Annotated in this window: 46 protein-coding genes, 5 tRNA genes, 1 pseudogene and 2 riboswitches; all 52 genes and pseudogenes read left to right on the forward strand. The window is 34.9% G+C overall.

Annotated elements, in window-relative coordinates; all coding sequences use genetic code 11:
- Window positions 1-82 precede the first annotated feature (82 nt).
- Window positions 83-167, forward strand: a tRNA-Leu gene (locus tag MWH25_RS05145).
- A gap of 6 nt (window positions 168-173) precedes the next feature.
- Window positions 174-250, forward strand: a tRNA-Gly gene (locus MWH25_RS05150).
- Window positions 251-253: 3 nt separating this feature from the next.
- Window positions 254-330: transfer RNA gene (locus MWH25_RS05155), tRNA-Ile, on the forward strand.
- 117 nt (window positions 331-447) lie between these two features.
- Window positions 448-524 (forward strand) — tRNA-Arg (locus MWH25_RS05160).
- Between the two features lie 114 nt (window positions 525-638).
- Window positions 639-715, forward strand: a tRNA-His gene (locus MWH25_RS05165).
- Window positions 716-1,309: 594 nt separating this feature from the next.
- Complete coding sequence (rsmH, locus tag MWH25_RS05170) at window positions 1,310-2,245, forward strand: 16S rRNA (cytosine(1402)-N(4))-methyltransferase RsmH (RefSeq protein ID WP_248626544.1); 936 nt, start codon at window positions 1,310-1,312, stop codon at window positions 2,243-2,245.
- Window positions 2,246-2,295: 50 nt separating this feature from the next.
- A complete protein-coding gene (locus MWH25_RS05175; protein ID WP_248626546.1) occupies window positions 2,296-2,763 on the forward strand; it encodes an FtsB family cell division protein in 468 nt (155 codons plus the stop codon).
- A gap of 32 nt (window positions 2,764-2,795) precedes the next feature.
- Window positions 2,796-4,874: a stage V sporulation protein D gene (locus tag MWH25_RS05180; RefSeq protein WP_248626548.1), complete on the forward strand. Its 2,079-nt coding sequence runs from the start codon at window positions 2,796-2,798 to the stop codon at window positions 4,872-4,874.
- A 33-nt stretch (window positions 4,875-4,907) separates the two neighbouring features.
- On the forward strand, window positions 4,908-6,398 hold the full coding sequence (locus MWH25_RS05185; protein WP_248626550.1) for a UDP-N-acetylmuramoyl-L-alanyl-D-glutamate--2,6-diaminopimelate ligase: 1,491 nt from the start codon (window positions 4,908-4,910) through the stop codon (window positions 6,396-6,398).
- A complete protein-coding gene (locus MWH25_RS05190) occupies window positions 6,398-7,771 on the forward strand; it encodes a UDP-N-acetylmuramoyl-tripeptide--D-alanyl-D-alanine ligase (protein ID WP_248626552.1) in 1,374 nt (457 codons plus the stop codon). Before MWH25_RS05185 ends, MWH25_RS05190 begins: the two co-directional genes overlap by 1 nt.
- A 12-nt stretch (window positions 7,772-7,783) precedes the next feature.
- The gene (gene mraY, locus MWH25_RS05195) at window positions 7,784-8,737 is read left to right on the forward strand and encodes a phospho-N-acetylmuramoyl-pentapeptide-transferase (protein WP_248626554.1); all 954 of its coding nucleotides are present in this window, start codon (window positions 7,784-7,786) and stop codon (window positions 8,735-8,737) included.
- A gap of 64 nt (window positions 8,738-8,801) precedes the next feature.
- The gene (gene murD / locus MWH25_RS05200; protein WP_248626555.1) at window positions 8,802-10,169 is read left to right on the forward strand and encodes a UDP-N-acetylmuramoyl-L-alanine--D-glutamate ligase; all 1,368 of its coding nucleotides are present in this window, start codon (window positions 8,802-8,804) and stop codon (window positions 10,167-10,169) included.
- Between the two features lies 1 nt (window position 10,170).
- The gene (gene spoVE / locus MWH25_RS05205; RefSeq protein ID WP_248626556.1) at window positions 10,171-11,265 is read left to right on the forward strand and encodes a stage V sporulation protein E; all 1,095 of its coding nucleotides are present in this window, start codon (window positions 10,171-10,173) and stop codon (window positions 11,263-11,265) included.
- 13 nt (window positions 11,266-11,278) lie between these two features.
- Entirely contained in the window at window positions 11,279-12,385 is a 1,107-nt protein-coding gene (gene murG, locus MWH25_RS05210) for an undecaprenyldiphospho-muramoylpentapeptide beta-N-acetylglucosaminyltransferase (protein ID WP_248626557.1), read from the forward strand.
- A gap of 274 nt (window positions 12,386-12,659) precedes the next feature.
- Window positions 12,660-13,565, forward strand: coding sequence for a UDP-N-acetylmuramate dehydrogenase (murB, locus tag MWH25_RS05215; RefSeq protein ID WP_248626558.1), 906 nt, complete (start codon window positions 12,660-12,662; stop codon window positions 13,563-13,565).
- A 16-nt stretch (window positions 13,566-13,581) separates the two neighbouring features.
- Window positions 13,582-14,856 (forward strand): UDP-N-acetylglucosamine 1-carboxyvinyltransferase, encoded by a 1,275-nt coding sequence (murA, locus tag MWH25_RS05220; protein WP_248626559.1) that lies wholly within the window; start codon window positions 13,582-13,584, stop codon window positions 14,854-14,856.
- A 344-nt stretch (window positions 14,857-15,200) separates the two neighbouring features.
- Complete coding sequence (locus MWH25_RS05225) at window positions 15,201-15,905, forward strand: cell division protein FtsQ/DivIB (RefSeq protein ID WP_248626560.1); 705 nt, start codon at window positions 15,201-15,203, stop codon at window positions 15,903-15,905.
- A gap of 142 nt (window positions 15,906-16,047) precedes the next feature.
- Window positions 16,048-17,334 carry a cell division protein FtsA gene (ftsA, locus tag MWH25_RS05230; protein ID WP_248626561.1) on the forward strand — a complete coding sequence of 429 codons (1,287 nt, stop codon included), beginning with the start codon at window positions 16,048-16,050 and terminating at the stop codon, window positions 17,332-17,334.
- Window positions 17,335-17,359: 25 nt separating this feature from the next.
- On the forward strand, window positions 17,360-18,460 hold the full coding sequence (ftsZ, locus tag MWH25_RS05235) for a cell division protein FtsZ (protein WP_248626562.1): 1,101 nt from the start codon (window positions 17,360-17,362) through the stop codon (window positions 18,458-18,460).
- Window positions 18,461-18,618: 158 nt separating this feature from the next.
- Entirely contained in the window at window positions 18,619-19,530 is a 912-nt protein-coding gene (spoIIGA, locus tag MWH25_RS05240; protein ID WP_248626563.1) for a sigma-E processing peptidase SpoIIGA, read from the forward strand.
- A 21-nt stretch (window positions 19,531-19,551) separates the two neighbouring features.
- Complete coding sequence (sigE, locus tag MWH25_RS05245) at window positions 19,552-20,289, forward strand: RNA polymerase sporulation sigma factor SigE (protein WP_282706890.1); 738 nt, start codon at window positions 19,552-19,554, stop codon at window positions 20,287-20,289.
- A gap of 103 nt (window positions 20,290-20,392) precedes the next feature.
- Window positions 20,393-20,731, forward strand: a complete 339-nt coding sequence (locus MWH25_RS05250; protein ID WP_248626564.1) for a hypothetical protein — start codon at window positions 20,393-20,395, stop codon at window positions 20,729-20,731.
- 127 nt (window positions 20,732-20,858) lie between these two features.
- Entirely contained in the window at window positions 20,859-21,896 is a 1,038-nt protein-coding gene (locus MWH25_RS05255; protein ID WP_248626565.1) for an FAD:protein FMN transferase, read from the forward strand.
- Between the two features lie 28 nt (window positions 21,897-21,924).
- Window positions 21,925-22,172: riboswitch (cobalamin riboswitch) on the forward strand.
- A gap of 317 nt (window positions 22,173-22,489) precedes the next feature.
- On the forward strand, window positions 22,490-23,521 hold the full coding sequence (locus tag MWH25_RS05260; protein ID WP_248626566.1) for an alcohol dehydrogenase catalytic domain-containing protein: 1,032 nt from the start codon (window positions 22,490-22,492) through the stop codon (window positions 23,519-23,521).
- A gap of 24 nt (window positions 23,522-23,545) precedes the next feature.
- Window positions 23,546-24,655, forward strand: coding sequence for an anthranilate phosphoribosyltransferase (trpD, locus tag MWH25_RS05265; RefSeq protein WP_248626567.1), 1,110 nt, complete (start codon window positions 23,546-23,548; stop codon window positions 24,653-24,655).
- Between the two features lie 15 nt (window positions 24,656-24,670).
- Window positions 24,671-24,880: a hypothetical protein gene (locus MWH25_RS05270; protein ID WP_248626568.1), complete on the forward strand. Its 210-nt coding sequence runs from the start codon at window positions 24,671-24,673 to the stop codon at window positions 24,878-24,880.
- 23 nt (window positions 24,881-24,903) lie between these two features.
- A complete protein-coding gene (thiC, locus tag MWH25_RS05275) occupies window positions 24,904-26,184 on the forward strand; it encodes a phosphomethylpyrimidine synthase ThiC (protein WP_248626570.1) in 1,281 nt (426 codons plus the stop codon).
- Between the two features lie 22 nt (window positions 26,185-26,206).
- Window positions 26,207-27,478 (forward strand): phosphomethylpyrimidine synthase ThiC, encoded by a 1,272-nt coding sequence (thiC, locus tag MWH25_RS05280; RefSeq protein WP_248626572.1) that lies wholly within the window; start codon window positions 26,207-26,209, stop codon window positions 27,476-27,478.
- A 196-nt stretch (window positions 27,479-27,674) separates the two neighbouring features.
- On the forward strand, window positions 27,675-28,727 hold the full coding sequence (gene cobT / locus MWH25_RS05285) for a nicotinate-nucleotide--dimethylbenzimidazole phosphoribosyltransferase (RefSeq protein ID WP_248626574.1): 1,053 nt from the start codon (window positions 27,675-27,677) through the stop codon (window positions 28,725-28,727).
- 20 nt (window positions 28,728-28,747) lie between these two features.
- Window positions 28,748-29,248 (forward strand): ECF transporter S component, encoded by a 501-nt coding sequence (locus MWH25_RS05290; protein ID WP_248626576.1) that lies wholly within the window; start codon window positions 28,748-28,750, stop codon window positions 29,246-29,248.
- 24 nt (window positions 29,249-29,272) lie between these two features.
- Entirely contained in the window at window positions 29,273-30,022 is a 750-nt protein-coding gene (locus MWH25_RS05295) for an AIR synthase related protein (RefSeq protein WP_248626577.1), read from the forward strand.
- A 64-nt stretch (window positions 30,023-30,086) separates the two neighbouring features.
- Window positions 30,087-31,007 carry a TIM barrel protein gene (locus MWH25_RS05300; RefSeq protein ID WP_248626578.1) on the forward strand — a complete coding sequence of 307 codons (921 nt, stop codon included), beginning with the start codon at window positions 30,087-30,089 and terminating at the stop codon, window positions 31,005-31,007.
- Window positions 31,008-31,306: 299 nt separating this feature from the next.
- A complete protein-coding gene (locus tag MWH25_RS05305; protein ID WP_248626579.1) occupies window positions 31,307-32,173 on the forward strand; it encodes a mechanosensitive ion channel family protein in 867 nt (288 codons plus the stop codon).
- A gap of 11 nt (window positions 32,174-32,184) precedes the next feature.
- The gene (gene nikR / locus MWH25_RS05310) at window positions 32,185-32,598 is read left to right on the forward strand and encodes a nickel-responsive transcriptional regulator NikR (protein ID WP_248626580.1); all 414 of its coding nucleotides are present in this window, start codon (window positions 32,185-32,187) and stop codon (window positions 32,596-32,598) included.
- A 221-nt stretch (window positions 32,599-32,819) separates the two neighbouring features.
- Window positions 32,820-33,644 carry a DUF4198 domain-containing protein gene (locus MWH25_RS05315; RefSeq protein WP_248626581.1) on the forward strand — a complete coding sequence of 275 codons (825 nt, stop codon included), beginning with the start codon at window positions 32,820-32,822 and terminating at the stop codon, window positions 33,642-33,644.
- Between the two features lie 58 nt (window positions 33,645-33,702).
- Window positions 33,703-34,043, forward strand: a riboswitch (cobalamin riboswitch).
- 121 nt (window positions 34,044-34,164) lie between these two features.
- Complete coding sequence (locus MWH25_RS05320) at window positions 34,165-35,718, forward strand: ABC transporter substrate-binding protein (RefSeq protein WP_248626582.1); 1,554 nt, start codon at window positions 34,165-34,167, stop codon at window positions 35,716-35,718.
- Between the two features lie 22 nt (window positions 35,719-35,740).
- Window positions 35,741-36,679, forward strand: coding sequence for a nickel ABC transporter permease (nikB, locus tag MWH25_RS13015; protein ID WP_248626584.1), 939 nt, complete (start codon window positions 35,741-35,743; stop codon window positions 36,677-36,679).
- Window position 36,680: 1 nt separating this feature from the next.
- Window positions 36,681-37,568 (forward strand): nickel transporter permease, encoded by an 888-nt coding sequence (gene nikC, locus MWH25_RS05330; RefSeq protein ID WP_248626586.1) that lies wholly within the window; start codon window positions 36,681-36,683, stop codon window positions 37,566-37,568.
- Window positions 37,569-37,808: 240 nt separating this feature from the next.
- Window positions 37,809-38,654 (forward strand): ABC transporter substrate-binding protein, encoded by an 846-nt coding sequence (locus MWH25_RS05335; protein WP_248626588.1) that lies wholly within the window; start codon window positions 37,809-37,811, stop codon window positions 38,652-38,654.
- A 32-nt stretch (window positions 38,655-38,686) separates the two neighbouring features.
- Complete coding sequence (locus tag MWH25_RS05340; protein ID WP_248626589.1) at window positions 38,687-39,388, forward strand: ABC transporter permease; 702 nt, start codon at window positions 38,687-38,689, stop codon at window positions 39,386-39,388.
- The gene (locus MWH25_RS05345) at window positions 39,381-40,118 is read left to right on the forward strand and encodes an ABC transporter ATP-binding protein (protein WP_248626590.1); all 738 of its coding nucleotides are present in this window, start codon (window positions 39,381-39,383) and stop codon (window positions 40,116-40,118) included. Before MWH25_RS05340 ends, MWH25_RS05345 begins: the two co-directional genes overlap by 8 nt.
- Before the next feature lie 27 nt (window positions 40,119-40,145).
- Window positions 40,146-40,481 (forward strand): winged helix-turn-helix domain-containing protein, encoded by a 336-nt coding sequence (locus MWH25_RS05350; protein WP_248626591.1) that lies wholly within the window; start codon window positions 40,146-40,148, stop codon window positions 40,479-40,481.
- A gap of 350 nt (window positions 40,482-40,831) precedes the next feature.
- Complete coding sequence (locus tag MWH25_RS05355; protein WP_248626592.1) at window positions 40,832-41,581, forward strand: class I SAM-dependent methyltransferase; 750 nt, start codon at window positions 40,832-40,834, stop codon at window positions 41,579-41,581.
- Window positions 41,582-41,930: 349 nt separating this feature from the next.
- The gene (locus MWH25_RS05360) at window positions 41,931-42,809 is read left to right on the forward strand and encodes a methyltransferase domain-containing protein (RefSeq protein ID WP_248626593.1); all 879 of its coding nucleotides are present in this window, start codon (window positions 41,931-41,933) and stop codon (window positions 42,807-42,809) included.
- Between the two features lie 182 nt (window positions 42,810-42,991).
- A complete protein-coding gene (locus tag MWH25_RS05365; protein WP_248626594.1) occupies window positions 42,992-44,059 on the forward strand; it encodes a FecCD family ABC transporter permease in 1,068 nt (355 codons plus the stop codon).
- Window positions 44,056-44,820, forward strand: a complete 765-nt coding sequence (locus MWH25_RS05370) for an ABC transporter ATP-binding protein (protein WP_248626595.1) — start codon at window positions 44,056-44,058, stop codon at window positions 44,818-44,820. The genes MWH25_RS05365 and MWH25_RS05370 overlap by 4 nt, the downstream gene beginning before the upstream one ends.
- A gap of 81 nt (window positions 44,821-44,901) precedes the next feature.
- Window positions 44,902-45,984, forward strand: coding sequence for an iron ABC transporter substrate-binding protein (locus MWH25_RS05375; protein WP_248626597.1), 1,083 nt, complete (start codon window positions 44,902-44,904; stop codon window positions 45,982-45,984).
- 195 nt (window positions 45,985-46,179) lie between these two features.
- Entirely contained in the window at window positions 46,180-46,704 is a 525-nt protein-coding gene (locus MWH25_RS05380) for an FmdE family protein (protein ID WP_248626599.1), read from the forward strand.
- Complete coding sequence (locus MWH25_RS05385) at window positions 46,679-47,065, forward strand: ABC transporter substrate-binding protein (protein WP_248626601.1); 387 nt, start codon at window positions 46,679-46,681, stop codon at window positions 47,063-47,065. The genes MWH25_RS05380 and MWH25_RS05385 overlap by 26 nt, the downstream gene beginning before the upstream one ends.
- An 87-nt stretch (window positions 47,066-47,152) precedes the next feature.
- A complete protein-coding gene (locus MWH25_RS05390) occupies window positions 47,153-47,611 on the forward strand; it encodes a formylmethanofuran dehydrogenase subunit E family protein (RefSeq protein WP_248626603.1) in 459 nt (152 codons plus the stop codon).
- A 489-nt stretch (window positions 47,612-48,100) separates the two neighbouring features.
- Complete coding sequence (locus MWH25_RS05395; protein WP_248626605.1) at window positions 48,101-48,850, forward strand: class I SAM-dependent methyltransferase; 750 nt, start codon at window positions 48,101-48,103, stop codon at window positions 48,848-48,850.
- 148 nt (window positions 48,851-48,998) lie between these two features.
- Window positions 48,999-49,304: pseudogene (locus MWH25_RS05400) on the forward strand (ABC transporter permease subunit); the annotation flags it as partial.
- Between the last annotated feature and the right edge of the window lie 289 nt (window positions 49,305-49,593).

The following is a 49,593-nucleotide window of genomic DNA, read 5'->3' on the forward strand; positions in this document are numbered from 1 at the left end:
CGAGATAGCTCAGGTGGTAGAGCAGAGGATTGAAAATCCTCGTGTCCCCGGTTCGAATCCGGGTCTTGCCACCATTTAATCTGCGAAGGTGGTGGAACTGGCAGACACGCTAGACTTAGGATCTAGTGCCTCACGGCGTGTGGGTTCGACTCCCACCCTTCGCACCAAAATGAGCGGGAGTAGCTCAGTTGGCTAGAGCACCAGCCTTCCAAGCTGGGTGTCGCCGGTTCGAGTCCGGTTTCCCGCTCCATATGGGTCTATAGCTCAGTTGGTCAGAGCGCACGCCTGATAAGCGTGAGGTCGGTGGTTCAAGTCCACCTAGACCCACCAATTTAAAACCAGATAATAGTGAATAGATAATAGAGAACAGTTAAAGACCATAAAAGGATTTAAATTCAAGGTTTTAACTATTCATTATTAATTGTTATCTATTAACTGAATTATTGTGTGCCTGTAGCTCAGCTGGACAGAGCAACGGCCTTCTAAGCCGTGGGTCGGGGGTTCGAATCCTCCCAGGCACGCCATTAAAATCACTGAATAATTAATATTGAATATTTAATAGTGAAAATCAATTGTGTTTATGCTTCTAATTAATTGTTAAATATTAATTATTAAATGTTAAGTGCTCTTTATATGTGGTGGGTGTAGCTCAGTTGGTTAGAGCGCAGGATTGTGGCTCCTGAGGCCGTGGGTTCGAATCCCGTCATCCACCCCAATTATTATTAAATGATATCTTCCCTTATATAGGGGATTTTTTTATTTTATTATAATTTTTTATTGAAAAGGCATATTAAATTTAAATAAAGAAGAAAGCCTTTCTATTTAAATAGAAAGGCTTTCTTCTTTATAATTAGACTTGAACTTGATGATTCATTTCCGCTTGAATACTGATTTTATTAATTTAAATGGAGTGGGTAATTTAAAGCCGCCACTAACTGATTTTACATTATCATGTTCATTTTTAGACCAGGCAAATAGAAAATCGATCTTCATGTTAGTGTCCCTCCTTTATGTAGTGGTTACTTATTATTTATTTTATGTATTAAAAATAAGATTGTTACATTTTATAGTTTGATTTTAAGATTAAGCATTGTTTAAATTAAGACTAACAATTAACTTATAATTATGATACAATTATTTACAGATGATGATATAAAATTTAAGATGTTATTTAATTAGATTTAAAGGGAAAAGAAAATAGATATAGAATAATTAATCATTGAACAGTTGAGATTGATTAAGGAAGTATAATAATTATTTAAAGTAACAAATTATTAAATAAATAAAGATAAATTAAGGGGTTTTTATTATGGATTTTAATCATGTTTCAGTTTTGTTAGATGAGAGTATTAACTATTTAAATTGTAAAAGCGATGGTATTTATGTTGATTGTACTTTAGGAGGAGCTGGACATTTTGAGGAAATAATAAAGAATATAAAGCCGACTGGAAGATTAATAGGCATTGATCAAGATCAAGCAGCGATTGAAGCTGCTGAAGAGAAATTAGCTAAATATGATATTGAATTTGAATTAGTTAGGGATAATTATCAAAATTTAAATTCTGTTTTAGATAAGTTAAATATAGAAAAGGTTGATGGTTTTTTATTTGATTTAGGGATTTCTTCTTATCAACTGGATACACCAGAACGGGGTTTTAGTTATAAGTATGATGCTCCTTTAGATATGAGGATGGATCAAAGACAAAATACTACAGCTGCTGATTTAGTGAATAATCTTTCAGCTGATAGGTTAACTGAGATAATAAGGAAGTATGGAGAAGAGAAATGGGCCAGTAGAATTGCAGAATTTATTGTTGATTTTCGAGAAAGTCAATTAATTACTAGGACTGATCAATTAGTGGAAGTAATTAAAGCTGCTATTCCGGCTGGAGCTAGAAGAACGGGACCTCATCCAGCTCGGAGAACCTTTCAAGCATTAAGGATAGCAGTTAATAATGAATTGGATATTATTGAAACTGCTCTTAATGATGCTGTTTCAAGATTAAAACCTAAAGGAAGAATTTGTGTAATAACTTTTCATTCTCTGGAAGATAGAATTGTAAAGCATACTTTTAAAGATTTAAGTACTAAATGTACTTGTCCTCCTAACTTTCCTGTCTGTGCTTGTGATACAGAACAGAAAGTAAAGGTTATAACTAAAAATCCAATAACTCCTAGTGAAAAAGAAGTTAAAGATAATTTTAGGGCTAGAAGTGCTAAGCTGAGAGTGGCTGAGAGGAAGTAGACTAGTTCTAAATCAAAGGGTAGGTGAATAAGTTGATAATGGGGTTACAGATGAAGAATAAAGGTTATCAACAAAAAAGAGTTCAACGAAGCTCTAAAAATAATAAGCAAAAAAAGTATACATTTAAATATATGGTTGTAGGTGGGATAATTATCTCTTTAATAGTTTTATTTCTTGTTTTATATATTAATCAGTATGTTCAAATTTCTAGAAAAAATTTAAGAGTTGAAACTTTAGAAGAAGAGAGGCAACAAGTAAAAAGAGATAAATTATATTTACAATTGCAGATCTCTAGATTGCAATCTTTAGCTAGAATTGAGGAAGTAGCTAAAGATGAGTTTAATATGGTAGAACCGAATGAAATTCATTATCTTGTGTTAGAAGAAGATACCCTGAAAGAAGATTATGATCAAGATGAGTTTCAATCTGAAACGGAGGATTCAAAATTTAATTTTGGAGAAAGGTTAGTTATTTGGCTTAAAGGATTAACTCAGGTTGAAGCTGGTTCGCTAGATTAATATTTTTTAGTAGAGTGAGGTGGATTGGCTAGGTGAATAATTTAAAGTTAGAAATTAGAAAGAGGATAACCTTTCTTTTTTTTATGGTGCTTTTAGTGATGGTTTCTTTAGTTGCCAGATTAGCTTGGATTCAAATATTTCAAAATACAAAATATCAAAATAAAGCTTTAGAACAGCGATTAAGGCAATTACAAGTGGAACCTAAAAGGGGAATTATTTATGATAAAAATGGGGTTGAATTAGCTATTAGTGCGAGTGCTGATACAGTTGTAGCAATACCAAGTGAAATAAATAACCCTCGTCAGACAGCTCAGCAGTTGGCTGATATTTTAGATATGCCAGAGGATGAAATTTATTCAAGATTGACACGAAGGGCAGCAGCTGTTTATGTAGCAAGAAAGACTGATGAGGAGAAGGCTAAAGAAATTAGAGAGTTAGATTTAGCAGGGATTAGGTTTACAGAAGAAAGCAGAAGGTTTTATCCTAAAGGTGATTTAGCAGCTCATACCTTAGGTTTTGTGGGGATTGATAGTCAAGGGTTACAAGGGATAGAGTTATCATATGATGATATATTACGTGGGAATCCAGGTAGGATATTAGTTGAAAGGGATGCCGCAGGTCGGGAGATTCCAGAAGGGATAAAGGATTATATTGATCCTGATGATGGACATGATATTTATTTAACCACCGATAATGTTTTGCAGCATATTGCTGAAAGAGAGCTGGAGAAAGCCATGCTTGAGCATGAGGCTAAGAGTGGTACAATTGTTATGATGGATCCTCAAAGTGGAGGGGTTTTGGCTTTAGCAAACCGACCTACTTTCGATCCGAATGATTTCACAAGTTTTTCTCCAGAATTTTGGAGAAATAGGGCTGTTTCAGATACATATGAACCTGGTTCAACTTTTAAAATTATAACAACGGCAGCAGGGTTGGAAGAAGGTGTAGTTAATCCTAATGATAAGTTCTTTGATCCTGGGTATATTGAAGTTTCAGGACAGAATATTAGTTGTTGGAAAGCGGGCGGACATGGTTCTCAAACTTTTTCTGAGGTTGTTCAGAATTCATGTAACCCAGGTTTTGTACAGGTCGGTCAACGAATTGGTGCTGATGTGTTTTATGATTATATTGAAGCATTTGATTTTGGTCGAAAGACTGATATTGATTTAGTAGGTGAGGCCCAAGGAATAAAATATGCTCTGGATCAGATTGGCCCTGTAGAGTTAGCTACGATGTCTTTTGGTCATGGGATTACGGTTACTCCAATTCAGTTAACTACTGCGGTTTCTGCTATAGCTAATGATGGTGTATTATTAAGACCACATTTAGTTAGTGAAATTAGAGACTCAAGGGGAGAGTTGATTAAGGAGATAAATCCTGAGAAAAATAAGAGGGTAGTTTCTGCTGAAACTGCTCAAAAAACAAGAGAATTACTGGCGGGTGTTGTAGAAGAGGGTTCTGGAACTAAAGCTGCAGTAGATGGTTATAAAATTGCTGGTAAAACAGGAACTGCTAAGCATTATGGAGTTCAATTATATGATTCATCTTTTATTGGGATGGTGCCAGCAGAAGAGCCTCAAATGGTTGTTTTGGTAGTTTTATCTGGAGTCAGTAGTTATCCTTATTATGGTTCTCAGGTGGCAGCTCCTATCTTTCATAATGTTGTTAAAGATGGATTACGTTATTTAGAGGTTCCACCGCAAGTTAGTAAGAAAGATGATGACGATGAAATCAAAAGGATAGAAGTACCTAATGTAGAAAATCTATATTTGTCACAGGCTCAAGAAAAGTTGGCAGCTAGAGGTTTAAATGTTAAACTAGAAGGAGAAGGGGAAGTAATTGTTGATCAAATTCCACATTCACAAGCAGTGGTCAATGAAGGGAGTACAGTAGTGTTATTTTTTGAGGATGGTGTTAGTCAGGAAAGTGGATATCGAGTGAATGTGCCTGATCTAAGAGGGATGAGAATAAGAGAAGCAGCTGAATTATTAGGGGAATTAAATTTAAGATTAAGGTGGAATGGTTCTGGAATTATTGAGAAGCAAAATCCTGTTCCAGGAGTTACGGTTAATTCTGGAGAATATATTGAAGTTCGGCTATCTGAAGAATAAAATAAATAAATTGTCTGGATTAGGGGGTTGATGATGATTAAATTACAAGAATTAGTTGAAGGATTAAAAATTGAAGGTATTAAAGGAAATTTGAAATTTGATGTTTTAGGTATTTCTTATGATTCAAGAAGGGTTAAGGCTGGTTATTTATTTGTAGCGATTTCTGGTTTTAAGCAAGATGGACATAATTTTATTAAAGAAGCTATTACTAATGGTGCTAAGGCAGTAGTAGTCGAAAAGGAAATTGATCTGGATTTAGATTTATCTCAACAGGATGTTGCTGTAATAAATGTTGATGATAGTCGAAAAGCTTTAGCTTATTTAAGTGCTAAATTTTATGATTATCCTTCTAAGAAGATGACTGTGATAGGGGTAACGGGAACCAATGGGAAAACTACTACTACTTATTTAATTGAGGAGATTTTAAGAAATCTTGGATTTGATACTGGTTTGATCGGTACTATAAAAAACAAGATAAGTTCTCAAGAAAAAAAATCTAAGAGAACGACTCCGGAAGCATTAGATTTACAGAGAATGTTGGCTGAGATGGTTAAAGAAGATGTTACTCATGTTGTGATGGAAGTTTCTTCTCATGCTTTAGAATTAGATCGAGTGTTAGAAATTGATTTTGATCGTCAGATATTTACTAATTTAAGTCAAGATCATTTAGATTTCCATCAAAATTTTGAGCAATATTTAGCAGCTAAACTTAAATTATTTAAGTTTAGTGATCACCCTGCCATCATTAATTTTGATGATCAAAGAGGTGAGCAAGTTGTTAAGGTAGCAAAAGGAGAGGTAATCGGCTATGGAATTGATGCTCAAGAGGCTGAAATTAAAGCAGAAAAGATTCGAATTGATCAAAAGGGTGTTTCTTATTTATTGCAGGTGGATGAGAAAGAATTACTGATTAATCTAAATTTGACAGGTCGATTTAATGTTTATAATTCGTTAGCTGCGATTGGAACTGTACATAGTTTAGGCGTTGAATTACAAGAGGTTAAGCAGGGGATAGAAGAAATTGAAGGCGTACCAGGGCGGTTTCAGCTTATAGATGAGGGCCAATCTTTTGGGGTGATTGTTGATTATGCTCATGCCCCAGCTGGAATGGAGAATGTTTTAAAGACAGCTGATGAAATTACTGAAGGTCGTAAAATTATTGTCTTTGGTTGTGGTGGAGATCGCGATCGTAAGAAAAGACCGATCATGGGAAAAATAGGTGTTGAGTTAGCTGATTTTGCAATAGTTACTTCTGACAATCCCCGCAGTGAAGATCCGTTAAAGATAATTGAAGAGATTGAAGTAGGAATTAAAGAAGATGGAAATGTTGAGGGAGAAGATTATATTATTATTGAAGATCGGGCAGCAGCAATTCAAAGAGGGATTGAGTTGGCCCAAGAGAATGATTTAGTAATTATAGTAGGTAAAGGGCATGAAACATACCAAGAGATTAAAGGTGAGATTTTGGAGTTTGATGATCGTGAGGTTGCCCGAGAGATTTTACAGAGTAGGGGAGAGAATTAATGGAAGAAATTAGCTTGTCAGAGATAGTAGAGGCAGTTGATGGTCAGGTCGAAAATGAAGAAGAATTGAATATTACAAATATCTCAACCGATACAAGGACGTTACAACCTGGTGATCTCTTTATAGCATTGATCGGAGAGAATTTTGATGGACATCAGTTTGTAGCTGATGCTTTTCAAAAAGGGGCCAAGGCAGCAATAGTTTCCCGAGAGATTGACTCAAAGCAGCCACTAATTAAGGTTGAAGATACAACTGTTGCTTTACAAGAGTTGGCCCGGTATTATCGTAAAAAGTTTGCAATACCTGTTGTTGCTGTGACTGGAAGTACAGGTAAGACTACAACCAAAGATATGGTGGCAGCAGCTTTAACTAAGAGATATAAAGTTTTAAAAACAGCAGGGAACTTTAATAATGAAATAGGTCTGCCATTGACTTTGTTTCGATTAGATAGTACCTTTGATGCAGTAGTTGTAGAAATGGGAATGAGAGGATTAGGACAGATAGAACAGTTAACACAGATTGCAGAGCCTAATGTAGGTATCGTTACTAATATAGGAGTAACTCATATTGAATTATTGAAGAGTATAGAGCGGATAGCTCAAGCAAAATCTGAACTTATTTCTAATTTGAATGATAATGGAATAGCTATTTTAAATGGCGATGATGATCGTGTTAGGAATATGGATTCTTTAACTCAAGGAGAGGTTATTACTTATGGTCTGAATAAGTATAATAAAGTAAGAGCAACTAATATAAAAAGTTTAGAAGAAGATGGAATTGAATTTGATTTAATTATAGATAGAGAATCTTATTCTGAAAAGATATTTATTCCAACTCCTGGGAAGTATAATGTATATAATGCTTTAGCTGCTATTAGTGTAGGGATAGCTTTGGAGTTTGAGCTTAAGGATATAAAGATAGGATTGAAAGAATTAAAATTAACGGAGATGAGAAATGAAATTTTAGAGTCTGAATCAGGATTTAAAATTATCAATGACACTTATAATGCTAATCCAACTTCAATGAAGGCAGCATTAAATACTTTAGATGAAATAGCTAATAAAAGGAAGATAGTTGTATTAGGTGATATGCTAGAATTGGGTGAAATTGCAGAAAAAGAGCATAATAAATTGGGATGGTTAGTTGCTAATAAGAAGGTTAATTATTTAGTTACAGTTGGAAAATTAGCTTCAGAAATTGCTAATGGAGCTGAAGAAAATGGAATGAAGCAAGAGAATATTTTCAGTTATTCAAATAAAGATGTAGCATTAAAAAAAATATTGAAGATTATTAAAGCAAATGATACAATTTTAGTTAAAGGTTCACGAGGAATGGAGTTAGAAGAGATTTGTTATGCTTTAGAAGATGAGTAGGGAGTGATAATAGTGGTCAATTTAATATATGCAGCTACCTTAGCCTTTGTTATCTGTTTAATAACAGGGCCAATTATGATCAATTGGTTTAGAAAGTTAGAATTTGGTCAACAGATAAGGACTTTAGGACCACAAAGGCATTTAGAAAAAGCAGGAATTCCTACAATGGGTGGAGTTATAATTATATTGTCTGTGATTATTTCTAGCTTAGTTTTTGCAGAAATAAATATGAAAGTAATGTTAGCCTTATTTGTAACTGTAGCTTATGGTTTTTTAGGGCTATTGGATGATTCGATTAAAATAATTGCTAATAGATCATTAGGGTTAAGAGCTTGGCAAAAAATAACAGGACAAATTTTAGTTGCTTTATTATTAGCTGTAGTAGTTTTAGGTAAGTTAAATTTAGGAACAGAAGTTTTAATCCCTTTTTTAGATGCAACTATAGATTTAGGAATATTATATATTCCTTTTATAATTTTAGTTGTAATCGGTACTTCAAATGCTGTTAATTTGACTGATGGTTTGGATGGATTAGCAGCAGGAGTTACAATTATTGTTACAATTACTTATACTTATATGATCCTTCAATTTGGAGAGTATGATTTAGCTATTTTTACTACTGCTATTGCAGGTGCATGCTTAGGGTTTTCCTGGTTTAATACGCATCCTGCTCAGGTATTTATGGGTGACACAGGTTCTTTGGCGCTTGGTGGGGCTCTTGCTTCGATAGCAGTGTTAACTCGAACACAGTTTTTCTTGTTAATTATCGGTGGAGTTTATGTGGTAGAAGCGTTGTCAGTTATGATCCAAGTTAGTTCTTATAAGTTAACTGGGAAGCGAGTTTTCAAAATGAGTCCGATTCATCATCATTTTGAATTAAAAGGTTGGAAGGAATCTAAGATAGTCGTTAGATTTTGGATTTTAGCTACTTTATTATCATTGATTGGATTATTGGGATTAGCTTAATTAATTATACTAAATTTTAATTATAACTTCTTATGGTGAACTGGTATTAAGAAAGGAAGGTATTATGAGGTTAAGAGATAAACTAGTGACTGTTGTAGGTTTAGGTAAAAGAACTGGAGTCGAATTAGTTAAATTTTTAGATCGAAAAGGAGCTGAAATAATAGTTACTGATACCAAAACTAAATCAGAATTAATGGTAGAATTGTCTAGATTAGAAGGTTATGAATTTAAGTTAGATTTGGGAGGACATACTGAAGAGTTAATTTTAAAGTCTGATTTAATTGTTATTAGTCCTGGTGTGCCGCATGATATTCCGATTTTAGAACGAGCAAGAGATAAAGAAATTGAAATAATGAGTGAGATTGAGTTGGCTTATCATTTTTGTGTTGCTTCACTTGTAGCAATTACTGGAACTAATGGAAAGACGACAACTACAACTCTGTTAGGAGAAATATGTGCTAAGTTAGAGCAAAGAGTAGCTATAGGAGGTAATATAGGTCGTCCTTTGATTAAAGATCTACCTGATTTAAAAAAGGATGATTTAGCAATAGCAGAGATAAGTTCTTTTCAATTAGAAGAGATCAAAGATTTCAAACCTGATATTGGGTTGATTTTAAATATAACACCTGATCATTTAGATCGCCATGGTAGTTTTGAAGAGTATGCTAAGGCTAAAAGAAGGTTATTGATCAATCAAACTGAAAAAGATTATGCGGTCTTGAATTATGATGATCAGTTAGTTAGAGAATTTGCTGATTATACTGCAGGAAAGACTATTTTTTTCAGCCAAAAGGTTGAATTGGATCGTGGAGTATATATCAAGAATGGAGAGGTTATCGCTAATCTGACGGGCCAACAACCAGAAGAGATTATTGCTACTGATGAGATTAGGATTAAAGGGCCACATAATCTAGAGAATACTTTAGGAGCAGTTGCTATTTCTTTATTATTAGGAATAAAGAAAAAAATTATAGTTGAAACTTTACGCCAGTTCGGTGGTGTAGATCATAGAATTGAAAGTGTAGGAATAGTTGATGGAGTTGAGTATATTAATGATTCAAAAGGAACCAATCCTGTAGCAGCTACTAAAGCAGTAGAAACTTTTACACAGCCTTTAATCTTAATAGCAGGTGGGAAGGATAAGGGCTCTGATTTTTCAAAGTTTGCAGAAGTTGTAGCAGCTCAGGTCAAGGAATTGATCTTATTAGGAGAGACTGCATCTAAGATAGAGCAGGCTGTTAAGCGCTTAGATTATCAGGCTACTCACTATGTGGATAGTATTGAAGAAGCAGTTAATGTGGCTAATAAATTAGCTGTTAAAGGTGATATTGTTTTATTATCTCCTGCGTGTGCAAGTTGGGATATGTTCAATAGTTATAAAGAAAGAGGCGAGGAATTTAAAGGAACTGTAAAAAAATTAAGGAGGGAGTAATTTGCAACAGAAGACTCCTGATTTCGTAATTTTTTTTGTAATAATAGTTTTATTAGGAATAGGGGTAGCAATGGTATTTAGTGCTACTTCAATTTTGGCTTACCAAAGGTTTGGAGATAGCTTTCATTATTTTAAGAGGCAATTAGGGTGGTCAGTTTTGGGAATAACAGCAATGGCCACCTTTATGAATATTGATTATCATAGATATCTTAAGTGGGCACCTAAGATTTTATTGATCAGTGTCATCTCATTAATTTTGGTTCTGATTCCAGGTGTTGGTCATGTGATCGGTGGTTCGAGACGATGGTTTATAATTTTAGGTTTACGGCTTCAACCATCAGAAATAGCAAAAGTGGCGCTAGTAATTTATTTAGCTCGTTACTTATCTTTAAAGAATAATCGGATAAAAAACTTTTTTAAAGGCTTACTACCTCCTCTTATGATTTTAGGAGTAGTATTTTTATTGATCTTATTAGAACCGGACTTAGGAACTGCTGCTACAATAGCAGGAACAGCAGTTGTAATGTTAATTGCAGCAGGGGCCAGTTATTTACATTTAGGAAGTCTGGTTGCGATGGGGATTCCTGGATTATTATATATGATTATTAGTGAGCCTTATCGTAGAGATAGATTATTGGCTTTTCTAGATCCATGGCAAGACCCTTTGGATACTGGTTTTCATATTATTCAATCTCTGTATGCTCTAGGTTCTGGAGGGTTATTTGGAATGGGACTAGGTAGAAGTAGGCAGAAATTCTTTTATTTACCTGAACCTGGAACTGATTTTATTTTTGCAGTTTTAGGAGAAGAGTTAGGGTTTATTGGAACTTTTATTATTGTAGCTTTATTCTTTTTGTTTGCGTGGCGTGGATTACAGATTGCATTATATGCTCAAGATTTATTTGGCAGTATTTTAGCAGTAGGTATTACAACAATGATTACTTTACAAGCAGTAATTAATATAGGAGTAGTTACGGGTTCAATGCCTGTAACAGGAATAACCTTGCCTTTCATTAGTTATGGGGGTTCTTCATTAGTAATTATGTTGTCAGGAGTAGGTATTTTATTAAATATTTCAAGATTTACTATTAATTAGGGGTTGCTAAAATATGAGAATATTAATTTCAGGTGGTGGCACAGGAGGGCATATATATCCTGGTTTAGCTATAGCCAAAACTGTAGAACAAAAAAATAATAATGCTAAAATAGCTTTTGTAGGAACAGAGCAAGGGTTAGAAGCAGATATTATACCTAAGGAAGGCTATCAATTAAAGACAATTCAAGTACAGGGGTTACCCCGTAAAATTTCTGTGGAATTAGTGAGAGCAATTTTTAAAAGTGTAATAGGACTCTTTGAAGCAAAGTTAATTTTGAATGATTTTAAGCCAGATATTGTAGTAGGAACAGGTGGTTATGTTTGTGGACCAATCGTGTTAGCAGCAGCTTTGAGTAATATTCCTACTGTGATTCATGAGCAAAATGCTTATCCTGGTTTAACTAATCGCTTATTGGCTAAAATTGTAGATAAAATAGCTTTGAGTAACCTTGATGCTAAAGGGTATTTAGGGGATTCAGACAAGGTAGTTTTAACTGGTAATCCAATCAGACCTGAAATTTTAGAACAGAATCGGGTTAAGGCTTTTAAAGAATTAGGATTGAATCCAAAAAAGAAGGTTATTTTAGTCTTTGGGGGTAGTCGGGGTGCTAAAAGTATTAATCAGGCAGTAGTTAAATTATATCGTCAGATTAAAGGTTCTGATTTGCAATTATTACATATTACAGGGAAAGATGGTTTTAAAGAAGTTAAAAAAGAAGCTCAAGAACTGGGAATAAATAGTTTAAAAGGTGGGCAAATTATAATCAAGCCTTATTTATATAATATGGAAGCAGCTTTAAATGTTGCTGATTTGGTTATTTCAAGAGCTGGGGCTACGGGGTTAGCCGAAATTACAGCTTGTGGTATCCCAGCTATTTTAATTCCTTATCCTTATGCTGCTGAAAATCATCAAGAACATAATGCTCGTTCTTTAGAACGGATGAATGCTGCTAAGGTCATTTTAGATCGAGAATTGGCTGGGGAGAGATTGGCTAAAGTTGTAAATGAGTTGATCTTTGATGAGCAAAAGTTAAATGAGATGGCTCGAGCAAGCAAAGAGTTAGGTCAGCCTAATGCTGCTGATAATTTAGTTGCTTTAATTCAGGATTTAATTTCTTAAAACTAGCGAAAATAGCTTAAGTTTAAGGTTGAGGAAATGGTTTTTATTACGAAGGGTTTTTTATAAACCCGAAGGTAAGGCTAAGTCAATCGTTAAAAACATAAGGTTTTTAGTTCTTACTTAAACTTAGACTTGGACTTAAACTTAAGTTGTTGTGTTATGTTAATAATATGGACAAGTTATTGATGAACGGATTATTTTTTTATTACATATTATAATGAGTGTAGAGTAGGAGAATTATTTTAAGTTGAGTTATAGAAGTTGGGGTGGTAATATGAAGCAGCAAATCAAGCAAGAAATCCAAGATTTAGTTAAAGGAGAGGTCTTGTTTTCTGAACCATTAAAGAAGTATACCTCTTTTAAGATTGGTGGACCAGCAGAAGTATTAGTAATTCCTAAAGATACAGATGATCTACAGAGCTTGATCAGTTATTTATCTCGTTATACTATTCCTTATCAAATTTTAGGTAATGGAACTAATTTATTGATCAGTGATCAAGGGTTGTCCAAGGTTGTAATTAAAATGACTGATTTATTTAATTGGATCAAATTTGAAGGTAATAAGATCCGAGCAGGTGCTGGAACCAAATTACCTGTAATTGCTAAGAAAGCAGCCGAGAGAGGACTAAGTGGGTTAGAGTTTGCTGCGGGATTACCTGCTAGTGTTGGTGGAGCTGTGATTATGAATGCAGGGGCAGGGAATTTAGGTTCGATAGGAGATTTAATTACTCAAGTTAAGGTTATATCACCTACAGGAAAATTAAAGCAGTATCAGCGAAATGAATTGGATTTTAGTTATCGGCAGAGTAGCTTACAGGAAAAAGAAGAGATTGTCTTAGAGGTTGAGTTGGAACTGAGGTCTGCTGATAAGGAAAGCGTACATAATAAGATACAAGAATTGCTCTTGAAACGTAAACAGACGCAACCATTAGCTATGCCTAATGCCGGTTCTGTTTTCAAAAATCCACCTGGTGATTCGGCAGGTAGGTTAATTGATCAGGCCGGTGGAAAGGGCTTAAGGGTAGGAGATGCTCAAGTATCGACTAAGCATGCTAATTTCATAGTTAATTTAGGTACAGCTTCTGCTCAAGATGTATTGGATTTAATTTGTAAGGTGAAACGATTGGTTGATGATCGCTGTGGGGTTAAGTTAGAGACTGAGATTGTTTATTTAGATTAGATTGGAGGTGAGGCTGATGGATCAATTTGTAATTAATGGTGGTTGTCCCTTGGAAGGAGAAGTAACGATTAGTGGTGCTAAAAATGCAGTTCTACCTATCTTAGCAGCAACTGTGTTAGGTAGTGGGCAATCTGTAATTAATAATGTACCTCAGTTACATGATGTAAAAGTAATGAAAGAAGTCTTAAATAATTTAGGGGCAAGAGTCCAAGGAGACTCTGATCAGATAATGGTTGATACCTCAGCATTGGATTGTTGTGAAATTCCTGAAAGCTTAATGCGGAAGATGCGAGCGACAGTATTTTTGATGGGCCCTTTAATTGCACGGTTTGGAAAGGTTAAGATTTCACAACCAGGAGGGTGTAGTATTGGTTCGCGACCGATTGACTTGCATTTGAAAGGGCTAAAAGCTTTAGGAGTTGAATTTAAACAAAGACATGGTGCATTAGAAGGGAGCGTCGATAAATTAGTAGGAGCTGAGATTCATCTTGATTTTCCTAGTGTTGGTGCTACGGAAAATATTATGATGGCTGCTACTAAAGCTAAAGGAGAAACTTTAATTTATAATGCTGCTAAAGAGCCTGAAATAATCGATTTGCAAAATTACTTAAATCGATTAGGAGCTAAAGTTAGAGGAGCTGGAACTAATGTAATTAAAGTTAAAGGAGTTGAAGAATTGAATGCAGTTGATTATCAAGTAATTCCTGATCGAATCGAAGCAGGAACTTTTTTGGTAGCTGCTGCTATAACTAAGGGAAATGTTCTTATTAAGGATATTATTCCTGAGCATATAGAAGCTGTAGCAGCTAAACTTACTGAAGCGGGAATAGAAATGAAAGTTGATCATAATCAGATTGAAGTGATTGGCAAAGAAACTTGGCAAGGGATAAATATTAAAACATTACCTTATCCAGGACTTCCTACCGATATGCAGGCTCAATTAATGAGTTTTTTATCTTTAGCAGAGGATACAAGTATTATTACTGAAAATATTTTTGAAAATAGATTGAGTCATGCTGATGAACTACGAAGAATGGGAGCAAAAATTAGAATTGAAGGGAATACTGCTATTGTAAATGGTGTAGATAAATTATATGGAACTATTGTTAGAGCGACTGATTTACGAGCTGGAGCTGCTTTAGTTTTAGCAGGTTTGGGTGCTGAGGGAGAAACAGTTGTGGATAATATCTATCATATTGATCGAGGGTATGAATATTTAGAGGATAAGTTGACCAAGTTAGGTGCGGATATAATAAGGAAGACTGATTTATCTATTACAGATGCAGATTAGATATAAATTTCAATAATTTTGCAGGAGATCTCATAACTGTAAAGAAAAGTAATTTAATGAGTCGTTGATTTAATTATTTCTAGATATATTAAGAAGATACTAGTTTTAATAATTATTAGAATTAGATTTGAAAAAGGATTTTATGGACTTAGAGTGAATATCTTATATTTTCTTGAACTTATATTTGGACTGACTGAAGGAAGTTTTTTGTTCGAGAAACTATAATTCTTTGAAGTGGTTTTGAAGATTTATGTTTTATCTTTTTACTAGGTAACTTATCATGGGCTAGTTATTTGATTAATGGTGGCTAGCCCGTATTTTTGGGCTTTAAATGAGGTGATACTATGGACAAACATTATGTATATATAATTACTCTTTGTTTGCTAGTTATATTTGCGATAATTGGAATTATGAATTCAGAAATCTTTAAAATTGAAAACATAGAAGTAAACGGAAATGATCTATTGACAGATAAAGAGATAATTGACTATTCTAACTTAGAAGGAGATATTAATATTTTTAGTCTTGAATCAAAACAAATAGCTGATAAATTAATTCAATTGTCCCAAATACAAGGAGCTGTTGTTACTCGTAGTTTTCCTCGAGAAGTAATTATTGAAATTAATGAGCGACGAGCAATTGGGATAGTAGGTAATGAAAATTCTTATTTAATTATAGATAGTGAAGGTTGGATTTTAGATGATAGTTATAGATTATCAGATTGGCGATTACCTTTAATTACAGGAAGTGATATCTTAATTGAGAATGAGAAGATTAAATTAAACAAAATGTTAGAAAAGACAACTCGATATTTAAATCTTTTAAATAATTCAATATTGGAAGAAATTTCTGAAATCAACATTACTGCTGAAGATGAAATTAAACTATTTTTAAGAGATGGTGGAGAGGTTCGGTTAGGAGATGGATTTGATTTAAAATATAAAGCAGAAGTTTTTACAGCAATTTATCAGGATCTAAAAGATAAAAACTTAGAAGTTGATTATATAGATTTAAGATATCAAAAAAATAAGGTTGTTAAGGTAAAATAACAGAGAAGAATAGTTTTTTTAAAATATAGCACTAAAAAAAAGGGAATCAAGTATATTTGTTGAAATTAAAACTAAAAAGGAGATTTAGAAATTGACCTAATAAAATAGTTTATGTTATATAGAATAGAAAGGGGGGCATTTAGTGGCACCGAGAGATATAGTTGCTGGGATTGATATAGGAACTACTAAAGTATGTACAATTATTGCAGAAATTAATGGCAATAAGATTACTGATATAATTGGAGTAGGAACCAGCCCTTCTACTGGTTTGAGAAAAGGTATGGTAGTTGATATAGATGATACTGTTTGTTCAATTGAAACTGCAGTTGTTAAAGCAGAAAGAATGGCAGGGGTAGAGTTAGAGTCAGTATTTGTAGGAATTGCTGGTTCTCATATTTCTTCAACTAATAGTCATGGAGTAGTTGCAGTAACTGGTGAAGATAAAGAGATAAGTAAAAAAGATATTGATCGTGTGATTGAAGCGACAAAAATTATTTCTATTCCTCCAGAACGTGAGATTATTCATGTTATACCTAGAGAATTTATTGTAGATGGGTGTAGAGATATTAAATCGCCATTGGGTATGTCAGGAGTACGGTTAGAAGCGGAAACCCATATTGTTACTGGTTCTGTAACTTCTATCCAGAATTTGGTTAAAAGTGTTCACCGAGTAGGAATTAATGTTGAGGGGGTTGTTTTACAACCATTAGCTGCAAGTAAGGCTGTTTTATCGGAAAGTGAGCAGGATCTTGGAGTAGTTTTAGTTGATATGGGGGGTGGAACTACAGATATTGCTATTTTTAAGGAAGGGAGTATTTGGTATACTTCTATTCTACCAGTTGGTGGAGATCATGTTACAAGTGATATAGCTGTAGGGTTAAGAACGCCTATGTCCAATGCTGAAAGAATTAAGATTCAGCATGGTTGTGCTAAGGCTAGTTTGATTGAAAGGGATCAAAAGATAGATATTTTAGATACTAGTGGTAAAAAGAAGCATAGTATTTCTCAGCAAATGTTATGTAATATTATTGAACCTAGAGTTGATGAAATATTCACCTTGGTTAAGCAAGAAATTCGAAAGGCAGGATATGATGATTTGATTCCAGCAGGAGTAGTTGTAACCGGAGGAGCTTCTTTGTTGGATGGGATTCCCCAATTGGCTTCTGAAAAATTGGATTTACCTGTTAGAGTAGGAGTACCAGACAATATTGATACATTGTTAAATTACATAGATGGTTCCATTTATGATATTGGTGAAGGTTACTCTGAGTTTTCTAAGGATAATGGAGCTATTTTCTCTACAGGAGTTGGATTAGTTCATTATGGAGCAGAGGTTTTAGGTGAAGATTCTCTAGAAGATATGGGTGAAGAAGAGATAATAAATGATTTATTTGATAAAGTTAAAAGCTGGTTTAAAGAAATTTTCTAATCAGTGAGTAAAGGGGGTAGTTGAAATGTTTGAATTCGATTCTGAAATGGAACAATTCGCAAATATAAAGGTAGTTGGGGTTGGTGGTGGTGGAAATAATGCTGTTAACCGTATGATTGAATCTGGTTTAAAAGGAGTAGAGTTTATTGCTGTTAATACTGATGGGCAAGCATTAGTTTCATCACGAGCAGAAGTAACTTTGCAAATTGGAGAAAAATTGACTGATGGATTAGGTGCTGGAGCTGAGCCAGATATAGGGGCTCAAGCTGCTCAAGAAAGTCAGGAAATGATAGCTGATGCTTTAAAGGGTGCAGATATGGTCTTTATTACAGCAGGCATGGGAGGTGGAACTGGAACAGGAGCTGCTCCAGTTGTGGCTCAGATAGCTAAAGAGGTAGGTTCTTTGACTGTTGGAGTTGTAACTAAGCCTTTCACAGTAGAAGGACGACAGAGGATGAGAAAAGCACAACAAGGAATCGGAAATTTAAAAGAGCAGGTAGATACTTTGATAACTATACCGAATGATCGTTTATTAGATGTTGTAGAAAAGAAGACATCATTGATTGATGCTTTTAAGACTGCTGACGATGTCTTAAGACAAGGAGTACAAGGTATTTCTGATTTGATTACGATTACTGGATTAATAAATTTAGATTTTGCAGATGTGAAAACGATTATGACTGATGCGGGTTCTGCATTAATGGGGATTGGAAATTCAAATGGTGAAAATAGAGCAGCAGAAGCTGCTAAAGCAGCAATTGCCTCTCCACTACTAGAGGCTTCAATCGATGGAGCAAGAGGTGTATTAATAAATATAACTGGTGGTTCAGATTTGGGTTTGCATGAAGCCAATGAAGCTACTCAAGTAATTTCTGAAGTTGCTGATGATGAAGCGAATATTATTTTAGGAACAGTTGTTGATGAAAAGATGGAAAATGAAGTTAAGGTGACAGTAATTGCTACTGGTTTTGATAGAAGCCAGCAGGTAGAAGATAAAGGTCAACCTGTTTCTGCTGAAGATAAGACCAAGGATGAAACGCCATCAGCAGATGATTTGGATATAAAATCTTTTTCTAATAATGATTTAGATATTCCAGCATTTTTAAGGAAAAATAAAAAAGTTTGATCTTAATCTCGATGCCTTAGGGGTATCGAGATTTTTTATTCGTCAAATAAAGACATTTAATTACGAAAAAAGATTTATTTTTAGTTTCTTTTTCAAGTTATATTTCTATTTTATACAAATATAAATGTTATAAGGGGGAGATTGAGAAATTACTTATTATGAAATTAATAGTTTATTTAGATTTATTATTATTGATTAATTTAATTATGAATTATTTGATTTTGTGGGCTACAGCTAAATTATCTGATTTAACGTATAATATTTGGAGATTATTGATAACCTCATTATTCAGTACAGTTTATACTTTAATGATTATTTTACCAAAATTTAATTTTTTAAATAGAGTTTCTATTCATTTTTTGGTCTCTATAATTATGTTAATAATTTCGTTTGCCCCTCTGACTAAAAGGTTATTTTTAAAGACGATAGGTTATTTTTATCTGATTACTTTTGTAACTGCTGGAGTTATTTTTGCTGTTTATAACTTAACAGGAGGTTCTCCATTAGATACTTTAGATCAAGTATTGAATATTTCGCCTGATAAGTTATGGATTATTCTTCTAGGATCATTGGTAATTGTGGTTATCGGTAAATTTGGATGGTTATTGATTCAAAGTAAATTGATTCCAGATATTTTCTGCATTCCAATTACAATTAAATTTGATGATCAGTCTTTACAATTAGTTTCTTTAGTAGATACAGGAAATCAATTACAAGATCCGTTAACTAAAGTTCCAGTTATAATTGTTGAACTGGGAGCAATGATTGAAATTTTACCTGATAAATTAAAAGAATCGTTTAGTCGGTATAAAAGTGATAGTAGCCAGTTGCTGAGTGAGATGATTGATACTTCTTGGTCAAGTAGGTTTCGTCTGATTCCTTTCTCTACAATTGGAAAGGATAATGGAATGTTAGTAGGATTTAGACCTGATGAAGTAAGGATTCAGACTGAAGAGGGAATTGTAAAGACTAGTCGAGTTATTGTTGCGTTACAAGATGGTTCTTTAGACAATAATAATAATTATCAAGCCTTATTGAATCCTGAGGTATTAAGATCAGTTGAGAATTAATAAATTTAGGGAGGGGATATTTTGTGTTCATTAGTCTTAGGTGCTAAGTGGAATTGTAGATTAGGAATGGTTAAGTTATTACAGGTATTAGGATTATATAATGCTAAGAATGTATTTTATGTTGGGAGTAGTGAAGCTTTACCTCCACCTTTATCGACTCAGGAGGAAGAATTTTTACTTTCCAAATTAGATAATGGAGATCAAGCTGTTAGAAGTATATTAATTGAAAGGAATTTGAGGTTGGTAGTTTATATTGCGCGTAAGTTTGATAATACTGGGATTGATATTGAAGATTTAGTTTCGATTGGTACAATTGGTTTGATTAAAGCAGTCAATACTTTCGATGTTACTAAAAATATTAAGTTAGCAACGTATGCCTCACGGTGTATTGAGAATGAGATCTTAATGTATTTACGAAAAAATAATAAGAAGAGATCAGAAATTTCTTTTGATGAGCCTTTAAATATTGATTGGGATGGAAATGAATTAAAATTATCTGATGTACTAGGAACTGAGATCGATTTAATTTATAAATATATTGAAGAAGAGGTTGACCGAGAATTATTAATAGAAGCTATGGAAGGTTTAACACCTCGCGAAAGGAAAATTATGATTTTGCGTTTTGGTTTACAGGATGATAAAGAGGAATTAACTCAAAAAGAAGTGGCTGATTTGTTGGGGATTTCACAATCTTATATTTCTAGATTAGAAAAAAGAATTATTCAAAAGTTACAAGCTGAGATTGATAAGATGAAATAATTTGAGTGTTTTCAGGTGAAATAAAATATTAGAAGTTGAAAATTTAATTGTTAGTGGGAATGAAATTAATTGAGAACATTAAATCTATTTGTGGAGGGATATAATGAAAATTGAAAATAATGAAATAATAACAACAACTGAGATAATCAAGCAAATTTTTGGCATGAAAGAGAGATTGATTTATAATTTAAGTGAGCGGGTTCGATATGAACAGATTTATAATTATTTGATCGAAGCTGGTGCTAAAGAATTAGGAGTTAGGGAGTTCAAAGGAGGAAAGTATTTATTTTTGCAGTTAAATAGGGAAAATTATCTGATTCCAACTGAGATTTTTGATGAGTTTGATGAAGAGTGGATTAGGAGATTAAAGGCACCAGAAGAATCAGTAACTAAGGAACCTTCATCTAATAATCTCATTTCTTTAATTGAAAATATTTGCTAATTTTTGCAGGAAAAATTATTTGAATCGAGAAAGATTAACATTGAAATAATGTAATAAAGATGAGATAATAAATATTAGATTAGGGGTAATATTTTTTAGTTAAAGATTCTAGAGACGGAGGATAATCATGGAAAAATACAGAAAAGTAGTAGTTGGATTAATAATTGTTTTATCTGTACTAGGATGTGATGCATTAGGGGAGGATATTCAATCTGCTCATGATACAACTTATATGATGGGAACAGTAGTTCAAGGGCAAGTTTATGCACCTCAAGCAGAAGAGTTGTTAGCAGAAGGTTTTGCTGTTATTGATAGGGTTGAAGCTAAAGTAAGTAAGAATATTGAAGGTAGCGAAATCGATAAAATTAATCAAGCTGCTGGGAAAGAAGCAGTTGAAGTAAGTGAGATTACCTTTGAAATAGTTGCTGCTGCTAAAGAATATGCTCAGTTGAGTGGGGGGAAATTTGATCCTACCATTGGCCCAGTTGTTGAGTTGTGGGGGATTAATACGGAGCAAGAAAGGGTTCCTGAACTCGAAGAGATAGAGGAACAGTTAAAACTGGTTGATTATAATCAAATTGAATTGGATCATGAAGAGCAGACAGTTTTTCTAAAGCAAGAAGGTATGATCTTAGATGTTGGTGGGATTGCTAAAGGTTATGCCGCCAATGAAGCAGTTGCTTTATTTAAAGCAAGATCAGCTAAAGGTGGTTATGTTAATATGGGTGGTGGAGTTACTGCTACAGGTACCAAGTCTAATGGTGATTTGTGGCGAATAGGAATCAAAGATCCACGCTCTGATGATGATGGTGAGGTTGTAGGAATTGTAGAACTAACTGATCTAACAGTTGATACATCTGGGGATTATGAAAGATTCTTCTTCGAAGATGGTGTCAGATACCACCATATTATGGATCCTGAAACAGGTTACCCAGCTGAGAGTGATGTGATGGGGGCGACAGTAATCACTACTGATCCAACTGAAGCTGATGTATTGGCCACAATAATTTATTTGTTAGGAGCTGAAGATGGCTTAGAGCTGATTAGAGGAATGGAAGATGTTGATGCTTTGGCTATTGCTGAAGATCAGAAGATATATATGACAGATGGTTTGAAAGATAAGGTTGAGATAGTTAGAGAGGATAAGTATCAAGTACAAGAATAGTGATTAGTGACTAGTAATTATCTAAAATTAAATATTATGTTAAATAGGTGATTTATTATTTGTTGGGGAAAGCCTGATAGGTAATAAGTTTAAAAGGGAAGTCTGCATGAGATCAAGGAAGCTACTCGGTTTCTTCTTGTGACAGCGCGGTCCCGCCACTGTAAATGATGGAGCTGTTTCTTTGTGATTGCCACCTGATTATCAATTTAAATAATCGGGGAAGGCTGGAGAAGCTAAGTCATAAGCCAGGAAACCTGCCTGTTTAACGAGTAACTTTTAAAGTTGCGGAGTGGATGATGGAAAAGTCCACAACCTCCTAAGGGAGGTTGTGGACTTTTTTCTATTTATTAGAACAGAGAGTCTTCTCAGCTAAAAGGGAATATTGGAAAAGTGAATATCTAGTCTTAGGATGCTTTGTAACTATTGATGGTCTAAGGGTTTGTGGTTTTATGATTTTGAATTTTAATTGTCAATTATCAATTGTCAATTGTCAATTAGACGGGGGTGCAGAGAAATTTAGTTATCCGCGAAGCATTGTAATAACAGGATTTAATTTAGCTGAGAGCTTATAGATAAAAAAAGGAGGCGAGAAGATGAAAGCAGCTATATTAAAAGCTCCTGGAGATTTTCAATTAGAAGACTTACCTCAACCAAAATGTTTGCCAGGAGGAGTTTTAGTCAAAGTAATTATCAGTGCAGTTTGTGGTGCTGATGTAAAAATGATTGATAAGGGGCATAAAGCTTTAAATTATCCTAGAATTTTAGGGCATGAAATTACAGGAGAGATAATAGAAAGTGATGTAGACAAGTTTAAGAAAGGAGATAGAGTTCAAATAGCTCCAGGAGTTGTTTGTGGAGAGTGTAGTTTTTGTCGAAGAGGGATTACAAATAATTGCGAAGAGATAGATATACTCGGATTTACTAAAGATGGTGGCTTTGCAGAATATTTGGCTATTTCGGCGAAAGGAATAAAAGCTGGAGTTGTAAATTTGATTCCAGATAATTTATCCTTTTCTGAAGCGGTTTTTGCTGAGCCTTTGGCCTGCTGTATTAATGGAATGGAGTTAGCTCAGATAAAGCAAGGTGATGATGTATTGATAATTGGAGCAGGGCCAATTGGTTATTTACAAGTTATGTTAGCTAAAAATTATGGTGCTAACCAAATAATATTAGCAGATAAATTAGATACTAGATTGGAGTTTGCGAGTTTTTCAGAAATAGACTATGTGATAAATACTAGCAAAGAACCGTTAGAAAAGGCTGTAAATGAAAGAACTAAGGGGCAAGGAGTAGATGTGATTATATTGGCATGTGGTCAAGCAGCTGTTGACTATTCGCTAGTGGAGGTGTTGGATTTTAGAGGAAGAATATTATTATTTTCTGGATTACCTAAAGATAATTCAAGGTTAGAGATAGACGGTAATTTATTGCATTATGGAGAGAAAACATTAGTAGGAGCTTATGGTTGCACTACTAAACAAAACAGGGGAGCTTTAAAGCTTATGGCGGAAGGAAGAGTAAAGGTTGATTGGCTTATAACTGAGGAAATTTCACTAAATCAAATTTTTAGTGGGATAGAAAAGACTAGGAATAAAAAAGGATTGAAGACAATTATTAAGGTTTAATTAAAAGAAAGGAGAGATTAATTAATGGAGCCAAAAGTGAGTAAGGAATTTGGGATGAAGATTGGTAAATTAATTGAGGGAAGTAACTTTTCTCGAGAAGAGATGAAGGATATGTTTTCTAAAGTTCTTTTGAATCGAGAGACTGAAATGCACCAAGGGGCTTTTTTGGCAGCTTTAACAGTTAAAGGAGAGACTGTTGAAGAAATAGCTGGCAGTTGGGATGCTATTTATGAATTAGATACTGTGAAAGCAAGTCCTAATATTAGTCAGCCTTTAGTAGAAAATTGTGGAACCGGGATGGATGATGTAGATACTTTTAATATTAGTACTGCAGCTTCTATGGTTGCTGCTACTGCGGGTGTTGTTATGGCTAAACATGGTTCTAGGGCAATTACATCAAATTGTGGTACTATTGATATTCTCGAAGAATTGGGAGTAGGGGTTGAGTGTTCTCCAGAGGTTATAGTAAAAAGTATTGAACAAGCAGGTATTGGAATTTTCAATGGGATGGATTCTCAAGTACATCCTACAGCATTAGGGAGAATTCTTTCTAAGATTTCTTTCGGAACGACTTTGAATATAGCTGCTTCTTTAGCAAATCCTGTTTGTCCTCAATATGGAGTACGTGGTGTCTATTCTAAAGAATTATTAAAGCCTGTAGCACAGGTGATGCATGAAATTGGATATAAAAAAGCAATTGTTGTTCATGGTTTAGCGGAAGATGGAGTTCGAGGGATGGATGAGGCTTCTACATTAGGTGAAAATTATATTGTAGAAATTCAAGAGGATGGAAAGATAGATGAATATTCCTTTATACCAGAGGATTTAAATATAGAAAGAGTAATTAGTAAAGAGATTGCTCCAGATAAAGACCGTCGAAAAGAGGCTCTAAAAATGTTATCTGTACTAAAAGGTAAAGAAGGGGGAGCAAGAGAGGATATTGTATGTTTGAATGCAGCTTTAATATTGTATTTAATGGATTATAGTGCTCAAATTAAAGATGCTTATCTTCAAGCTAAGGATATTGTAGCTTCAGGAGAAGCTATTGAAAAGTTAAAGGAATGGGTTAGGACTCAAAATGTAAATTCAGAACAGAAATTAGCTAAATTAAATAGCTTATTAGAAAAAATTTAAAAAGGAGGCTATTCAATGAGGTTATATGCTTTGAAATCTGATAAGGGGTATTTAAAGGATAATAAGAATGGTGGGTATCAGCTTGTTACTTTGAATAAAGCGTCGGTATTTGCTAGGTATGATTCTGAAAAGTTAAATCAACTTAAAGAACAAGCTGAAAAGGATAACCTTTCTAATTTGAGATTATCAGAGTTAAAGATAACAGAAAAGGAAGTAGAATTTTAAAAATATATAAAGGAGGAAGAAAAATGACTCAATTATTAAAAGCAAGAGAAGGTATTATTACTCAAGAAATGGAGGAAGTAGCTAAAAGGGAGGGTCTAGCAGCAGAGCTTATCAGAAAGGAGGTAGCAGCAGGAAAGATAGTAATTCCTAAGAATAAGAAGAGAGGTTCTAGTCTAAGTCAAGGCTTTGGAAAGGGCTTAAAGACTAAGGTAAGTACTAGTGTTGGTCTATATGAGGATTATACAGATTTGGAGACAGAGTTAGAAAAGATTGATTTGGCTGTAGAGTTAGGTACAGATGCAATTATGGATTTAAGTAAGGATGGAAATATAGATCAAGCACGCCGAGAGGTATTAGCAAAGACAGATTTACCAGTAGGAACATTACCTATTTATCAAGCAGCTAAAGAGAGTGAAGAGAAGAGAGGCTCAATCTTAGATATGACTGTTGATGATATGTTTGCAGTAGTAGAAAAGCAGGCAGCAGATGGGGTTGATTTTATTGGTGTTCATGCTGGGTTAACTTTAAATGTTTTAGAGAGGTTGAAGATTGAAGGAAGGATTGAAGGTTTAGTCAGTCATGGGGGCCAAATTTTAGCAGGTTGGATGTTGCATCATGGGCAAGAGAATCCTTTTTATAAAGAGTATGATCGTTTATTAGAGATTACTAAAGAGTATGATGTAACTATTAGTTTAGCAGATACTTTCCGACCTGGAGCTATAGAAGATTCTTTGGATCGAGCTCAGGTACAGGAGTTAATTGTTTTAGGTGAATTGGTAAATAGAGGACAGCAGGCTGGAGTTCAGATGATGGTTAAGGGACCAGGTCATGTGCCATTAGATCAAATTGAAAGTACTGTACAGTTACAGAAGGAGATTTGTCATGGGGCTCCATATTTTGTCTTTGGCCCGTTAGTAACTGATTTAGCGACTGGAGAAGATGATATAAATTCAGCTATTGGAGGAGCTTTTGCTGCTTCGGCGGGTGCTGACTTCTTATGTTATGTAACGCCTGTGGAGCATCTTGATTTTCCAACTACAGAAGATATTAAAGCTGGAGTAATGGCTGCTAAGATTGCTGCTCAAGTTGGAGATCTGTCTAAAGGTCGAGAAGATGCTTGGGAACAAGAAGAAAAGATGGCTTATGCTAGAAAGAGATTGGATTGGGAAGCAGAGATAGAGTTGTCTTTAAATCCTGCCGAGGCTAGACGGATGAGAGAGAAGAGTAATCCAGGTGATGGTGATGGTTGTGCTATGTGTGGGGAATATTGTGCAATTAAAGTTGTTACTCAACATTTAAATTAATAATTAAGGGGGTATAAATAAAATGACACAGTTAATTAAGGCACGAGAAGGAATTATTACTGAGGAGATGGAAGTAGTAGCTAAGAATGAAGGGTTCACTTCTGAAGAGATTAGAAAAAAGGTAGCTCAAGGAGTAGTTGTAATTCCTAGAAATGTAAATCGAGCTAGAGATAATTATATAGGCATTGGAACAGGCTTACGGACTAAGGTGAATGCTAGTATGGGAGCTTCTAAGGATTATCCTGATCAAGAAAGAGAGAAAAAGAAGTTAAAAACAGCTTTGGATGCTGGAGCAGATGCAATTATGGATCTCAGCACAGGTGGAGATATCGATCAGATTAGGGAGAATACTTTACAAATTGCTGAAGTACCTGTGGGAACTGTACCGATTTATCAAGCGGGGATTAAAGGGATTGAAGAATATGGTTCAGTAGTAGAAATGAAGGCAGAGGATATCTTTGCTGAAATTGAGAGACAAGCTAAAGCTGGGGTAGATTTTATGGCAATTCATTGTGGGATGACTTTAGAGGTATTGGAGAGATTAAAGAATGAAGGAAGAATTACTGATGTAGTCAGTCGAGGAGGAGGATTTTTAACTGGTTGGATGTTACATCATAACCAAGAAAATCCTTTATATGCAGAGTATGATAGGGTTTTGGAGATTGCTAAAAAGTATGATGTTACTCTAAGTTTAGGTGATGGAATTAGACCAGGGGCAATTGTTGATTCGATGGATCGAGCCCAAATGCAAGGGTTATTGATTACTGGGGAACTAGTTCAACGGGCCAGAGAAGCTGGCGTGCAGGTAATGGTCGAAGGGCCAGGTCATGTACCTTTAAATCATATTGATACTACGATTCAGTTACAAAAAGAGTTATGCCATCAAGCCCCATTCTTTATCTTAGGTATGTTGGTAACTGATATAGCTGCGGGTTATGATCATATAGTAGCAGCAATTGGAGGAGCAAAAGCTACTTGGGCTGGAGCTGACTTTGTCTGCTATGTAACTCCTGCTGAACATTTAGGTTTACCCGCACCAGAAGATATTAAAAGAGGAGTAACAGCGGCTAAAATAGCTACCCATGCTGGAGATATTGCTAAAAGAGGTGAACAAGCTAGTCGATTAGATAAAGAAATGGCTCGAGCTAGGGTGAAGAGTGATTGGGAAGAGCAGGCTAGGTTAGCAATTAATTCAGAGAAGGTGTTAAGTAGTAAGGAAGATGAAATTTCAGAGCAGAGGGTGATGGATCAGAAAGCAGAGCCAATGGAGATAGCTGCGGAATACATTGGGTAATTACAATTATGTGTCACTTTGTGACACATAATTGGGTTGACAGTGTACAGTGAACAGTTTACAGTTAAGATCAAAATCTTAAAAGCTTAAAACCTTAGAAACTATATCAACTGTAAACTGTACACTGATATAAAGTGGCAAAGTGCCACTTTATATCAATATTGTTTAAAAAAACATAGAAAAAGGAGAGATAATAATGGAATTACTAGAACAAACAATAGCTAAGATTGAAAGGTTAAATAAAGAGAAGATGGCGGAAGCACAAGATAGATTAGATAGCTTAACCAAGCCACCAGGAAGCTTAGGCAAGTTAGAGGAGATTGCAATTAAGCTAGCAGGAATGAAAGGAGAGGTATTTACAAAGGTTGATCAGAAGGTACATATTGTCATGGCTGGTGATCATGGAGTAGTAGAGGAAGGAGTCAGTACTTGTCCGTCAGATGTAACTACTCAGATGGTTTATAATTTTTTAAATGGTGGAGCAGCTATTAATGTTTTGGCTAGACAGGTTGGGGCCAAGGTCAAAGTCGTTGATATTGGTGTAGCTAATGAAATAGAAGCTGATAAAATAATTAGTAGAAAGGTTAAAGCAGGAACTGATAATATGATTTATGGGCCAGCAATGTCACAGGCAGAAGCTATTTCTAGTATAGAAGTAGGGATTGAAGTTGTACAAGATTTAATTGCCGATGGTGCGAACTTGATCGGAACTGGAGAGATGGGAATTGGCAATACAACACCTAGTAGTGCAATTATAGCTACAGTTACAGATTTATCATTAGAGCAGCTAGTTGGTCGAGGAACTGGGATTGATGATCAGAAATTGGCTAAAAAGAAGGAAATTATTGCTCAAGCATTGGAATTAAATCAGCCTGATAGCGAGGATGGAATTGATATATTAGCTAAGGTTGGAGGTTTAGAAATAGGTGGTTTGGCTGGAGTTATGCTGGGAGCTGCTGCTAATAAGACTCCTGTGATGGTAGATGGTTTGATTTCAGCAGCAGCGGCTGTGATTGCCTATAAACTGGAGCCTAAAGTAAGCAATTATTTAATTCCGTCCCATAGATCTGTGGAACCAGGGCATATCAGAATGCATGAGATATTAGGTTTAGAACCGATGTTGGAGATGGATATACGGTTAGGAGAAGGCACTGGAGCAGTATTGGGGATGGAGTTAGTGGAAGCAGCAACGAGAATTATCAGTCAGATGGCTACTCTTGAAGAGGCTGGAGTTGCTGCAAATAAATAAATCAAAGGAGAAATTATATAATGGGAACTAAAGTTAATATAGAAACAAGTACAAATGATTTTTGGAATACTAAGAGGTTAGTCAGGATGGCTTTATTTGTTGCATTAGGAACGGTAGGTGGTTTTATTCCACTACCTAGCCCAACTGGTACGGTAGGGCTAGATTCAGCTCCAGGCTACTTTTTGGCCCTTTTTGCTGGAGGATTTGAAGGAGGAATTGTGTTAGGGATCGGTCATCTAGTGTCAGGGATTAAAGCTGGTTTTTCACTCGGGCCAATCCATCTGCCGATTGCAATTGGGATGGCAGTCTGTGGTTGGTTACTCTGGTATGTTAATCAGAAATTTAATTTAATCGCAGCAGGGATAGTAGCCACTTTGTTTAATGGAGTAATTTTAAATGCTTTATTGATTCCATTGTTGGGGGTAGGCTTCTTTATGGGGATGACGCCTGTATTATTAGTAGCTTCAGCAATTAATATTGTGATAGCGATCGTAGTTTATCGTTTTTTGGATAATAGATAATTAGTTTTTGATAATTTAATTGAGGTGATAGATGTGCAAAGGGATATTTCAGTGATTGATTTAGATGATCAGCAACAGTTAGTAATAGCTTGTGACTCTATCGGGGGGATTGGCCCTAAGGAAGAAGATTCTTTACAGGTGCCTGGTGAGATAGTTGGTAAACTTGGGGTTAGAGTAGCTTTACTGGAGGTATTGGCAGTTAGGGCTAAACCAGTGACAGTAATTAATACTTTAAGTGTTGAATATGAACCAACAGGTAAGGAAATTATAAGAGGGATCAAAGAAGAAATAGCTGGTTTAAGTATTGGCCCAGATAAGATATTGAATGGAAGTACCGAGGAGAATGTAGCTACCACCCAAACAGGAGTAGGAATTACAGTAATTGGAGTAGCTAATAAAGATAACTTGAAGTTAGCTAACTCTAAAGCAGGAGATATATTGGTAGCGATTGGTCTACCTAAAGTAGGTGGCGAGGTTTTAACTGCTGCTAATGAAATTGTTTCTTTAAAGGAGATGGAGCAGTTATTAGAGCTGAATTATATTTATGATATCTTACCTGTCGGCTCTAAGGGGATAAAATATGAGGCTGAATTATTAGCTGAAATGAATGGGTTAAATCTTAATTTAGTTAATCAAGCAGAGATCGATCTTAAAAAATCGGCTGGCCCTGCTACTGTCTTATTAGTTACTTTGCCTGAAAATAGATTAGATGATTTGCAGCAAGATATTTCTAAGTCGGTCAATTTATTAGGCAATTTTTATCAAATAAGGTGAAGAAATTGTAGGGGCGTATTATAATACGCCCCTATTATAATTAGAGATGAGGAGATCTAAATCAATGGATAAATTATTTAATTTTAGTATTTATGGATTATCTTGGTTTGATAATCAGTGGGAGCAAGTAGTTGAATTTTGTCAGCAAAATGGCTTTGCTGGAGTTGAATTATTAGCAACTGGAGTAATAGATAGCCAATTTTTTGACACAATACCTGAGGAGTTAATTAAGGGGCTTCACCTTTCTTATCATTTAAATTGGTTAGGAGTTGGTGAAACTAAAAATAGCTTAGATTTAAAAGAGTTAATTGAAAATTATCGTCAAGAGTTGAAGTTGGCTGCCCAATTAGAGGTCGATTATGTTGTCTTTCATGCAGCTAATGCTAGTTTTGAGGAAATATTAACTGCTGAATTTAAGTTTAGTAATGCTGAGATCTTAGCTAAAATAGCTAAGATTATCAATCAAATTATAGCTGGATTGGAGTTTGATTTTAAATTATTATTTGAAAATCTATGGTGGGGAGGGCTTGATCTCTTAAGTCCTAGAGAAACAATTGATTTTTTGCAGAAGATAAATTATGATCAAGTGGGTTTGATGTTGGACACAGGCCATTTGTTAAATACAAAGTTGGAAGTGAAGACTGAAGCAGAGGCGGTTAATTATATTATAGAGGTTTTATTAGATTATCAGCAACCTGCTAAATTATTTGCTGGTATGCATTTGCATAAATCTTTATCTAGAGCTAAGCGAGTAGAAGAGCGTAAAGAATTATATCAAAAGTTTAGAGTTAGTAATAATCAGGAAGAGCAGGAGAGATTAGTAGGAGAGTTTATTTCTAAGATAGATCAACATTTGCCCTTTTCTGAGGTGTCTCCTAAGAGAGTCTTGGAAATAGTAGATCCAGATTACGTAATCTATGAATTTGTTTGTTCTGAAAAGGGGGGATTTGTTAATTATCTGCAGACTCAAGATCAATTATTCTGATATTTTTAAAAGGTTTAATTTTTTAAGTAAGAAAAATTAAAAAGCAACTTTGTTTCCAACTCTAAATTTAGGGTTGGAAATTTTTTCGTGTAAGGTCTTTTGATAGTTGAGAAGGAGAATTTTTTATTACAAAGAATAATAATTATTATAAGTAACAAATATAGAAATGGGAAAATTATACAAGGGGTTTTTATTCCTTAAAGTAGCTCCAGTTGATTAAATATTTAATGCTATATATAATAATTAAGTAATCGACTTATAATATTAAATAGGAATTTAAAGGGGTGTAGTGAACAAGGATGGAGTCATTTGATTTTAGCGATCCTGTAGTTCAAAAGATATTATTTTCAGTTGGAGCTATAGTCTTTAATTACTTTATTACTTTCTGGGTGATAAGATTCATTAATAACAAAGTAGATGATTTTAAAAGGCGTCACCGGAGTAGGCGTTACACCTATTATTTAGCTACCTTGATAAATTTTGTAATTTTAGTCTTGATTTGGGCAGATAGGACAGGTACAATTACTACTTATTTAGGTTTTTTATCAGCCGGATTAGCTTTGGCCTTACATGATGTGATCTTAAATTTAGCTGGTTGGGTCTTGATTATGTTACGTCGTCCCTTTGGGCTTGGTGATCGGATTGAATGGGATAGTGTTAAAGGGGATGTAATCGATATTCGGGTTTTTTATACATCTTTATTGGAGATAGGAAATTGGGTTGACTCTGATCAGAGTACAGGTCGGATAGTACATATTCCAAACAGCAATATTTTTCGTGAAGCCTTATTTAATTATACACGTGGTTTTGAATATTTGTGGAATGAACTTAAATTTTTGGTTACCTATGAAAGTGATTGGGAAAAGGCGAAGGAGATTATTCTGGAAACTGCTGAGCAAGAAGGAGAAGAGATTCAGGAGCTGGCAAAAAGAAAGATTAAATTGATGTCTAAGCGTTATATGATCAAATACAGTAAATTTTCTCCGATTGTCTATCTGGATACTGCAGATAGTGGGGTAGAGATAACTTTGCGTTATCTAACGACAGCTAGAGGGAGAAGGTTAGTTGAGAGTCGAATCAGGGAGGTTATTTTGAAAAAGTTTGCACAGGAATCAGAGATTGATTTTGCTTATCCGACAACTCGTTTTTACACCACAGAAGAATAGGAGAGATGAAAATGTCTGAATTAATTAGATTTGGAGTTTCTATTGATGAAAAATTATTAAAGAAGTTTGATCAATTAATTGAAGATGGTTATACAAATCGTTCTGAAGCAATTCGTGATCTAATTCGAGATAAAATTGTAGAAGAGAAATGCCAAGATGAAGAGGAAGATGTTGTAGGAACCTTAACTTTATTTTATGATCATCATCAGCGAGGAACAACTGAGAAGATGATGACAATTCAACATGATTATTATTCTTTATTTAAGTCTAATTTACATCTGCATTTATCTCATCATATCTGTTTAGAGGTGATTATAGTAGAAGGTAAGAGAAAGAAACTTAATGAGGTAACACAGAAGTTAATTGGACTACGTGGGGTTAAGCATGGTAAGTTGACAGTTTCTGCAGTCGATGAATCTTTGTAGTTATTAGTAACTGGTAATTAGTGACTGGAAAAATCAAAAGAAAAACGTTGAAAGCTCCGATCTTCTATTGGCAGAAGATTGGGGCTTTTTGTATGAGATAGATCAAATTAAGATAGAGTGTAAAAAAATTAAATTTTAAGAAGGACTTTTCTAAAAGAAGAAGAATTACTATATTAGAGTAACACAAAAAATATTATAATAACACAAAAGGAGAGGTTGAAATGAAATTTTTAGGAACAGAACTTAGGAGATTTGCAGTGGTAGCTTTTGTAGCATTATTAGTCTTCAGCTTGACTGGAGGAGAGGCGTTGGCCCATGAAATGGTTTTGGATTTCCCACAACAAGTGGAGAGTGGAGAGGAAGTAGAGATAGAGTTTTTCTTTGGACATTATCCTAATGCCCCTGATGTTGAACATTCTTTCTTTACTGCTTTAGAAAATAATGCAGAGCTAATGGTACTCAATCAAGAAGGGGAATTAACAGAGTTAGATTTTAATTTGGAAGAGAATAGCTATGCAGCTAGCTTTATTCCAGATGAAGAAGGGTTTTACTGGGTGGTTGCTATTGGATCTAGAGGTGTAGTCGATAGAAGTGATCGAGATCCATCTGGTGGAATGCAGTTGCGTTATTATGATGCTAAAGCTCCTTTATTAGTTGGTGATGTAGATCAAATTACAGCTTTTGAAACCCCATTAGGAGTAGAATTTATTGACCAAATTGATTCACTGACTGTTGGAGAGGAAATTAGCTTGGAGCTAGATTATGATGGCGAGTTAGTCAGTAATCAAGATGTAACTATTGTTGGCCCTAATGATAGAGTAGAGCAAGTGACAACTAATGAAGAAGGGATTTTAAATTTTGAATTTGATGAAGCAGGAAGATGGTTTATCCATGTTGGAAATATGACTGATTTGGAGCGACAGGGAGAAGATTATGCAGAGGATAGCACCGAAATGGTCCAATATGATCGTGTTAGGTATAATTCAGCTTTGTATTTGGAAGTAGAAGAAAAGCTAGGATTCTTCCAAAGATTATTTGGCTGGTAATTTAGATTTTTAAGCAGGAAAAAGTTGATTTATGGTGAATAATTAAATTAATAACAATAAAATACGTTGATGATTGGGTCCTTTAGTTTATTAAAGGAGAATAGGGAAGCAGGTGAAAATCCTGGACGGGCCCGCCACTGTAACTAGCTATAAAGCAGTGAATAATGAATAGTTAATAGTTGAAATTCAAAATCAAAATCAAAATCAAAAACAAAAACTATTAACTTATTGACTGCTAAAAGGACTTAGTAAAACCACTTGGAGCAACTGGTAACTAGTAGCTAGTGATTGGTAATTGGTAACTAATTACTAATCATAAATTACTAATTACTAACCTCCAGGGAAGGTGAAGTTCTTACAGCTGGAAGTCAGGAGACCTGCCTAATCATTGAGCCTACTGGATCTTCGATGGTAAGAAGGGTAGGTAATTAGTATAATGGCTAGTTATCCTCGATCTTTGCTAAGAAGGTTGAGGATTTTATTTTTAATATTCTAAAAGATAAAAACTAGGAGGAGTAAAATGATATTGAATAAGAAAGCAGGTATTTTAGTAGTAGTTATGGCTATGTTATTTGTAGTAGTCAGTGGTTGTGGTCAAGATGGTGCTCAGCAAGTAGAAGAAAAGCAAGATTTAGCTGTAGGGATGGCATTTGAACCAGGTAATTTGGATCCGTCAGAGGGTTGGAATGGTTGGTTTAGTGTCCAAAGTGGCATGGGCCAAACCTTATTTAGATTGACAGAGGAGATGGAGTTAGAACCGTGGTTGGTTAAATCATGGGAGCAGAGTGATCAACTAACTTGGGAGATTGAACTAGATGAGGGGATGAAGTTTCATAATGGAGAGTTAGTAGATGCTACGGCGGTTAAGAATTCTTTAGAAAGAACTTTAGAGATCAATAATCGAGCAGAAGGTCTATTGAGAATAGATTCTATCGAGGTTAAGGGTGATAAGCAGTTGCTGATTTCAACAACTGAACCCAATCCAGCCTTAGTCAATTATTTGGCAGATCCAATGACGGTAATTGTTAATGCTGCTGAGGCTGAGAGATTAGGAGAAGAGTTTGCTCAACAGCCAGTCTTAACGGGGCCTTATCAATTACGAGATTATGAGAAGGATGTAGAGATTGTTGTAGAGAGAAATGATGATTATTGGGGGCCAACTGCTCAGCTAGAAGAGATAACTTTCAAGTTTATCGCTGATGAAATGAGTCGAGTAATGGCATTCCAATCAGGCGAGGTTGATATTGCTCAAAATATTCCGACAAGTAGTATAACAAATCTTGAGCAGCAGGATGGGTTGAATGTATTATCTAATTCATCTTTACGGAGTCATATGCTTTATTTAAATCTTGAACGAGCTCCTTTCAGTGATTTGAAGGTGCGGAAAGCAATCAATAAAGCAGTAGATAGAGATGCATTGGCTGAAAGTGTGATGGAAGGAGGAGCAATTGCAGGGGTTGGCCCGTTCCCATTAGCACTACCTTTTGGAGGAGAAGAGTTGGCAGGTTATAATTATGACTTAGAAGAAGCTAACAGATTATTAGAGGAAGCTGGCTGGGAATTAGATTCTGATGGAATTAGAGAAAAAGATGGACAAAGGTTAGAATTGGAGTTATATACTTATGATGCTCGACCAGAACTGCCGATAATTGCCGAGGTAGTTCAAGCACAATTAAAAGAGGTAGGAATAGCTATTGCAATTAGATCAGTAGAAAATATAACTGATGTTTTACAAAATGGAAATTATGATCTGGCTATGTATAGTATGAATACCGCTCCAACTGCTGATCCAGGTTATTTTTTAGAGGTAGTATTTGAAGCTGAGGCTTCCTCTAACTTTAATAATTTTGGTATCTATAAAGTAGATCAGTTGATTGCTCAATTAAGCTCAACCTTTGATTTAGAAGAGAGGAATCGATTGGCTCAGCAAGTTCAAGAGATAATTTTAGAAGAAGCTGCTCATCTTTTCTTAGTCTATCCAACGGTCAATATGGGAGTTAGCGATCAAGTAACTGGCTATCAAGTTCATCCTTCTGAATTTTATCTAGTTAATGAAAGTTTAAATCTCGAGTAAAGGTAATAGGAGGGCCAAATTTGTGCTAAAATATTTACTTAAGAAAGTTATTCACTTAATATTTGTAATGTTAATAGTATCAATTCTGGTTTTTATTTCAATTAGAGTGATTCCAGGTGATTCAGCTGAAGTTATCTTACGGACCAATGGAATAGAGCCGACTGTAGAATCGATAGAGAGATTTAGAGAAGAGTTGGGGCTTAATCAGCCCCTCTTAGTTCAATATATTGAATGGTTAACAGGGGTCTTGCGAGGAGATTTTGGTAGATCATTTATTACTGGACGTCCTGTCTTAGAGGAAGTTTGGTATCGTTTTCCTGCTACTTTGGAATTGACTGCTGGTGGAGTTGTAGTAATGTTGTTATTATCATTGCCAGTAGGAATTTTAGCAGCAGTCTTTAAGAATACAGCATATGATCACTTGGGGCGTATTTTAGCTTTATTAGGTGCTTCTGTACCATCTTTTTGGTTAGGAATGATGTTGATCTATTGGTTAGCTGTTAAGCAGTCTTTCTTTCCAGTTATGGGGCGAGGTAGTTTACAACATTTAATCTTACCAGCGTTTACTTTAGGTTTGGGAATGGCAGCTACTTATTCTCGATTATTAAGGGCCAGTATGTTAGAGGTATTAAAGCAGGATTATATTCGGGTAGCTAGAGCTAAAGGTTTACAAGAGAGAAGTATAATCTTAAAGCATGCTTTAAGGAATGCTTTGATTCCAGTAATTACAGCTTTCGGAGTCAGTTTTGGTCACCTGCTAGGTGGAACTGTAGTAGTAGAGACTGTCTTTACTTGGCCTGGAATGGGTAGATTTGTTGTAGATGCAATCTTCAGTCGGGATTATCCGGTGATTCAAGCGTATGTATTAGTTATGGCATTAGTATTTGTAACAGTCAATTTTCTAGTTGACCTTATTTATCAATTTCTTGATCCACGGATCAATTTTGAAAGGGGAAGTTGAAATGGAAGTTAGTGAGGAAATTCAGCAAAGTCTGCAAAGAAATATAGAAAAGGTAGATAAGGTAGATTTCAATTTGCAACTATTCAATGATAAGTTAGCAATTTTGGGTCTAATAATTATCCTGTCAATTGTTATTCTTGGGGCTTTGGCTCCTTATCTGGCGCCTTATGATCCTATTCAAGTTAATTTAACTAATAGATTACAAGCACCTAATCAAGAATTTGTTTTTGGAACCGATCATTTAGGTAGATGTCTTTTCTCAAGAGTACTGTTTGGGGTTAGAACTTCATTAGCTATTCCTTTCTTTGTTCTGTTAGCAAGTATATTGATCAGTATTCTCTTAGGAACGATGTCTGGCTATTTAGGAGGAAAGATCGATGAATTGATTATGGGAGTGATCAATATATTGTTGGCCCTTCCTAGTCTGGTATTAGCCTTAGCTATTGCGGGATTATTAGGACCAAGCTTATTAAATCTGATGATTGCTTTAGTAGCTACTTACTGGGTCAATTATGCTCGAATTATTCGGGGAATGGTAATCTCTATTAAGCAGAATGAATATATATTGGCAGCTAAAGCTTGCGGAGCAAGTGAAATAAGAATTATAGTGAAACATATTTTACCTAATATTATCTCTCCTATTATCGTCTTAGCGACTCTTGATATGGGTTATATTATACTTAGTGTTTCGAGCCTATCATTTTTAGGATTAGGAGCACAACCTCCAACTGCTGAGTGGGGGGCGATGTTAAATGCTGCTCGCTCTTATTTTCAGTTAGCACCATGGTTAATGTTCTTTCCTGGAATGGCTATTTTATTGGTTGTTTTGGGATTTAATCTATTAGGGGATGGTTTGCGAGATGTTTTTGATCCCAATGAGTTGGTTTAAGAAATTTTAACTAAAAGAAAATATTGATGTTGAAAGCAGTATACAATGGTAATTAAGCTCTTAAGGCATACACTATTCTCCTAATTTGAATTTCTTTAAATTATAAATTTTACTGTACATTGTGAATTGTATTATTTAGTTTGAATTGTGTTATAATGCATGATATTATTTAGGTAATATGATTTTTTAGAGACGTTATGCTATGATTGACATAACGAAAAAACTATAGGAGGTAGAAAAATGAAAAGATCAATGGCAAAAAAGTTAGTATCAATAGTTTTAGTTTTAACTTTAGCTTTTGTGGTTGTAGGCTGTACAGAAGAAGAGGTAACCGAAAAATTAACTTTAGCTACTACAACGAGTACATATGATTCTGGTCTTCTGGGCGAGCTTATGTCTCAATTTGAAGAGGAAAGTGGGTATCAGGCTGATGTAATTGCTGTAGGTACAGGACAGGCTTTAGAGGTTGGACGCAGAGGAGATGCAGATATTATCTTTGTTCATGCTGAAGAGTTAGAAAAAGAATTTGTCGCTGAAGGCTACGGAACAGAACGGACTTATGTAATGTATAATGATTTTGTAGTGTTGGGACCTGAAGATGATCCAGCTAATTTAAAAGGAACAGATGATTTAGGTCTAGCATTGCAAAAAGTTGAACAGATAGGTCTGAAAGGAGAAAGTAGCTTTGCTTCTCGTGGTGATGATTCAGGAACTCATACTAAGGAGCTCAGCCTGTGGAATATTTACGGAATAGATATAGATGGTGATTGGTATAATTCTTTAGGACAGGGAATGGGTGATACTTTAATTACAGCTAATGAGATGCAGAGCTATACTTTAGCCGATAGAGGTACATTTTTATCAATGGAGGATCACTTACCTAATTTAGCGATTCTTTTTGAAGGAGATGAAAATCTATTTAATCCTTATGGAATAATTCCTATTAACCCAGAGCAACATGATGTTAATTATGAAGGAGCAGAGGAGTTAGTAGAATTTTTTGTTAGAGCTGATATTCAAGAACAGATAGGAGAGTTTGGTAAAGATAAGTTTGCTCAGCCATTATTCTTTTCAGATGCTGACTAAGCTTAATTAAATCTATTAATTGGAGGTTTAACATGGATCTTTTAATTGAAGGGTTACAAGAAGCTATCTCTTTATTGATAACTTTTGATCCACGAGTAATTAATATAATTTTAACATCCCTGCAGGTAACAGGAACGGCACTCTTTTTTGCAGCTTTAATTGGAATTCCTCTAGGAGCATTTTTAGGATTGAGTGATTTCCCAGGTAAGTCCATCATTGAAGCAGTACTTTATACAGGGATGGGCTTTCCCCCTGTAGCAATTGGCTTATTAGTCTTTATTACTTTTTCTTCAGCAGGACCTTTTGGTTTTCTTAATTGGTTATTTACTACTCGAGCAATGATTATTGCTCAAATAATTATCTCTTTTCCCTTAGTGGCTGGTTTTACTATGACAGCAGTAAATAGTGTTGATAGTAATTTATTGTTACAACTTAAGGCTTTAGGGGCTACTAAAAGGCAGGTTGTACTAGCGATTTTAAAGGAATCTAGATTAGGGGTTTTAGTCTCGGTCATTGCTGGTTTTGGGGCGATTATATCAGAAGTAGGAGCAGTAATGATGGTTGGTGGAAATATTGAGAGGAGTACTAGAGTACTAACGACAGCAATTGTTTTAGAGACTAGAAAAGGAAACTTTGGTCTTGCAATCTCCTTTGGAATCATTTTATTAACGATTACTTTTGTAGTCAATTTCTGTATGTCTATTTTACCTGGAAGGGGAGGAAGAAATGATTAAGAATAATATAGTTTATATGCTAAATAATATTTCGAAAATTTATGAAGGACGTGATGTCTTATCAATCAATCAATTATCAATTCAAAAAGGAGAGATATTTTGTTTAGTAGGGCCAAGTGGAGCAGGAAAGAGTACCTTATTACGGCTCTTGAATTTTTTAGAAGCACCTGACCAGGGGGAGATTAAATTTTTAGATCAGGTCTATAGTCAATCTAAACAACCTTCTTTAGATATTAAACGTAAGGTAACTACAGTCTTTCAAAGGCCAGCCTTAATGACCAGCTCAGTAGTTAAAAATATTGCATATCCTTTAAAGATAAGGGGAGAAGAGGTTGATTATGATCAAATTGATCAACTTCTAATTAAGCTTGGTTTGGAGGATTTAAAAGATCAAAGAGCTGATAAACTTTCGGGGGGAGAAGCCCAGCGAGTTTCGTTAGCAAGAGCTTTGATCTTTAAACCTGAAGTATTATTGCTTGATGAACCGACCTCCAATCTTGATCCAGCTAATATAAAGATTATTGAAGATATAATTATCGATTATATAAAAACTAATAAGACTACTATTGTGATGGTAACTCACAATCTATTTCAGGCCAAAAGGTTAGCAGATAGGGTGGGGCTATTGCATGATGGAAGTTTTATAGAAGTTAAAGAGAAAGAGGGATTTTTTAACAATCCAGAGCAAGAACTAACTAAAGATTATTTAGCAGGGAGATTAATCTGTTAAGACTGAATCTTTAAAGGAGAGAGAGTTATGAAAGTAAATTATAAAATATGGCTAGAAAATGAGCAAGGTGAACGGGTGATGGGCAAAGGTTTATTAGTTTTATTGAGCCTTATTGAGCAGACTGGTTCTATTAATAAAGCTGCTAAAGTATTGGGGATGTCATATCGTGCTGCGTGGGGTAAATTAAATAAAGCAGAAGAAGAGTTAGGTTATGACCTAATTGAAAGAAGGTCAGGTGGAAGGGGAGGAGGCGGTAGTCGATTAACGGAGAAAGGGAATAGATTACTTGACAAATTCAACAAGTTCAGTAATAAGGTTGATCAAGAACTAAATACAATGTTCTTAGATTTTTTTAATAAATGAATTATATGCATTAATTTAGGCTGAATTTTGATATTGTAAAAGTTTAAAGTTGAGTTTTATTACAAAATGGCTTAAGTCTAAGGTTGAGTTTAAGTTTAAGCCAACCGTTAAAAGCATAAGGGCTTAGGTTTTACTTAAACTTAGACTTAGCCTTAAACTTAATGTTAATTAATTAAAAAATCATATATAATCATCCTCAATTTCTTATGAAAATGGGGGTTTTTTGTTTTTATAGGAGGAAAAAAGGTAAGGAGAGAGAATAATTAATATTAGTAGCATAAATATAATATTTATAACATTATAAATAGAATAGAATTATATCAACTAAATTTAGGAAAGGGGTAAAGTTTATGTCTATTCAACAAGAGATTGAAAGTTATTGGGAAACTAGAGCAGATGTTTATAGCCAATCTATTCAAGAGGAATTGAACTCTTCTAAAAAGGAGATTTGGAAAGAGTTAATTGGAAAACATATCACCAAGTCAGAAGGGGTCAAAGCATTAGATCTAGGATGTGGACCAGGCTTTTTCAGTATCTTAATGTCAGAGCTTGATTATGAGGTAACAGCAGTAGATTGTACATTGGATATGTTACAAGAAGCTAGAAATAATATAGAAAATGAAGATTTTTCGGCTCAATTTCTCAAGGGTGATGTACATAACCTTCCTTTTTTAGATAATAGTTTTGATCTGATAGTCTGCAGAAATTTAGTTTGGAATTTGCCAGAGCCAAAGCAGGCTTATCAAGAATGGTATAGAGTTTTAAAAGAAGGTGGTAAGTTACTTGTCTTTGATGCTAATTGGTATTTAAGGTTGCATGATACTTCTCTGAAGGAGGAGCATAAAAAGGCTATTAAACAGGCTAAAAAAAGAGGATATCGTGATGGTGTTACTAAAAAACAGAAAGATAAGTGTGCTCAGATAGCTGAAGAGTTACCGTTGAGCTATCAATTAAGGCCTAAGTGGGATGAGCAGGTATTAGGTGAGTGTGGTTTTGAAGATATAGTTTTTGATTTAGAGGTTTCCGATAAGGTCTGGGATGAAAAGAAACAGGTCCGTTATGGTACTACTCCTTTATTTTCAGTTTGTGCTAGGAGATGATATTAGTGTTTTATCTAAAATATCTCAAGAAAACTCCATTTGAATTCTGTTTTTGATTCAGGTGGAGATGAATTAAGGCAGTTTTGTCCTTTCTACCTGGGCCCCCGGGTAGAGAGTTTTTTTTAAAAAATTTTTAAAAAATTAATTTTCATAAAGGAATTTCAGATTTGAAATAGAATAAAGAGTATAGTGTTACTTTTATTTTAAAAATACCACTTAATGATATTAATTTTTATTTCGTGTTAAGATAATGGTTTAGATGGGGTTTCCTTGCTATATTTTAGGTGAAACATAAAATTGATAGCAATAATTTCTTCAATAAATTTAAGCTTAGAAAGGATGTTTAACTGTGAATTTAAAAGAAAGATTAAATGATTCAGAATTTTGGAATGAAGCATGGGAACAGGTAAAGAGTAGCTCTTATCATTCAAAGAGACGAGATGATGTTTCTATGCTGGATTATTGGAATGGATTGGCTGAACGCTTTGCCCGTTGGACTGAAAAGGAAAGGACTAAGAGGAGAGTTGATAAAGTTCTTAATTTTTTAAAGGATAGTAATGTATTAGAGAATAAAGGTAAAGTGTTAGATATTGGGGCTGGCCCGGGTACTTTTACTATCCCTGTAGCTCCTTCTTTTTCTCAAATCACTGCTTTAGAACCTGCTTCAGCTATGGTAGATAAACTGCAGGAGATAGCAGCGGAAGAAGGAATAGATAATATTGATTACTTAACTGAGAAATGGGAGAATTTAGAGGAGGAAGAGTTGGTTAATACTTTTGATTTAGTCTTTGCCTCTTTAACTCCAGGGGTTAATGATGTGGCTACGCTAGAGAAGATGATTAATTATTCTAAGGAGTGGTGTTTTCTCTGTCAGTTTGCTGGTCGTCGAAAGAGTTTGGCCCGGGAACAATTATGGGAGCTTATCTTTGAAGAGGAGATGCCTTCTTCGGGGGTAGATATTATGTATCCGCTAAATTATCTGTATACGTCAGGATATTCTCCTCGTTTTGAAGTCTGGGTTGATGAGTGGAAAGAGGAGTCTACAGTTGAAGAAGCTATGACAAATTTAAGTAGATATTTTAAGCTCTATATTGAGGTTGATGATGAAGTTAAGAAGATCATAAGTAATTATGTTACTGAAAATTCAGAAGGTGAAATTTTTTATGAAGAATTTAAGGTGCGATTGGGAATGATTCTTTGGTCTGTTAATGAGAGGTGGGAATTTTAGAAATAATATATGGTTTTACTGTAAAAAGGTTATCATTATTTTAAATACCACAACATAGTGCGTTTGGCTATCTAGTTAACTATTGTATATTATAGGGTATAATCTAAGAAGTTAGTTTTTGCAGTACAATCATTATATTAGTGTTATTTTTCAAAAATAATATTACAGTTGGGGTGAAATTAGTGTCCACAGAGAAAGGGATTTTAGAAAAACATCAAAATTATACAAGTGAAAAATTATTATTTGGGATTGTTTTAGGAGTATTACTTATTCTGCTTGCTATGTATTCAATTGTAGTAGGGCCAGTAAAGATACCAATTACTGAAGTAATAGCTACATTATTAGGTAGTGATGTAGGGAATTCCTACACAATTATCTGGAATATCAGGTTGCCGCGAGTGTTAGCAGCAATATTAGCTGGGATGGGATTATCAATAGCTGGTGCAGCTATGCAGAGTGTCTTAAAGAACCCATTAGGCTCACCGTATACTCTAGGGATTTCTCAGGCAGCGGCTTTTGGAGCTGCTTTTTCAATAGTATTTTTGCGGGCGGGGGCATTACATAGCACTAGTGCTGATGCTGTTATATTGAATAATCCCTACTTAACTACTATATCAGCCTTTTTCTGGGCTTTGATTTCGGTAGGGGTCATAATTATCATAACTAAATATAAGAATGCAGACCCGGAAACAATGATTCTTGCAGGAGTAGCATTAGGTTCGCTCTTTACTGCTGGAACAACAGCTATCCAGTATTTTGCTAATGATGTAGAGGTTGCAGCAATTGTATTTTGGACTTTTGGTGATCTGGGTCGGGTAAGCTGGAATGATTTACTAATTATGTCTATAGCAGTAATACCTGCTTCTATTTACTTCATCCGTAACAGCTGGAATTATAGTGCCTTAGCTTCTGGTCAGGAAACAGCTAAAAGCTTGGGAGTTGATGTTGAAAAAATAAGGCTATATGGCATGTTGGTATCATCCTTTGTTACTGCTTTAATTGTTTCTTTTGTAGGAATTATAGGTTTTGTAGGACTGGTAGCACCGCATATTGTTCGGAAGATAATCGGAGGAGAAGAAAGATATCTGATGCCCGCTTCTTGTTTAGTAGGTAGTCTATTATTATTGGCTTCTGATACGGCTGCCAGAACTGTTATTTCACCAATTGTTTTACCAGTTGGAATTTTGACATCATTTTTAGGTGCACCACTATTTATTTATTTAGTCTTAAAAGGGAGGAGATATTGGTGAAGTTAGAGGTTGAAGGGTTAGAATTTAGTTATCAGCAAGAAAAAGTTCTTGAAAATATAGAGTTAAAGGTAGATGCAGGTCAGATTCTGGGGATTATTGGTCCTAATGGTTCGGGTAAGAGTACTCTATTGAAATGTATTAATGGTATTTTAGAACCTGATACAGGGGAGATATGGTTAAATGGCAATAATTTAGCTGAATTTAGCAGAAATGAGCTAGCTCAGAATATAGGTTATGTACCGCAAAAAGAAAATCGCAAGTTTCCAGCTAATGTTTTTGATACAGTCTTGTTGGGGCGTAAACCTTATATTAGCTGGAAGCCGACAGAGGAAGATTTAACAATTGTAGCAGAGATTATCGATATGTTATGCTTGGAAAGTATTTCTATGCGTGATGTAAATTGCTTAAGTGGAGGACAGCGTCAGAAAGTGATGATCGGACGGGCTTTGGCCCAGCAACCAGAGGTTATGCTATTGGATGAACCGACAAGTGAATTAGATTTGAAGCATCAACTGGAAGTATTGAATGTAGTTAAAGCTCAGGTAGCCCACGGGGTTTCAGCCATAATGGCAATCCATGATCTCAGCTTAGCTGGTAGGTATTGTGATAAAGTAGTAATGCTTGATAATGGACAGATCTTTGATGCCGGAGGTTTGGAGATTCTAACACCTAAAAATATTGAATCTGTCTATGATGTAAAGGTTAGTATTAAAGATCACCGTGGGAGTAAATTAGTGATACCTGAGGAGCCAATAGCCTGAGTATTTATTTTAGGTTTTGTATTATTTTTTTATGAAAGTACTATTTAGAGTGATGATTTTAACAAAAAGGAGGAGGATATAATGAGGAAAAGAAAGAGGTATGGAGTAGCAGTAGTGATGTTAGCTTTATTAATAGTTATTGGTGGATGTGGTAATCAGCAGGTAGAAGAGGAGATGGAGACAGTTAAAATAGAAGATATGGCAGGGCGAGAAGTTGAAGTGCCTAAGGATGTAGATGAAATTGTTGGATTAGGAGCTGGATGTATGAGACTAATTACTTATATGGATGCTGTAGAATATCTTGTGGGAGTGGAAGAGTACGAACATGAAGATCCAAGGGGCAGGCCTTATGCTTGGGCTAATCCAGAGTTTTCAGAGCTTCCTTCTGTAGGTTCACAACATACTGGAGAGATGGAATTGATAGCTGCTCAAGACCCGGATGTAATATTTCGGGCTTCCTCGGCTGCTGAAGCTGATGACTATCAGGAGCGAACAGGTATTCCCACAATAGATCTGCGGGTTGGTGATTTAAATGAGAATAGGGATGCTTTTTACAAAACTTTGCGACTGATAGGTCAGGTTTTGGATAAAGAGGATAGAGCGGAGGAAGTAATTGATTATACTGAGTCTACCATTCGAGATCTCCAAAATAGAACAGAAGATATACCTTCTGAAGAAAAACCAGAGGTTTATGTTGGAGGTGTCTTACACAGAGGGGGGCATGATTTGCGGAGTACTTATGGTAATTACGCTCCCTTTCAATTTGTTAATGCCAAAGATGTTGCTGATAATTTAGATTTAGGAACTGAGCATGTGATGGTGGATGACGAAATGATCATTGAGTGGGATCCAGATATTATTTTTATCGATATGGGTAGCTATACGCGGGGAGCGCTTACTTTAGAGAAGCCTCAATATGAAATGTTGTCAGCAGTTCAGGACGAAAATCTCTACGGAGTACTACCCTATAATTGGTATACTATTAACTATGGAACGGTCTTAGCTAACTCTTATTATATTGGCACGGTTCTCTATCCAGAAGAATTCAGCGATATAACTCCTGAGGAGAAAGCCGATGAAATTTATGAGAAGCTAGTAGGCGAGCCAGTCTTTGAGAAGATGCAAAGGGATCTTGGTGGTTTTGAAGAGTTTCCAAGAGATTGATTTATAAGACTAAGTAAGAGACAATAATGTTTAGGTTTATGAAATAGGTGCTTCTAGTGGAACACCTTACTCTAAATAATATCTTCTTACTGCTCGAGGTAATGATCTGGGCAGAGGATATCTTTTTTCAAGTGGTGGGTTAAAATATAAATTTATTCCAGTTAAGATTTGAATTTAATGAAGGAGAGGATAAATATGGATGAAAAGTTATGGGAAAAAGCAGTTGACTTTCATGGGCATGAATGTCCTGGATTAGCTATTGGTTATAAGGCTTGTGAGGCTGTTAAGCAAAAATTAAAAATTGACTTTTCAGAAGATGAAGGCTTAGTTTGTGTGACAGAAAATGATGCCTGTGGTGTTGATGCTATTCAAGTAATTTTAGGATGTAGTTTTGGTAAAGGAAATCTTATTTATCGTGAGGTAGGTAAGCAGGCCTATAGCTTTTTTAATCGTAGCACTGGGGAAAGTATAAGAGCTGTTTTAAAGCCAGTTCAACAAGAGATGGATAGAGAAGAGCGACAAGAGTATTTATTAAATGCACCTATAGATGATTTATTTGAATTTAAGACTCCTGATTTTAACTTACCTGAAAAAGCAAGAATTTTTACAACTATTATTTGTGAAAGCTGTGGAGAAGGGGCTTCTGAGAATAAGATTCGGTTGATGGAAGGAGAAAAGGTGTGTCTAGATTGTTTTGAGCAGTATTCAAGAAAGCTATAAACTTTTTAACGACGATGATATAGAAATCATAAAGGTAGTAGAAGAAGATAAGGTTCTAATTATTATTTTAGAACCCAATGCTGCCCTGCTTTATAATATAGGTCGAACTTGTATCATTCCTAGACACATCTGGAAGGAGATAGATGATCCTTATGCGTTTGATGTCCCTGAAGTAGTCATAGGTACTGGGCCTTATCGTTTAACACAATATAGTAAAGAACACGGAACCTATCGCTTTGAAGCTTTCGATGACTTCTGGGGATATCGCTTATTATTTAATATGGAAGATCATGAATTCTTACGTGAGCGAAAGATTAGACAGGCTATCAGTTACGCTATTTTAGGAGAAATTGATCCTTAAAAGAGGAGAATAGTTTACAGTGTAGAAGTAATTTATAGTAGCACAAATTTGAAATTATTCATACTGAAGAAAGGAGGTGGACAAGATATGTGTATGCAAAAAACTTTGTGGGAACAGACAGTTGATTTTCATGGACACGAATGTATGGGTTTAGCCTTAGGTTATAGAATTGCAGAAGCTGCTATGAATGAACTGAAAGATGATTGTAACTGTGATTGTGACTGTGATCCAGATGATGAAATGGTGGCAGTGGTAGAAAACGCTAATTGTTCAGTCGATGCTGTACAGTTCATTACAGGTTGCACAGTAGGAAAGAGAAATTTAATCTTTCAGAATACAGGTAAAAATGGTTATATTTTCGCTCTACGTAATAGCGAGAAAGCTGTGCATATAATGGTTAAGGAGATTGGAGAAGAAGAGGATAAAGAGGATGTTTTATCAAAGCCACTGGAAGAAGTATGTAGAATCGAAGAAATTAACTATGAAGTGCCAGAAAAGAAAAAAGTTACTGCTTTGAGTATGTGTGGGTGTGCTGAAGAGATATAAGCTAAAAAATCAAAAGAAAATGTTGAAAGCTCTAATCTGCTAACAATTAGAAGATTGGAGCTTTTTGTATTTAAATCAGTTAAAGCAAAAGAAAAATAAAAAATTAATTTTTAAGCAGGAATAATAAAAGATATAAAGAATATATAATTTAGTAGTAACACTAATGTAATTTTTGTGTTACAGGTGGGTTAATAATTTTATCCTTAAAAAGTATCATTTTTATCTCCTTTCTGCCTGGAGTTGATGGACCAGGCAGAGGTTTTTTTTATCCTTGGTTTAGGAAGTTTTAGCTTGAAAATTAAGGGTTAAAATTAAATATTTTAATTATATTATACGAGAATTTTTTTGGCAAGGATTGAGGGTTTTTTGTTTTTATAGGAGAAAAAAGGATAGATATAGAGAACATATAACATCAATATCATAAATATAATATTTGTAATATTGAAAACTTACAATTACATCAATTAAATTCAGGAAAGGGGTAAAGTTATGTCTATTCAACAAGAGATCGAAAGTTATTGGGAAACTAGAGCAGATGTCTATAGCCAATCTATTCAAGAGCAATTGAACTCTCCTAAAAAAGAGATTTGGAAAGAGTTGATCGACAAACATATCACCAAGCAAGAAGGGGTCAAAGCATTAGATCTAGGTTGCGGGCCAGGCTTTTTCAGTATCTTAATGTCAGAGCTTGATTATGAGGTAACAGCAGTAGATTGTACATTAGATATGTTGCAAGAAGCTAGAAATAATATAGAAAATGAAGGCTTTTCCGCTCAGTTTCTCAAGGGTGATGTACATAACCTTCCTTTTTTAGATAACAGTTTTGATCTGATAGTCTGTAGGAATTTAGTTTGGAATTTAGTAGAGCCTAAAAGAGCTTATCAAGAATGGTATAGGATTTTAAAAAAGGGCGGTAAACTGGTTGTCTTTGATGCTAATTGGTATTTAAGGTTGCATGATACTTCTTTAAAGGAGGAGCATAAAAGGGCTACTAAACAGGCAAAAAAAATAGGATATCGTGATGGTGTCACTAAAAAACAGAAAGATAAGTGTGCTAAGATAGCTGAAGAGTTACCGTTGAGCTATCAATTAAGACCTAAGTGGGATGAGCAGGTACTAGGGGAGTGTGGTTTTGAAGATGTAGTCTTTGATTTAGAGGTTTCAGATAAGGTCTGGGATGAAAAGAAACAGGTCTGTTATGGTACTACTCCTTTATTTTCAGTCTGTGCTAGGAAATGATACTGGTGATTAATAAAAATCGCTTCACTCTAAAGGGCTATCTGCTTATGCTATTGGAACAATTAGTAGAGCTTCTAATATAATCAGAAACGAACTAGAGCGTAGTACAGTTTCTTCCTTTCTACCTGGAGGCCCAGGTAAATTTTTTAAAGGCTTAAATAAGAACCGGATTCTTCTCTGGCATATATTGAGAAATGCCATGTTACCTATAGTAATCCGTACTTTTCTAAGTCTGGGCGCACTGGTTAGCGGGGCGATACTGGTAGAAAATGTATTTAACTACCCTGGTCTGGGTCTTCTAATGCAGGAAGCTGTACATGTCCACGACTATCCTCTGATTCAGGGAATTTTCCTGGTAGTAGCTCTTTTTGTTCTAGTGGCAAACTTAATGGCCGATTTAATATACAAACATTTCGATCCAAGAATAGAGAGTCAAGAACAGACAACAAGTTAGGTGGGAAGATAATTATGAAATTTTATCCAAAAATTAAAACATTTATTAATTATCCTCAATCTTTCTTGCAAAGATTGAGGATTTAATTTTAATATTTAATTGGAATTATTGATTAATATTGGGATTATTGATATAATGGAACGGATTCAAAAACTTAGATATTTCTAAGAAACTTCTGTTTAAAAACCAGGAGTTGAAAAATACACTGTACAAGGAGCATTCCTGTAATAAATAAATATCAAGATAGACAAAAAGAGCACCTCCCTGATATAATACGGGGTATCTAATG

Source organism: Natroniella acetigena (genome assembly GCF_023227745.1).
GTDB lineage: Bacteria > Bacillota > Halanaerobiia > Halobacteroidales > Halobacteroidaceae > Natroniella > Natroniella acetigena.

Bases quoted from the DNA above. Each gene is read 5' to 3' on its own strand.
- rsmH (WP_248626544.1), top strand. From the start codon at position 1,310: ATGGATTTTAATCATGTTTCAGTTTTGTTAGATGAGAGTATTAACTAT.
- MWH25_RS05175 (WP_248626546.1), top strand. From the start codon at position 2,296: ATGAAGAATAAAGGTTATCAACAAAAAAGAGTTCAACGAAGCTCTAAA.
- MWH25_RS05185 (WP_248626550.1), top strand. From the start codon at position 4,908: ATGATTAAATTACAAGAATTAGTTGAAGGATTAAAAATTGAAGGTATT.
- MWH25_RS05190 (WP_248626552.1), top strand. From the start codon at position 6,398: ATGGAAGAAATTAGCTTGTCAGAGATAGTAGAGGCAGTTGATGGTCAG.
- murD (WP_248626555.1), top strand. From the start codon at position 8,802: ATGAGGTTAAGAGATAAACTAGTGACTGTTGTAGGTTTAGGTAAAAGA.
- murG (WP_248626557.1), top strand. From the start codon at position 11,279: ATGAGAATATTAATTTCAGGTGGTGGCACAGGAGGGCATATATATCCT.
- murB (WP_248626558.1), top strand. From the start codon at position 12,660: ATGAAGCAGCAAATCAAGCAAGAAATCCAAGATTTAGTTAAAGGAGAG.
- murA (WP_248626559.1), top strand. From the start codon at position 13,582: ATGGATCAATTTGTAATTAATGGTGGTTGTCCCTTGGAAGGAGAAGTA.
- MWH25_RS05225 (WP_248626560.1), top strand. From the start codon at position 15,201: ATGGACAAACATTATGTATATATAATTACTCTTTGTTTGCTAGTTATA.
- ftsZ (WP_248626562.1), top strand. From the start codon at position 17,360: ATGTTTGAATTCGATTCTGAAATGGAACAATTCGCAAATATAAAGGTA.
- spoIIGA (WP_248626563.1), top strand. From the start codon at position 18,619: ATGAAATTAATAGTTTATTTAGATTTATTATTATTGATTAATTTAATT.
- MWH25_RS05250 (WP_248626564.1), top strand. From the start codon at position 20,393: ATGAAAATTGAAAATAATGAAATAATAACAACAACTGAGATAATCAAG.
- MWH25_RS05255 (WP_248626565.1), top strand. From the start codon at position 20,859: ATGGAAAAATACAGAAAAGTAGTAGTTGGATTAATAATTGTTTTATCT.
- MWH25_RS05260 (WP_248626566.1), top strand. From the start codon at position 22,490: ATGAAAGCAGCTATATTAAAAGCTCCTGGAGATTTTCAATTAGAAGAC.
- trpD (WP_248626567.1), top strand. From the start codon at position 23,546: ATGGAGCCAAAAGTGAGTAAGGAATTTGGGATGAAGATTGGTAAATTA.
- MWH25_RS05270 (WP_248626568.1), top strand. From the start codon at position 24,671: ATGAGGTTATATGCTTTGAAATCTGATAAGGGGTATTTAAAGGATAAT.
- thiC (WP_248626570.1), top strand. From the start codon at position 24,904: ATGACTCAATTATTAAAAGCAAGAGAAGGTATTATTACTCAAGAAATG.
- thiC (WP_248626572.1), top strand. From the start codon at position 26,207: ATGACACAGTTAATTAAGGCACGAGAAGGAATTATTACTGAGGAGATG.
- cobT (WP_248626574.1), top strand. From the start codon at position 27,675: ATGGAATTACTAGAACAAACAATAGCTAAGATTGAAAGGTTAAATAAA.
- MWH25_RS05290 (WP_248626576.1), top strand. From the start codon at position 28,748: ATGGGAACTAAAGTTAATATAGAAACAAGTACAAATGATTTTTGGAAT.
- MWH25_RS05300 (WP_248626578.1), top strand. From the start codon at position 30,087: ATGGATAAATTATTTAATTTTAGTATTTATGGATTATCTTGGTTTGAT.
- MWH25_RS05305 (WP_248626579.1), top strand. From the start codon at position 31,307: ATGGAGTCATTTGATTTTAGCGATCCTGTAGTTCAAAAGATATTATTT.
- nikR (WP_248626580.1), top strand. From the start codon at position 32,185: ATGTCTGAATTAATTAGATTTGGAGTTTCTATTGATGAAAAATTATTA.
- MWH25_RS05315 (WP_248626581.1), top strand. From the start codon at position 32,820: ATGAAATTTTTAGGAACAGAACTTAGGAGATTTGCAGTGGTAGCTTTT.
- MWH25_RS05320 (WP_248626582.1), top strand. From the start codon at position 34,165: ATGATATTGAATAAGAAAGCAGGTATTTTAGTAGTAGTTATGGCTATG.
- nikC (WP_248626586.1), top strand. From the start codon at position 36,681: ATGGAAGTTAGTGAGGAAATTCAGCAAAGTCTGCAAAGAAATATAGAA.
- MWH25_RS05335 (WP_248626588.1), top strand. From the start codon at position 37,809: ATGAAAAGATCAATGGCAAAAAAGTTAGTATCAATAGTTTTAGTTTTA.
- MWH25_RS05340 (WP_248626589.1), top strand. From the start codon at position 38,687: ATGGATCTTTTAATTGAAGGGTTACAAGAAGCTATCTCTTTATTGATA.
- MWH25_RS05345 (WP_248626590.1), top strand. From the start codon at position 39,381: ATGATTAAGAATAATATAGTTTATATGCTAAATAATATTTCGAAAATT.
- MWH25_RS05350 (WP_248626591.1), top strand. From the start codon at position 40,146: ATGAAAGTAAATTATAAAATATGGCTAGAAAATGAGCAAGGTGAACGG.
- MWH25_RS05355 (WP_248626592.1), top strand. From the start codon at position 40,832: ATGTCTATTCAACAAGAGATTGAAAGTTATTGGGAAACTAGAGCAGAT.
- MWH25_RS05375 (WP_248626597.1), top strand. From the start codon at position 44,902: ATGAGGAAAAGAAAGAGGTATGGAGTAGCAGTAGTGATGTTAGCTTTA.
- MWH25_RS05380 (WP_248626599.1), top strand. From the start codon at position 46,180: ATGGATGAAAAGTTATGGGAAAAAGCAGTTGACTTTCATGGGCATGAA.
- MWH25_RS05390 (WP_248626603.1), top strand. From the start codon at position 47,153: ATGTGTATGCAAAAAACTTTGTGGGAACAGACAGTTGATTTTCATGGA.
- MWH25_RS05395 (WP_248626605.1), top strand. From the start codon at position 48,101: ATGTCTATTCAACAAGAGATCGAAAGTTATTGGGAAACTAGAGCAGAT.